We start from the raw sequence: 57671 nt of genomic DNA on the forward strand, positions 1-57671 counted from the left end.
TATCTGGATTGCCTTTCAAACAGGTTGGACGACGGCTTCGGCCTTGATCTTCCGGCCGCGTGTAGGTGAGCTTTTGGTCAACACCATTCTGCTGGTGGTGTTCACGATCCCGATCTGCATCATTTTGTCGGTAACGCTGGCCTGGTTGACGGAGCGCAGCGATTTGCCGGGCGGCAGGTGGTGGGCCTGGCTTTCGGTTGCGCCACTCGCTGTACCCGCCTTCGTTCACAGCTATTCGTGGATAACATTGATACCCGGCCTGCACGGATTGCACGCCGGCGTGCTGATTTCGGTGATCGCCTATTTTCCCTTTCTTTATTTGCCGGTATCGGCGGCCTTGCGCCGGCTTGATCCCGCACTTGAGGATTCGGCTGCATCGCTGGGGTTAGGCCCGTGGCGCGTCTTCTTCCGTGTCGTGGTTCCACAACTCAGGCTTGCCATTTGCGGCGGCTCGCTGCTGGTGGGCCTTCATCTTCTGGCCGAATACGGGCTTTACGTATTTATTCGCTTCGACACCTTCACCACGGCGATTGTCGATCAGTTCCAGTCAACCTTCAACGGACCGGCAGCCAACATGCTGGCGGGCGTGTTGATTGCCTGCTGTTTTGCGCTGCTGGCGCTTGAAGTTCTGTTGCGCGGTGAAGAACGCTATGCGCGGGTGGGGTCCGGGGCTGCACGGCAATTGCAGCGTATAAAACTTGGCCGGGCAACCTGGCCCTGTTTTCTCATACCGCTGATCACGGCGCTGCTTTCGCTCGGCGTTCCGTTCGTCACGATTGGCCGGTGGCTCATTGCCGGCGGTGCGCAAGTGTGGCGGCTTGACGAGATTGGCCTGGCACTCGGCCAAACCGTTTTTCTTGCAACGGCTGGTGCGCTTCTTGCGACAGCGGCAGCCATTCCCATGGCGTGGCTGTCGATCCGGGCTCCCGGAAAATTTCAGCGGATACTGGAGGGATGCAACTATATGGTCGGGTCGCTTCCCGGCGTTGTCATTGCGCTGGCGCTGGTCACCATTACCGTGCGTGTCATGTTGCCGCTTTATCAAACTCTGGCGACAATCCTTTTTGCCTATGCGCTGATGTTTTTGCCAAGAGCAATCATCAGTTTGCGCGCCTCGATTGCCCAGGCGCCGATCGAACTTGAGCGCGCGGCTGGCAGTCTTGGCCGTTCTCCAATCAGAGCGATGTGGTCGACAACGATCAGACTTTCGGCACCGGGTGCTGCGGCCGGAATGGCGCTGGTGGCACTTGGCATCCTCAACGAGTTGACGGCCACGCAGATGCTTGCGCCCAATGGCACCCGCACACTGGCACTGGCGTTCTGGTCCTATAGCGGCGAGATCGACTATGCCGCTGCCGCGCCCTATGCGCTGATCATGGTGGTGGCCTCGCTGCCGCTTACATGGCTGCTTTACGTACAATCCAAGAAGATGGCGGGGCGATGAGCCTTCTCGAACTGCAATCCATTCACAAGAACTATGGTCCGGTGAAGGCCCTTGCCGGTATCGACCTCGCGGTCGCTTCGGGCAGTCGAACGGCTATTGTCGGCCCATCGGGTTGCGGCAAGACGACATTGCTGCGGCTGATAGCGGGATTTGAAGCGCCGGATCACGGTCGTATCCTGCTGGATAACGAACTCCTGGCTGCCGATGGAGCGTCGGTTCCCGCGCACAAGCGCGGCATCGGATTGGTGGCGCAGGACGGAGCTCTGTTCCCGCACCTGACGATTGCGGCGAATATCGGCTTCGGGATGGCGCGCAAGGCAGAGAGGCGCGAAGAACGCATTGCTGAACTCGCCTATATTGTCGGCCTCGACAAGGCGATCCTGAAACGGCGTCCGCATGAATTGTCAGGTGGCCAGCAACAGCGGGTGGCATTGGCAAGGGCAATGGCAAAAAAACCGCGTCTGATGCTGCTTGATGAACCATTCTCGGCGCTTGACACAGGCTTGCGCGCTTCCATGCGCAAGGCTGTTGCCGAATTGCTGGAGGAAGCGGGCATCACGACGATTCTGGTAACTCACGACCAGTCGGAAGCCTTGTCTTTCGCCAATCAGGTTGCGGTTATGCGCGATGGGAAATTCTCTCAAATCGGTACACCGCGCGAGCTTTATCTGCATCCAAAAGACCGGATGATCGCCGAATTTCTCGGCGATGCCGTTGTCTTGCCAGCCCAGATTGCCGATGGCTTTGCGCAATGCTCGCTTGGCCGTATTGCGGTAGACAGCCCCGAGCGCAACGACATCGTGCGCATCATGTTGCGCCCGGAACAAATTATCCTGTCAGCGGCTACGCGCAACGATCTTGTAGGTGCGGGCGTGCCCGGCGTGCTCTACGGAGAAGTCACGGACTGCGAGTTCGCCGGTTCGACCTGTTCGGTTTCAATTCTCTTGCTGAACAGCCCCGATCCGCCGGACGCCGCTGCAATTGGCAGCACACCACTGGTGTTGCGCAAGCCAGGCATGGATGCATTGGCGGTTGGCGAGGTCGCGCGGGTCAGCGTCGTCGGCACCGCGCATGTGCTTGCCTGACGTTTCCCCTGCAATGGCACTTGCTGCGCGGCGCGCTTTAAAAATCGAACCTGTTATGAGCGGGCGCGGGCTGCCAATGTTCTCAAGCGCAATGCATTCAGGCGGATAAAGCCTTCGGCATCCTTTTGATCATATGCGCCGCGATCGTCCTCGAAGGTAACGAGGTCGTCGCGGTAGAGCGATTTGCGCGATTTGCGACCGGTAACGATGACATTGCCCTTGTAGAGTTTCAGGCGCACGGTGCCTTCGACATCTTCCTGGCTCTTGTCTATCATGGCCTGCAACATGATGCGTTCCGGCGAGAACCAGAAGCCGTTGTAAATGAGTTCGGCATAGCGTGGCATCAACTCATCCTTGAGATGGGCAGCACCGCGATCCAGCGTGATCGATTCGATTCCGCGATGCGCGGCGATCAGGATGGTCCCGCCTGGCGTTTCATAAACACCACGCGATTTCATGCCAACGAAGCGGTTTTCCACGAGGTCGAGCCGACCGATGCCATTGTCGCGGCCAAGATCGTTGAGGGCTGCCAGCATTGCGGCGGGCGACAACTTCTTGCCGTCGAGGGCAACGGGGTCGCCCTTGAGGAATTCGATCTCGATTTCGGTAACCTTGTCGGGGGCATCCATCGGCGAAACCGTGCGCTGGTGGACGAATTCGGAGGCTCGCCCCACGGGTCTTCCAGCACTTTGCCTTCCGAGGATGAATGCAGGAGATTTGCATCGACCGAAAATGGCGCATCGCCCCTTTTGTCCTTCGGCACCGGTATCTGGTGCTTTTCGGCAAAGTCGAGCAGATCGGTCCGCGACTTGAACGACCAGTCACGCCAAGGCGCGATAATCTTGATATCCGGGTCCAGCGCATAGGCCGACAGTTCAAAGCGGACCTGATCGTTGCCTTTGCCGGTTGCGCCGTGCGCGATGGCATCTGCACCGGTCTCCTTTGCGATGTCCACCAGATGTTTGGAGATCAGCGGGCGGGCAATCGAGGTGCCAAGCAGATAGGTGCCTTCATAGAGGGCATTGGCGCGGAACATCGGAAAGACAAAGTCGGCAACGAATTCTTCGCGAACATCCATGACGCGAATGTCCTTGATGCCGAGCAGTTCAGCTTTCTGGCGCGCCGGTTCCAGTTCTCCGCCCTGTCCGAGGTCAGCGGTAAAGGTAACGACCTCCGCGCCCAGTTCGGTTTGCAGCCATTTGAGGATGATGGATGTGTCGAGGCCGCCTGAGTAAGCGAGCACGACTTTCTTGACATCTTTCAGTTTCGACATTGTAGGTCCATTTTTATGCGATCATGGCGCGATTGCGCCCTAAATTGTCGAGCGCACTCATAGCAGGAAAGCGCTGGCGAACAAGTATTGCGGCCCATTTAGCGTGCGCGCCCGCTGGCTTTTTGGCCCAAGCGATTGGCTGCTATGGTTCCAGTGTCATTTCGCCCGGATAATGACATTGTGCGCCGGACTTCGTGGCAACAGTTGCTCAACCGTGCTGGATGTCATGCGCAATATTCGTGCGAATGGAAACCTGATAAAATGATGGACCTTGTTCCCGATACTGTGACGCTTATCCAGTTCGCCATTGCCACGTTGATCCTTGCGATCACGCCGGGGCCTGACATGACCTTGTTTGTCAGCCGCACGCTCAATCAGGGGCGGCTTGCCGGCTTTGCATCAATGGCAGGTGCCATGTGTGGCACATTGATCCATACAACACTGGTTGTTGTCGGCATCTCGGCGCTTATCGTTGCATCGCCAGCGGCGTTCTTTGTGCTGAAGATTTTCGGTGCCGCCTATCTGGTATTCCTGGCTTTCCAGGCACTTACAAAAGGCTCGGCCTTTTCACCGGCACGCAAGACCGGACCGCGGCTTTCGTTGTTTCGCAGTTGGGCGGCGGGCCTGGGTGTCAATTTGCTCAACCCCAAGATCATCCTGTTCTTCATGACCTTCCTGCCGCAGTTCGTGTCGGCACATGACCCGCATGCACCCGGAAAGCTGCTTTTTCTCGGCTTGATGTTCGTCGCGCTTTCCATTCCGGTGACAGCGCCGATGGTGATCGCCGCCGAGCGGTTTTCTGAAGCGATGAAATCGAGCCCGAAGGCGACACGGGTCGTCGATTATCTGCTGGCCGGCGTATTTTCAGCCTTTGCACTCAAGATTCTGACGGCCCATGCGAAATAGGTAGATCTGGTCCTTCGTCCCCGCGCCAACTGCCGGACCAACGCCCGGCGACCAGCCAATAGGCCATCCCGCCTACCATGCCCGCGCCGATGACGCCGCCAATACTGGTGGGAGCGGTCAAGACGAAATCCGGATCGGCTGCCTGATGGGCGAAGCCGAGAAACACGACTGCAACGCCACCTCCCGACAGGGCATAAAACAGCCAATCGCGTCTGCCGAGAATTTCTGCGACGCAGATGATGACGGCTGACGGGAAAAATACGAAATAGGCAACGAATAGCGCTACAAATGGAACAGAGAAAAACAGGGAACCGGTCACGACCCACGGCGCATCTTGTGGCGGGAGGTTGGCCGATGCCAGAAAAATCAGATGGATAAAGGCGCTCGCCGCAAGCGAGGCGGCAATGTAACCGATAAGGATAACGGCAAAGCGCAGGAGATAGCCAAGAACGCGGCTCACGCTTCGCCGTGTCCCGCGATCATCATCGCTTCGAGTGCCAATCGATCGACCTTGCGCATACGTTCCGATTCCGACTTCAACTGCCCGCAGGCGGCAAGAATGTCACGGCCCCGTGGTGTGCGGATGGGCGAAGCGTAACCTGCCTGGTTGATATAATCCGCGAACTTCTCGATCGTCTCCCACTCCGAACATTGATAATTGGTGCCCGGCCAAGGGTTGAACGGGATGAGATTGATCTTGGCAGGAATGCCTTTCAGGAGTTTTATCAGTGCCTTGGCATCGTCAATCGAATCGTTGACATCTCTCAGCATGACATATTCGAAAGTGATGCGTCTGGCATTCGAGAGGTTGGGATAAGCGCGGCAAGCTTCGATCAGATCCTTTAAAGGGTACTTCTTGTTGATTGGAACAAGCAGGTCGCGCAAATCGTCATTGGTGGCGTGAAGCGAAATGGCGAGCATGACGCCGATTTCCTCACCGGTGCGATAAATTTCGGGAACAACGCCAGATGTCGAAAGCGTGATGCGCCGTTTTGAAAGCGCCAGCCCGTCGCCATCGGACGCGATCAGAAGTGCCTTCTTCACGGCTTCAAAATTGTAAAGCGGTTCGCCCATGCCCATCATGACGATGTTGGAAACCTTGCGGCCTTCGGCAGGCACGATGGCACCGGCAGGGGTATCACGGTCAGGGAAATCGCCAAGCCGGTCACGCGCGGTGAGCAACTGCGCAAGGATTTCCTCGGCCGTCAAATTACGCACCAGTTTTTGCGTGCCGGTGTGACAAAAGGTGCAGGTCAGTGTGCAACCGACCTGAGAAGAAATGCACAGCGTGCCCCGGCCTTCTTCGGGAATGTAGACCGTCTCGATCTCGACCGGGCGACCGGCCCCGCGCGGCGGAAAGCGAAACAGCCATTTGCGGGTGCCATCGGTCGAAATCTGTTCTTCGACGATTTCGGGACGCGCAACTGTGAAATGCTGATCGAGTGCGGCGCGAAGATCCTTGGAAATATTGAACATCTCGGCAAAGTCAGAGACGCCGCGCACATAGAGCCAATGCCAAAGCTGGCTTGCCCGCATATTGGCTTGACGCTCGGGCACAATGCCCGCCGCAACAAGCGTCTGCGCCAATTCCGGACGCGACAACCCGACCAGAGAAGGCTTTTCGGTGGGCGCGCTTGGGCGAAGGGCATTTCGAGCGCCTTCGGCGGTGAGATCGAGTGAAAGGGTCATGACCGTGCTTACATAGTTGGTTTTGGCCGCATTTGCGATCAGTGGGGCGCACATATCACGGCGCGGGCGCGCCGTCACCAACCGGCGAAATTATGGGCGATGTCCGGCGGATGGAAAATTTAACGCGGCTTGGATCGGGACCCGTCAAAACGATCTGCCGGATGCGCAGCGTGGGTAGTGGTTCCAGCTGGCGATTTCATGTGTTAGAGCATTCCCGGAAAAATCGGATATCGGTTTTTGTTCGCAATTTCGTGAAATCAATCTGGTAGAGCGCGGTTGCGATTTTACACGCGCGGATCTGTACGGGTGTCGCCGGGCAGCGGGGAACTGGAAATATTATGGCTGGTATGTCGAAACGGTACCCGATGCTGCGTCGTTCGCGCGTGCTGTGGGGGTCGCGCCGTGTGTGGCAACCGCGCCTCGTATTCTGGTCAGGAGCCATCGCGGTTGGCCTGATCAGCGTCTTGTTCGCGAAACTGTCCGATGTGGCGCAAGAGTGGTTCACATTCATTGCGGGCAGCCATACGGGGTGGCGCAGTTTTTTGCCGCTTTTCATTACACCCTTTGGCTTCGTGCTTTGTGCGTGGCTTGCACATGTCTACTTCCCCGGTTCGCAAGGCAGCGGCATTCCGCAGGCAATCGCGGCACGCCATCTGCGCGACGCCAAGGAGCGCGATCGTCTGCTGTCGTTGAAAATGATTGTTGGCAAGATCGGGCTCACGCTTGTCGGCCTGCTTTGCGGCGCTTCGATCAGCCGTGAGGGGCCAACCGTTCAGGTAGGCGCTTCGGTCATGCTGCGCGTCGCCCGTTGGGGCGGTATGGCACAAGCGCGCGGCCTTATCCTTGCGGGGTCGGCTGCCGGAGTGGCAGCCGCGTTCAACACACCGCTTGCCGGCATCGTCTTTGCCATCGAGGAAATGGGGCGAACCTATCAGGCGCGCACCAATGGGCTGGTTTTGACGGCGGTTATTTTCGCTGGCCTTGCATCGCTTGGCTTGCTCGGAAACTACACTTATTTCGGGGTTGCCAAAGGCACTGTATCATTTGTATCGGACGCACCGCTGATCGTTGCGTGCGGTGTCATCGGCGGGGCGTTCGGCGCCTTCTTTTCGGCCGTGACTGTGGCGGCGATGCGCCGGATCAGGCGTTGGAACAGCCTGCAACCACTCAACCGGACCCTGCTGGTTGCCGCCATTTGCGGGCTGGGCACGGCAATTATCGGCATCACGTCTGGCGGGCTGACCTTTGGTACGGGCTATGATCAGGCACGCAGCGCCATCGAGGGCACGCCGTTGCCCGTGTTGTTTTTTGCAGAGAAACTGGCTGCAGGCTTGTTCGCCACGATTTCAGGAATTCCTGGCGGTTTGTTTGCGCCGTCGCTGGCGGTGGGCGCGGGCGTCGGCTCGATGCTCGGAGCTATATTCGGCGGTAGTGCTGGAATAGCGGCGCTGCTTGGCATGGCTGGTTATTTCGCCGGCGTGGTACAAGCCCCAATGACAGCCTTCGTCATCATTCTCGAAATGACAGGCAATCATGATAACGTAATTGCTCTGATGTGTGCGTCAATGCTGGGTTATGGTACTGCGCGGGTCATATCGCACGAACCACTCTATCACGCACTGTCGCGTGTTTTCATCGCAGACGCTATTCGTCGACGCCGTTCCGAGCAAACCCCGGCGGCCCCGCAAAGTTGATTCTGGAATATCCGTTTTGATCAAGCTGCAAGGCCGGACATGCGGCCTTGCACAGCCGTAAACGCAGGCAAACGGTTTTATTTGCAGTTGGCGATCGAGGCGAGCGCCGCCGAAATGCCTTTCAGCGAGAAAACATAGCTGGTGGCGTTTCCCCGTCCCGATTTGGCGCTAACTTTCATGTCGGCACCAGCTTTCATGGCTGAGATGAGCACTGGCTCTTCGGCTGCATTCTCGACCCAGGCGGATTTGCCGCGCGTGAACATCGAGAAGGATTTGTCGCCTATGCTGACCGTGACCTTGGATTTGTCCTGAAAATTGTAACCGGCAATGAACTGCGGCTCGTAGGATATCTTCTGGCCGGGCCGCTGGCTGACAAAGAAGAACATGTCGCCATGATCGAGCGATGCGGGCTGTTTGTCGGTCGGCACCGTCAAAACATAACAGACCTTCCCGGTAGATGCCTGGTAGCTATATGTTCCCCAGGCGTCGTGCTGGTTGATCTTGGTTGCCTGCTGGGCGAACGCTGGCGTTGCCGCCGCGATCAGAACCAAACTTGAAATGGTGGCTATCAATCCGCGCATTGTAATTCCTGTATTGCAAATGGGTGTGGGCAGGCCGGAATATCGTCCCGTCCAGTCACTTCATTTTGATTTAATCTGGGTTACCAAAGCATGAAGTTCCGAAAGAAAAGAACTACCGCCATTGGAAACCGCCCCATATCCGTGCTGCCGCCGGATTGGCGAGCAACATGATGTCCCTATAGGCGAGTTGGAGATCATGAAAACGGCAAGAATTTGACTTCGATTGCCACAATTTGGTCGCAAATCAGCCAAGCCGGACCGACAAGCGATCAGCCCTTGTCCTCGATTGCCTCTTTGGCGGCGAGACGATGGGCTGGTGTAATGTGCGCGCGCACGGCAGCGATGGCGGCGGTCAAGACGGCAACGTCATCGGTGAAGCCGAAGCCAAGTATAATGTCGGGGATGGCGTCTACCGGTAGGACAAAATAGCCAAGTGCGGCAAGCAATATGCCTTTGGCGCGCAAGGGCGTGTCCTTGTCGAGCGCGCAAAAATAGGCGGCGACCAGGTCTTCCATGAATGGTATCTGGCGCGCGGCTTTCTTGGCTGTACGCCAGAATTTTTCCCGCACGTCGTCTTCGTCCAAAGAACTGCCGTTGGTGCCGGTGTTTTGCGTCATGTGCATCGCTCCTAGCAAACCGGCGCGTACTCCAAATGCGCGGTTTTCACTTGAGATGTGGTGAAATGTCGCCGTTAGTACAAGGTTTCAGCATATCAGATGCCGTAAATGCGGTTCATCTTTTTCGCCAGATCGACATCAAGAGAGGTCAGACCGCCGGCATCATGTGTATTCAATGTGACGTTGACGGTCTTGTAGACATTCGACCAGTCGGGGTGATGGTCCATTTTCTCCGCTGCAAGCGCCACGCGGGTCATGAAAGCAAATGCTTCGGAAAAATTGGCAAATGTGTAAATCCGATTGATCGCATTGCCGCCGGAGGCTAACGACCAGCCGGGCAGACTTGCCAGAGCTTCATCAATTGCGTCGCTGTTCAGTTTTTCTCTCGCCACATCACGCTCCTGTGTTATCGACACACCAGTCATTGAAGGATAGCGCGGTATTCATGGATGCGAAGCCCATAAAATCGATCCTGTTCGTTTGTCTCGGCAACATTTGCCGTTCTCCATTGGCGCAAGGCGTATTTGAGGCTGTATTGCTCCAACGCGGCCTTCAGGGGCGGCTGTTGCTGGATTCGGCGGGTACGGGTGCGTGGCATGCCGGGTCGGCTCCCGACCCGCGGTCCGTTGCCATTGCGGCCCGGCATGGCATCGACATCTCGGCTCAGCGAGCTCGCAAGACGACCGATCATGATTTTACGCGTTTTGACCTTGTTCTTGGCATGGACCGAACGAATATCGAACAATTGCGGGCGCAGGCACCAGCGGGTGCGCAGGACAGGGTTCATCTGTTCCTGGAATTGGCCAACGGGCAGGCGCATGATGTTCCAGACCCCTATTATGGCGGGCCGGAAGGTTTCGATACCGTCTACCGCATGCTGCGCGAAGCGTCGGAACTATTGGTGACAAGATTGGCTGCGCGCATTTCATTGCCCGATAGCGGCCACGCCTCTTCGACGACATAGGGGCCTCCGCCGACCGAATCGCGCGCCGACATCAGCACGAAACGCCCGACACGGAAGGGCGCTACGGAGAAATTTCCACGCGCGGAAAGATAGGCTGCCACTTCATTCGGGCTGGAGTTGCGCAAGCGGGCCAGCGTGATGTGGGGGTGAATTTACGCGGGTCGGCTGAGATGCCGAGACGCTTGCAAATGCGGTCGATCTCGCCTTGAAGTGCTGAAAGATCGGGAGATGCGGCAACACCCGCCCAAACTGAATGCGGTTTTTTTGGCCGAAAACGCCGACGCCTGAAAGCTTCAACGGGAAGGACGGGCGATGGACACGGTCGAGTGAGTTGACAATCTCGTCAGCGACGTGGCCTTCGACATCTCCGATGAAGCGCAACGTGATGTGATAGTTTTCAACGTCGACCCAGCGTGCACCGGGCAGGCCTCCCCTCAAAAGAGAGAGTGAGAGGGCAGCATCTCGTGGAATTTCGAGGGCTGTGAAAAGACGTGGCATGGAAAGCCTCCTGTCCTCGAATCGAACTCTCGATTGGCAGCGAATCATTGTTCCGATCCCGGATCAAGCGCTTTTTATCCCACTCATCGGGAGTCATGTGGAAGGTCGCGCCGCATTCCATCATGAAGCAGGCTGTTCAAGAGCCATGCTGTACGGCTTCCATAGCCTGCTCGACGGTTGGCAATATGCGTTCAACCATGCGCTCAATTCCGGCGGCATTTGGGTGCATGCCATCGTCAAGCTGGTACGCCCGTTCACCGGCGACGCCGTCCAGAAAGAAGGGGTAAAGCGGCACCCCATACTTTTGCGACAGCTCGGGATAGATGGCGTCGAATGCTTTCTGGTAGTCGCTGCCCAGATTTGGTGGCGCCAGCATGCCGACAAGAAGCACGGCAATTTTCCGATCCTTCAACCGGCTCAGCATGGCGTCGAGGTTTTTCTCGGTGATTTCAGGCGTGACGCCGCGCAACATGTCATTGGCACCGAGTTCAAGAATGACAAGTTGCGTTCCATCTGCAATCGACCAGTCGAGACGGGCAAGCCCACCGCTTGTGGTATCGCCCGATACGCCGGCATCTGCGACAACCACATCATGACCCTTGGCGCGAAGGGCTGCTTGCAGCTGGTCGGTAAATCCTTCGTCAGCGCCGAGCCGATAACCCGCCATAAGACTGTCGCCGAAGCCGACAATCTGCAAAGGTTCGGATAATGCTGCGCGCGCCGGCATCATGATGATGGCGCAAAGTGCAACTATCCCAAGAAAGGCGTGTTTGCCAAGAAAGGCGTGTTTGAATGTCATGCGACAAGACCCATATGACCAAGGCAATTTCATACCTCTCCTCTCCATATAGGATGTTTCCGTTTTGACAGAAGTCGTCATCGAACTACAGGACGTCTCGCTGACCCTGGGAGAAGGCGCGTCCTGCGTCCATGTGCTGAAAGAAGTAAGCTTTTGCGTGTCGGCAGGCGAGGCAACGGGCATTGTCGGGCCGTCCGGTTCAGGAAAGTCGACGCTTCTCATGGTTCTGGCTGGCCTGGAAAAGGTCGATGAAGGCAAGGTCCGCATTGCGGGCGAACTGCTGAATGGGAAAAGCGAGGATCAGACCGCGTCATTTCGTGGCCGTAATATCGGTATCGTTTTCCAGTCCTTTCATCTGATCCCGAACATGACAGCGCTGGAAAATGTCGCCGTTCCACTGGAACTGGCAGGCCACATTGACGCCTTTGGCGTGGCGGAGCGCGAGTTGGCATCGGTCGGTCTCAGCGAGCGCATCACCCACTATCCGGGCGAACTTTCCGGCGGCGAACAGCAGCGTGTGGCAATTGCCAGGGCGTTGGCACCTTCACCACGCATTCTGATTGCCGATGAACCAACCGGCAACCTCGATCAGACAACGGGAAAACAGGTCGCAGACCTTTTGTTCACCAAGGCCGCCGAACGCGGCATGACGCTGGTGCTGGTGACACATGATCCCGCACTCGCGGCGCGTTGTTCGCGACAGATTTCCATGCGCTCTGGCCGAATTGAGACCGCACCGCCGCTAAAGGCATCGGCCTGATGGCGTGGACGCAAACGCTGCGGCTTGCCATACGCTTTTCGCTGCGCGAGATGCGTGGCGGGCTGTCCGGCTTCGTCATTTTTCTGGCCTGCATTGCATTGGGCGTTGCAGCCATTGGCGGTGTCAATTCGGTGGCGCGCTCGATTTCCGACGGTGTTGCAAACCAGGGTCAAGTGCTGCTGGGCGGCGATATCAGGTTCCGGCTCAACCAACGTGCGGCGAGTGCCACTGAGCGCGATTTCATTTCGTCGCTCGGTCCGGTTTCCGAAAGCGCCAATATGCGCTCAATGGCGCGTCTGGAGGATGGTTCCGATCAGGCTCTTGTCGAAGCCAAGGCGGTCGATGACGCCTATCCGCTTTACGGCGCGCTGGAGACCGAACCGGCGCTTTCCAGAGAGGCGCTGTTTGGTGAAAAATCCGGCGTGTTCGGTGCGGTCGCGCCAGACCTCCTGTTCGAGCGATTGGGATTGAAACCTGGTGACCGGATCAGGCTTGGCAATGCCACACTGCAATTGCGCGCCATGCTGGTCACCGAACCGGACGCTGTATCGGAAGGGTTCGGCTTTGCGCCACGGTTGATGCTGTCGATGGACGGGCTGGCGGCCTCCGGCCTTGTCCAGCCGGGCAGTCTGGTGGAACATGCCTACAAGGTTAGGTTGCCCGCCGGAGCGAGCGATGCCCGCGTCAAGACAATCGAAGATGAAGCCCGCAGTTCGTTTCCTCAGGCCGGATGGTCGTTTCGTACCCGGTCCAATGCTGCGCCCTCATTGTCCTCCAACATCAAGCGTTTCTCGCAATTCCTGACATTGGTCGGGTTGACCGCTCTGGTGGTCGGCGGTGTTGGTGTGGCAAATGCCGTGCGTGCTTTTCTCGACAGCAAACGCGGCGTCATTGCCACATTCAAAAGCCTCGGGGCTTCCGGGCGCTTCGTTTTCACCGTCTATCTGGTGCAGGTGTTGTTGATTGCGACGCTTGGAATTGTCATCGGTCTTGCCGTTGGCGCGATGATGCCGTTTGCCGCCGGGGCGGCTCTTCGCTCCGTCATTCCCGTTCCTGCGACGGGTGGCTTTTATCCCGGTGCGCTTGGTCTGGCTGCCCTGTTTGGGGTGCTGGTCACGCTCGCCTTTGCCCTGTTGCCGCTTGGCCGCGCGCGCGACGTACCGGCAACCGCCCTGTTTCGCGAAATGGGATTTGAAGGCCGCGGGCTTCCACGACCCGTCTATATCGGGGCAGCTCTTGCCATTGCGCTGCTTCTCGCCGCGTTAGCGGTATTTTTCTCAGGCGACAGGCGCATTGCCGCAATTTTTGTCGGCGCGACGATTTTTTCGTTTCTGGTGCTGCGGGTCGTCGGCAATCTCGTGCAAGTGGTGGCAAGGAGATTTCCACGCGTGCGCTCGACAACGCTGCGCCTTGCGATCGGCAATATCCATAGACCCGGCGCTTTGACGCCCTCGGTGGTCTTGTCATTGGGCCTGGGCCTGACGCTTCTGGTAACGTTGGCGCTGATCGACAACAATCTGCGACGTCAGATTGCCGGAAACATCCCCGAACAGGCTCCGAATTTCTTTTTCGTCGATATTCAAGCGGCTGACGTGGATACATTTTCTACGCTGATTTCCAGGGAAGCGCCGGACGCAACTCTGGTCAAGGTTCCGATGCTGCGTGGCCGGATCATGGCTTTGAACGGTGTCGATCTTGCCAAGGTTAAGATCCCTTCAGAAGGCGCTTGGGTGTTGCGGGGCGATCGTGGCCTGACTTACGACGCCACGAAGCCTGCCAATGCGACACTCACCGAAGGAAGCTGGTGGGCAAAGGACTATTCAGGCGAACCGCTGGTTTCATTTTCTGCCGAGGAAGGCAAAGAGATAGGTCTCAAGCTTGGCGACACCATCACCGTCAATGTGCTTGGCCGCAACGTGACGGCGAAGATCGCCAATTTCCGTCAGGTTGAGTGGGAAACGATGGGCATAAATTTCGTCATGGTGTTCTCTCCCAACACATTTGCCGGGGCTCCACATAGCTGGCTTGCCACACTGGCCGACAAGAAGGCCACGGTGGCTGACGACGCACGGGTGCTGAACGCGGTTACACGCGCATTTCCGGCAGTAACGACAGTCAGGGTCAAGGATGCGCTCGATGTCGTCAACCGGCTGGTCGGCGAACTTGGCGCGGCGATCCGGGCTGCGGCCGGTGTCGCGCTGATAGCCTCCGTGCTTGTGCTGGCGGGAGCACTGGCTGCGGGAAATCGTGCGCGGGTCCATGATGCGGTGGTACTCAAGACACTTGGCGCGACCCGCAAGACGCTGATTGCGGCTTTTGCGCTGGAATACATGCTGATCGGCCTGGCAACCGCATTCTTCGCGCTTGCCGCCGGAGGCGTGGCCGCCTGGTTCGTTGTGGCAAAAATCATGACGCTGCCTTCGCATTTTTCGCCGGAGTTGGCGTTTGCGACGATAGCTTTCGCCCTGATCTTGACGGTCGGGATCGGATTGGCAGGCACCTGGAGGGTGCTGGGACACAAAGCCGCGCCTGTTTTGCGCAACCTCTAGAGCAGCGGACGTCTAAATGGAATCAATTCTGTTTCACGAGCGGGGCGGCGATCCACTAGGAGAGGCGCGAAGGGCGATGGGGTTCCAACGTTCGAGCGCCTCGACGCAGTGGGCGCCCGCCGCTCGGAAACCCGAAGGGCCGGGTGAATTTGCGTCAAATCCATCGAGTTCCGGTTCGGTGGTAGTCCCGCTACGACCGTCACCGGTCCCCTCGACCTTGCCACAAATTCCCTCCGGCAGAATGATCCCATTTAGCCGCCCGATGCTCTAGCCCCTTTCAAATCGCTTTTTTGGATCACGCGAGGTTAATTGTTGGTAATGTTTGCCACTCAACGCGTTTGAATGGGCTTTTTTGCCCTTTCACGATGCATTGCGGGTGGTTACGGGCCTTGTTCTTGACGAAAAGAATGATCATATTCAGCGCTAGGCATGCTGGAGCCCCGCCAGCGGCGCCTTGGTTCAGATGGACCTGACACCGGACGGGGCAGAAGCAATAGAGGAATTCCATGGCTGAACCCCTTCGCAACTACCAGACGCGCTCAGTGCCCGTCGGCCGTGCAGACGCCGATATCGACGAGGGCCTGCGCGCATATATGATCCGGGTCTATAATTTGATGGGCCTTGGCCTTTTGTTAACCGGGCTCGCCGCCATCGGCACGATCATGATGGCGACGACAAGTGATCCATCGGCAGCGGTCGCGACCCTGCCAAGCGGCCAGATGCTGACATCCTTCGGCTATGCGATCTTCGCATCACCGCTGAAATGGGTGGTCATCCTTGCGCCTCTCGGCGCGGTCATGTTCCTGTCGTTTCGTATTCAATCGATGAGCGTTTCGGCAGCCCAGACGACATTCTGGGTCTATGCCGGTCTCGTCGGTCTTTCGCTGTCGTCGATCTTCCTTCTCTACACGACGGCCAGCATAACGCAGACCTTCTTCGCGACTGCTGCCGCATTTGGTGCGCTTTCGCTTTATGGTTACACGACCAAGCGCGATCTTACGGCAATGGGCTCGTTCCTGATCATGGGCCTGTTCGGCGTGATCATTGCGATGGTGATCAACATCTTCCTGCAATCCTCGGCGCTCTCTTTTGCGGTGTCGGCCCTCGGCGTGCTGATCTTCGCGGGCCTCACCGCCTACGATACGCAGAAGATCAAGGAGATGTATTTTGAAGGTGACAGCACCGATACTGCCGGTCGCAAGTCCATCATGGGCGCGTTGAGACTTTATCTCGACTTCATCAACCTGTTCATGTTCCTGCTGCAGTTCATGGGCGATCGCCGCTGATCGGGCAGTCTGGACCAGTCATTCAGGAAGGGCGGCATAATTGCCGCCCTTTTCTTTTGCCGACAGGTCGCCATAACATCCCGGTGGAAGAGGGGTATGCGCCTGTTGAGTGATTTGTTGATACGTGACGCTGTTGCGGCCGACTTTGAGCATATTACCAGCATCTATGCCGATGCGGTTTTGAGCGGGACAGCGAGTTATGAACTGGACCCGCCGACGTTGAGCGAGATGCGGGAGCGTTTTGAAAACCTTATCTCAGGTGGATTTCCCTACATCGTTGCCGAGGGCGAGGGTGGTTTATTGCTTGGCTATGCCTATGCCGGGCAATTTCGAGCACGTCCCGCCTATCGGTTTATCGTCGAAGATTCCGTTTATGTCGCCGCGCAAGCCAAAGGACAGGGGGTTGGCCATGCATTGCTCAAACACCTCATCGAAGCGACGCGGGTGCTGGGTTTTCGGCAAATCATCGCGGTGATCGGGGATGGAACCTCGACCAGCGTATCGGTGCGCTTACATGAAAAGCTTGGCTTTCATCATTGCGGTCGTCTTGAAGGTTCCGGCTACAAGCATGGTCGCTGGCTTGATACGGTGTTCATGCAGCTTGAGCTGAATGGCGGCACGAGCCTGCCACCTGATGCACAATCCTTGCCCGAACGAAAATTTCGGGGCTAGCGTCCCGAATCTGAAATTCAAATCATTATTCGAGTGGCGCTGTACGAATTTCGGATCTCGATAAACACCCGGCAGGAATCCCTTTAGATGCGATGTGCTTTAAACGCACAATGGATGCTCTATGACGGTATCCTTGATTTTCTCAGGCGTTGACCAGTTTCAGCTTGTTGTCGAAAACCCCTAGAACGCGCGTAAGTTCGTGCCCGCGTTTCAGGATACGACCGCCAGCCGCAATCACTGCAAAGGCCCCCTGGCGGCGCGCCAGTTTCGGGTCCTTCACGATCTGGAACAAGGGAATTTCACTGGCGCGACGGAATACCGAAAAAACAGCACGGTCAGTGAGATGGTCTATCGCGTAGTCGCGCCACTCATTGGCGGCGACCATTTGCCCGTAAAGCCGGAGGAGTTGATCGAGTTCACGGCGCTCGAAAGCCACGGGGATATCCTGGCGTTCGCGTCGGGCTTCGTGCAGCGGTATCAATATTGCGGATCCGTCCCCATCCTCCGCCCCGCCGCTGCCATCGATCATGCCTTAACCTTTCGAATGAACGTCGCTAGCCCAAAGGTTCGCGCTTTCGATTGGCAAATGCAAGTGTTGAACCTCAATCCGCTCTTTGTGGGGCCGCGTCATACGCGGGCTCAAGGCAACGGTTGTGGAGATCGGGATTATCTGTGCGAAAACAAAAAGATGGGTCGAATTTCAAGCGTCATGCATATTTCTGCCGAATTCCCGCGCGGTCACGTTTTTGCACGCACTGTCGGAATTGGTGATGGCTTGCCACATTGCTGCCTTATTTTATCCGCGTTAGCGCCCCAATGTCGAACGACTTTACATGTGTTGCCTGAGACGGTTCGGTCCGGCACCGGCTCGTAACCCCCAAGCCCCCCGCCCACGGGTCTGAGTCGGATCGAACCAATTCCGGTTTCTTGACTGAAACCGATGCGGCAACTTCTCAACCAGCTTTCATCTATTTGCCGCGCTCCCTTGGAGCGGGCTTTTTGACGAAGGCGGCACCAAGTATCGGCCCCGGTATACCGTTCTTGTCAACGGACTGAAGGAGGACGGCGCAGCCTCCTTTTTTCGAGATTTCGCTTGCCGGAAGCTCATAGCTCTGGGCTTTGCCGTGCCACATTCCCGCAGTCTGTATGCTGTTAACAGCGTTCCAGTAGGTTAGTTTGCGTCCGCTGTTCTCGCCCCTGCCAATATCGACTGTCTGGGGGACGTCAAAATAAACGATGATGACGTGGGCGCTATCGAGTTTGCCGGAGCTATTGAGCTTGCCATCGCCGGCTTCGATCATCACACCGTCGCCGTGCTCACGGACCTTGATATCGACCCGCATGCCCTCGTCGGCCTGTTCAAGACTGGCGAGCTTGTTGTTGATGGCGCTTTTGTTGGCACCGTTGACATGCGTGCGGCCATTGATGACGGCTTGCGGCGTATAGACCGAACGGTTGGCAAAGGCGCGCATATAGCCATATTGGCGTTCGGTATTTTCCCTGCTACCGAGTGAATCGCGCCAGCCGAGGTAATCCCAGTAGTCAACGTGATATGCGAGAGCGACAATATTGTCCTTGCTGGCCAATTCGGTGAAAAGCGCATCCGCTGGCGGGCAGGAGCTACAGCCCTGACTGGTAAAGAGTTCGACCACGCCAAGCGGCGTGCCGGAATCTTTTGCAAAACTGGTTGCTGCATATGCCGACAAGCCAAGCGCGATTGCTGCCAGTCGTGCGATCTTTCCAGGTTTCATGGGCTTCCGATTTCTGCCGGTGTCTCCAGCTTGTTTTTCTGGTTCCCCAATTATCTGACAGATGCGGCGTTCAACGGGAAGTCACGTTGCGGTGAAATTCTTGTCACCGCCATTAAAAAAAGCCGCCGGAAATGTCCCGGCGGCTTGTATTGGTTCGTGCTCGAACTGAGTTATGCGGCCAGATCGCGCAACACATATTGCAAGATGCCGCCGTTCTTGAAGTAGTCGAGTTCGTCAATCGTATCGATGCGGCACAGGATCGGCACATCTTTTATGGTGCCATCGCCATAGGTGACTTTGGCAATCATCTTCTGGCGTGGGCGAATGCTGTCCAACCCATCGATTTCAACGAGTTCGTCACCCTTGAGGTTGAGCGAAGCCCAAGAAGCACCGTCTTCGAACACAAAGGGTATGACACCCATTCCAACCAGGTTCGAGCGGTGAATACGCTCAAAAGACTGGGCAATAACTGCGCGCACGCCAAGAAGATTGGTGCCCTTGGCTGCCCAGTCACGCGATGAGCCATTGCCGTATTCGACCCCTGCGAAGACGACCAGCGGCACGCCTTCCTTCTTGTATTCCATGGCCGCGTCATAGATCGAGAGTTCTTCCTTGGACGGGTAATGGATGGTGTATCCGCCTTCACGGCCGTTCTCGCCCAGCATGTGGTTTCGGATGCGGATATTGGCGAAAGTGCCGCGCATCATGACCTCATGATTGCCGCGCCGCGTGCCATACTGGTTGAAATTCACCGCATCGACGCCATGATCGACAAGGTACTTGCCTGCCGGTGAAGCCGCCTTGATCGAACCCGCCGGCGAAATGTGGTCGGTGGTGATCTTGTCGCCGAACAGACCAAGCACGCGCGCGCCCTTGATGTTCTCGATCTTGCCGATTCCGCTACCCATGCCGACGAAATAGGGCGGGTTTTGCACATAGGTCGAATTGTCGTCCCAGGCATAGGTCTGACCTTCGGGAACCTTGACGTTCTGCCAGTTCTCATCGCCCTTGAACACGTCGGCATATTTGCGGGCAAACAGTTCGCGCGTGACGTTCTTCTCGATAAAGTCTTGAATCTCGGCCGAGTCTGGCCAGATGTCCTTGAGGTATACCGGGTTGCCGTCGCGGTCATCGCCCAGCGGTTCCTTGGTCAGGTCGCTGGTAACGGTTCCCGCAAGTGCATGCGCCACAACGAGTGGCGGTGAAGCCAGATAATTTGCCTGCACATCGGGCGATACGCGGCCTTCGAAGTTGCGATTGCCTGAAAGCACAGCGGCTGCGATGAGGCCCTTGTCGTTGATCGTCTTCGAGATCGGGGCCGGAAGCGGGCCGGAATTGCCGATACAGGTCGTGCAACCGAAGCCGACAAGGTTGAAGCCAATCTGGTCCAGCTCCTTCTGGAGACCGGATTTTTCCAGATACTCGGCAACAACCTGCGATCCCGGCGCAAGCGAGGTTTTTACCCACGGCTTTTGCTTCAGGCCAAGACGGTTGGCATTGCGCGCCAACAGGCCCGCGGCAATCAGAACGCTCGGGTTCGAGGTGTTGGTGCAAGACGTGATCGCCGCGATGACGACATCGCCATGACCAAGGTCGTGCGATGTGCCTTCCACCGCATAGCGTTTGGAAATTTCCGCAGCCTTCTTGTATTCCGTGTCCATCGCCTTGGCGAAACCAGCGGGAATATCCTGCAATGCAAAGCGGCCTTCGGGACGCTTTGGACCGGCCATGGACGGCACGACATCGTCGAGCGAGAGTTCGAGGAGATCGGTAAATACCGGATCGGGTGAATCGTTCTCGCGCCACATGCCCTGAGCCTTGGCATAGGCTTCGACGAGTTCGATGCGATCTTCGGTGCGCCCTGACATGTTGAGATAACGCACCGTTTCGGCATCGACCGGGAAATAGCCGCAGGTGGCGCCATATTCGGGTGCCATATTGCCGATGGTGGCACGGTCAGCCAACGTCATGTTGGACAGGCCGGGACCAAAGAACTCCACGAACTTGCCGACCACACCCTTCTTGCGCAGCATCTGGGTGACGGTAAGCACGAGATCGGTGGCGGTGACACCTTCCTTTAGCTTGCCGGTGAGGCGAAATCCGATGACTTCGGGCAACAGCATGGATACCGGCTGGCCAAGCATGGCCGCTTCCGCCTCAATGCCGCCGACGCCCCAGCCAAGCACGCCAAGACCGTTGATCATGGTGGTGTGGGAATCGGTGCCAACGCAGGTGTCGGGATAGGCTGTCGCCTCGCCGTCATCGCTGTTGGTCCAGACGACCTGTCCGAGATATTCGAGGTTGACCTGATGGCAAATGCCGGTTCCAGGCGGCACAACGCGGAAATTGCGAAATGCTTGCTGGCCCCATTTCAGGAACTTGTAGCGTTCCTCGTTGCGCTCATATTCAAGCTCGACATTGCGAGCGAACGCCATTGGCGTACCGAATTCGTCAACGATGACCGAATGGTCGATCACCAGATCGACCGGCACCAGCGGGTTGATTTTCTGCGGATCACCGCCCAGCGAGGCCATGGCATCGCGCATTGCAGCCAGATCGACCACTGCCGGCACACCGGTAAAGTCCTGCATCAGCACGCGGGCCGGACGGTAGGCGATCTCGACGCCTGCGGTGCCCCTGTCAGTCAACCACGAAGCCACAGCCTCGATGCTTTCCTTGGTGACTGTGCGACCATCTTCATTGCGCAAGAGATTTTCCAGAAGAACTTTCATGGAATACGGCAATTGCGCAATGCCGGTCAGGCCGTTCTTCTCGGCCTCGATGAGGTCGTAATATACATAATCGGTACCGCCTGCATTCAGGGTGCGGCGGCAATTGAAACTGTCGAGTGATTTGGACACGTGCGATCCCATTCTGGTCTGTTCAGCCTAACTGGGAACGGACTCCGATGGCATGCAATCACGCGCAAAGGTGCGGGTACGGCCATTTCCGCTGTCCGTTTCCACGCGTTCGGGCCGTTCAAGGCGGCTGGCACGCTGGTTCGGCGCAAATTCGGTTCCCAAGCCGACCGCTGGCCCGGTTGCACCGCATATAGAGAATTTTCTGGAATAGTTCTAGATGCGGAATTGTCAATTCTGCTGCAACATGCGCATGCAGGACACAGACTTTCGACGAAGGAGGCATAATGCGGCTGATCGCCGACAATCTTTGTGGCGAACGGGGGGTGAACACGTTTTTGACGGCGTGAACTTTTCGATCGATCACGGACAAGCGCTTCTCGTGACCGGCCCGAACGGTTCGGGCAAGTCAACCTTGCTGCGCATTATCGCAGCCTTGCTGCCCGCCGCAAGCGGGCGCGTGTGGGTTGAGGGTACCGGGGAAGACCACCCGACGGTCGCATCTGCGTGTCATTATCTGGGTCACGCCAATGCAATGAAGACGGCACTCAGCGTTGTCGAGAACCTCGATTTCTGGCAGCGCTTTGGCGGCGATCATGGTCTTGGCATTGCCCAATCGCTGGAGGCTGTCGGCCTCGGTGAAATCGGCCATCTGCCATATGGCTATCTTTCGACCGGGCAAAAGCGCCGGATTTCGATTGCCCGGCTGCTGGTCAGCCGCCGCCCGATCTGGCTGCTTGACGAGCCGACGGCGGGCCTGGACAAAGCGTCGGAGGCGAGATTTGCGGGTTTGATGAAAATGCATCTTGACGATGGAGGGCTGATCGTTGCGGCCACGCATATGCCCCTGGGGCTAACAGATGCTAAGGAATTGAGGATGGGGAGCATCTCATAATGTTTGCCCTCTTCATCCGGGACCTGCGCCTTAGCGTTCGTGCCGGGGGTGGTGCGCTGACAGGCATCATCTTCTTTCTTGCCGTCATCGCCACGATCCCGTTCGGCGTTGGGCCTGATCTCAAGCTGCTTGCCCGCATTGGCCCGGCGATTTTGTGGATCGGTGCCTTGCTCGCCTCGCTTCTCGGTCTTGACCGGCTGTTTCAGCAAGACCGCGAAGACGGATCGCTCGACCTTCTGGTTGTCAATGACGATCGCCACATGCTGGCGCTGACGATATTGGTCAAATGCCTGGCTCACTGGACAGGAAGTGTGCTGCCGCTGGTGATTGCCGCGCCATTTCTTGGTCTTTTCATGAATATGGACCCACTATCCATTGGTGCATCGGCATTGACGCTTCTGGTAGGCACGCCGGCGATCACCTTCATCGGCGCGGTAGGTGCTGCAGTGGTGGTTGCGCTTCCACGCGGCGGTTTGCTGATCTCGGTTCTGGTGCTGCCGTTGACGATACCGGTGCTGATTTTTGGCGTATCGGCCAGCTATGGTGCTGTTGCAGAACCTGATCCATTCATGCAGCCTTTTCTCATCCTCATTGCACTTACCATGTTTTTCGCGGTGGTCGGACCGTTTGCCGCAGCGCTCGGCCTGCGCCATGGCACGGATTGAGGTGGTCATTTCTCATTCAATTGATGACAGCGTCGCGCGCAGCCAATTGCGCTGCAATGGCGGGGCGGTTAATGGATGCGTCATGTTACTGGCCAAAAGACATTCCATGCCGGGTTGCGCAATGGAGAAGCATTCCCAATGAGCGTGCACGATCTCTACGTAACCGCTGCTTATGCGATCACAGCCGTTGTTCTGGCTGGATTGATCGGCTGGATACTTCTTGACCAGCGGGCTCGCAGGAAAGAACTGGCCGAATTGGAAGCGTCCGGCGTGCGCCGCCGCTCCGATCAGGCAGGGTCTGGCAAACAATGAGCGTCGAACCGCAAAAGCCTGCACGCCGGCGCTTGATCGTACTTTTGCCGCTGGTGATTTTTCTCGGGCTCGCGGGCCTGTTTCTCGCGCAATTGATGTCGGGGCGCGATATCTCTGAAGTCCCGTCCGTTCTGATCGGCCAATCCGCGCCACAGACGCATCTGGCCGCGCTCGAAGGCAGCGGGCTTGCCGGACTGGATTCCAGTTCGTTCGCTGGCAAAGTAACGGTGGTCAATGTTTTTGCGTCATGGTGTTTGCCGTGCCGCGAGGAACACCCAGTCCTCCTGTCGCTATCAGGCGACAGCCGCTTCACTCTGGCGGCAATGAACTACAAGGACAAACCTCAGAACGCGCTGAAGTTCCTGAACGAGCTTGGCAACCCATATGCGGTCATCGGCGTCGATGCCGCTGGTCGCACAGCGATCGATTGGGGCGTCTATGGCGTGCCGGAAACATTCGTCATCGGCCGGGATGGCAAGATCGCTTACAAGCATATCGGGCCGCTGACGCCGCAATCCGTCGGCAATCTGCTCATGCCCGAAATCGAGAAGGCGTTGCAAAAACCTTCTCAGCCGTAAAATTCCTTATGAACGTGATGAAGCATATCGTCACGGTTGCCGCGCATGTCGACGAGGTCACGATCGCTGAGGCCATTGATTTCGTTGACGAGCTGGTTGTAGCGCTTGCGACGCGCCAGATTGGCGCGGGCACGGGAAATAAAGTCGTTGAAGATCATGGAACAATCCTTTTATGGGGCCGCATTTTCGCGGCGCGTTTGTTCCTCCCGATCAATTCAAAGCATGACATAGTTATTCTGTGATGCAAAAAGAATATGCTGCATCGCAGCATTGCGCGAGATGCATGGCTGGCTGTTGGCCTGAGTCGAGTTCATTTCAGGCGATGACTGGAGCGGTTCGGATCTCGCTCTAACTCTTCTTGGTCTCTTCATCGAGCGAGTGGCGCATGATCAGCGGCATTTGGCTGACTGTGAACAGAAGGGTGATGGGTATGTTTGCCCATACCTTGAAGGCCACCCAGAAGTCGGTCGAGAAATTTCGCCAGATGACCTCATTGACGACGGCCATTACCAGGAAGAACACGCCCCAGCGCAAAGTGAGCTTTCGCCAACCCTCGGCGTCAAGCCTGAAGGCTGAATCGAAGACATATCCAAGCAGCGATTTGCCAAAATAGAGGCCACCGAGCAGGATGCCACCGAATAGTGTGTTGAGGATGGTCGGCTTCATTTTGATGAAGACATCGTCTTGCAGATAGAGTGTCAGCGTGCCGAAGATGAGCACGACGATGCCCGACACCAACGGCACCATTGGCAGGGTGCGCGTCAGAAGCCACGACACGATGAGAGCAATCGCGGTTGCGGCCATGAACATGGCCGTGGCAATGAATATCGGGCCACCGAATTCGGCCAAAGCCGGAAATTTCTCCGCCAACCAGGCACCGCGCGTATTGGTGAAGAAAAACACCAGCAGCGGCCCGACCTCAAGCGTCAGCTTGAGCACGGGATTGATGGGTGCCTTCTTGGCTTTTTGAGGTTCGGATGGATCGCGTTCAAGGATCGGCATGTTCATCATGGCTCGCTATCGAAGGAAGGGATGGCTAGCAGGTCAAAAGACGGGACCAACGCCATATCGCCAGTTTCTATTCTACACCCGCAATGGCTCGGGCAAATTCGTTTGCGGAAAATGGCTCCAGATCGTCAACCTGCTCACCAACGCCAATGAAATAAACCGGAAGTTTATGCTTGGCGGCAATCGCCACGAGAATGCCGCCACGCGCGGTTCCGTCCAGTTTGGTCATCACCAGCCCGTTGACGCCAGCGATATTTCGGAAAATCTCGACTTGATTGAGGGCATTTTGACCAGTGGTCGCATCGACCGTTTGTAACACTGTATGGGGCGCATCAGGATCAAGCTTGCCCAGAACGCGCACGATCTTTTCAAGCTCGGCCATCAGTTCGGTCTTGTTTTGCAAACGACCGGCAGTGTCAATGATCAAAACATCGGAGCCGGCCTCCCTGGCTTGTTCGAAGGCGTCATATGACAGGCCGGCAGCATCAGCGCCCAATTTCGTGGCAATGACGGGTGAGTTGGTTCGCTCTCCCCATATCTTCAGTTGTTCGATAGCGGCTGCGCGGAAGGTGTCACCGGCGGCGAGCATGACCGAAAGCCCACCTTCGGTAAGTTTGGCGGCGAGCTTGCCGATGGTCGTGGTCTTGCCGGTGCCGTTGACGCCAACGACCAGAACGACATGCGGCTTATGCGACAGATCGAGTTCCAGGGGTTGAGCCACCGGGTCCAGAACCTTTTCCACTTCGGCTGCCATGATCGTGCGAACCTCGATGTCGGAGACATCCTTGCCGTAGCGGCTGGCGGCGAGCGCATCGGTAACGCGCAGCGCCGTTTCGACGCCGAGGTCTGCCCGAATCAGCACATCTTCGAGGTCCTGTAATGTGTCTTCATCAAGCTTGCGCTTGGTAAAAACACCAGTGATGTTGCCCGACAACTCTTTGAGGAGCGCGCCAGCCCATCCTTCATGCGCTGGAACCATGAGCGCTTCGGTTGAACCGGTTCCGGTGTCGGTTGCGGAGCCTTTTGCTCGACCTTCCTGGTGACGGTTACTTTGCCCGGCGCAGCTGTCTTGCCCGATACGGGGCTTTCCTCATTTTTCGCAGGAGGAGGCGGAGCGACCTCCTCGACAGGTGATGGTGCGGGTTCCACGGCCTCGACAGCAGGTGGCGTGGCCGATTCAGCCGAAACCGGCTCAACGGTGTCGAGGCGAACATCCTGTGGTGTCGGCTCAGTTATAGCGGCTTCTGTTTCGGAAGCGGGGGCCGCCGGTTCGTCGTCCTCGACCGACTCGCGAGTGGCTGGTTCGACCTCAGCCTCAGCCTCAGCCTCAGCCTCAGCCTCAGCTTCCGCTTCGCGTGGGTCCGGCTCGGGCTCTGATTCGGGTGCGACCGGCTTTGGTTCAGGCTTTTTCTCAGATATCGGCTCGGGCTTTATCTCGGGCGCAGGCTCAACGACAGGAAGCGTCTCTGCATCTGGCTCGTCTATAGCGGGTGGCTCGTCGGCAGGAGGCGTCTCGTCAGCCGGGGCAACTTGCGGCGCGGCGATTGGCGGTTCGGGGGTTGCTACCTCATCGGCAATGGCAGGTGCAGGCGCATCCGCCACGCGATCCGGCAATTCGGATGGCTTTTTGTCGGCGACCGGTTCGATTTGCTCAGGGACGGGGACATCTGCGGCAGGCTTCAAGGCATCGAGATTGAGCGGCGGCAAGGGCGCTGCCTCGTCGATCTTTTCCTCGACGACTTCCTTCTTGCCGAAGGAGAATATTTTCTTGATGAAACCGAAGGCCATGCGTTCTTTCTGCCTTACGCCGCACAGGCGGCAAGTGGGACGGCGTTCAAACGCTCGCTGTCATGGCCGGTTATGCGTGCTTCAACGATTTCGCCGGGCTTGCCAGTATCGATTGCCGCAAGCGTAAAGCCCTCGGTCCGGCCAAGGCCATCACGCTCGACAAGGATGGACTGGCTGGTGCCAGCGAGCGCATCGAGATGCTTGTGATAAGCACTTTCACCCGCAGCGCGCAGGCGTGCAGCGCGTTGCTTGACGACCTCGCGTTTCACCTGCGGCATGCGCGCAGCCGGTGTCCCCTCGCGGGGCGAAAACGGAAATACATGCAGATGCGTCAGGCCACATTCCTCGACAATTTTCAAAGAATTCGCGAACATTTCCTCCGTTTCGGTCGGAAAACCGGCAATTATGTCGGCGCCAAACACGATATCGGGGCGAATTTGGCGCATTTTTTCGCAAAAACGGATCGAATCGGCGCGCAAATGACGCCTTTTCATGCGTTTCAGGATCATGTCGTCGCCCGATTGCAGCGACAGATGCAGGTGCGGCATGAGCCGCGGTTCCGTCGCGATGGCCTCAAGAAGATCGTCGTCGACTTCGATGGAATCGATTGACGACAGCCGCAACCGTTTTACCTCGGGCACTTGCTGCAAGATGGTTTTCACGAGTTTGCCAAGTTTCGGACTGCCGGGCAGGTCGCCGCCATAGCTGGTCATATCGACGCCTGAAAGCACCACTTCCGCATAGCCGTTTTCGGCCAGGCGCCGGATTTGCTCGACCGCGGCACCCATCGGGACCGAGCGGGAATTGCCGCGCCCATAGGGGATGATGCAGAACGTGCAGCGATGGTCGCAGCCGTTTTGCACCTGCACGAAGGCGCGGGCGCGACCCTCGATCGCATCGACCATATGCGTGGCGGTTTCACGCACCGAGAATATATCGTTGACGCGGGCCTTTTCGGTATCGTTGACGCCAAAATCCGGCAGCGCCCGGTAAAAATTGGCGTGAAGTTTCTCTTCATTGCCGAGAACGAGATCGACCTCATTCATGGTGACGAAATCCTGCGGGCCGGTCTGGGCCGCGCATCCGGTGACGATTATGCGGGCTTGCGGATGTTCGCGCCGTGCCTTGCGAATTGATTGCCGGGCCTGGCGCACGGCCTCGCCGGTGACCGCGCATGTGTTGAAAATGATGGCACCGCCAACAAGCTCGCCGAGGCCAGCCTTTTCGGCTTCGCGGCGCATGACTTCCGATTCATAGGTGTTGAGGCGACAGCCGAAGGTGACGACATCAATGCCTTTGGTCGAGGCGCTCATCAGGCAACACTTTCCGCATCGCGTTGCCATGTTCCTGTAGCGGGATCGAATGTCCCGGAAAACTCCCATTCGGCGGCACCGGTCAGGACCACATGGTCGTCCTCGCGCCATTCGACATGAAGCTCGCCGCCCGGCGCATGAAGTGTGACGCTGCGACCGGTGCGCTTGGTGCGCGCAGCCGAAACGGCAGTTGCGCATGCAGCGGAACCGCATGCCTTGGTAAGCCCTGAACCGCGCTCCCAAGTGCGAATGGCCATGGTGTCGGGCGCGATCTTTTGCGCAATGGTGATGTTGGCGCGTTCAGGGAAAACCGGATGGTTTTCCAGCATCGGTCCGAAACGGTCGAGTTCATAGGACCAGACATCGTTATCGACCCAGAAAACCGCATGCGGATTTCCCATCGACACCACAGAAGGCGAATGCAGAACCGGCGCGTCAATCGGCCCGATCTGCAATTCGATCATGCGCGTATCGCGAAACTCCTCGGCAAGCGGGATGCTTTGCCAGGAAAAATGTGGCACGCCCATATCGACCGAGATCATGCCGTCGCCATGTTCCTCGGCATTCAAAATTCCGGCCGGTGTTTCAAAAGTAAATGTCTTTGTGCCAGTTTCGGCAGCAAGCGCCTGGACGACACAGCGCATGCCGTTTCCGCATGCCTGCGCAGAAGTGCCGTCGGAATTCAAGATATCGACAAAATAAGCTGTGCCAGCCGTTCGCGGATCGTGAACGGCCATGATCTGGTCGAATTTCGTCGCTGCATCCGCGTTGAGCGCAAGGGCGGCCGCCGCACTGACCTTGTCAGCACGTCCACGCATATCGGCAACGATGATCTCGTTGCCGATGCCATTCATTTTGGCAAAAGGGGCCGCGCCTGCCATGAAGCCAGTCTTTATCTGTATCCGTTGCGCGCTATATGGCTGAAACGGTCATGAATTACCAGTGTTGCGGCACGCACCGGCACTTACGTCACCACGAAAATTCCCAATACGACCAGCAGGAAGATGACAAGTACGACACCGATCAGGATCCGCGCGCCAGTGGCTGCGGCTCCAGCCAGTGAAGGCATGCCGAGCACGCTGGCGGCGGCGGCAACAATAAGAAGAATGATAATCCATTTGATCATCGTTTGACCCCAGTGCGGTTATTTTCCAGTGAGGAAACGCCGGTGAGGCCAATTGTGTTCCAAACACGATCTGGCGCGGTTTGAACTGCGACAAAATTACAACATATCATCGTACAAACTCAAATTTAACCATATCGGGTTGAAATTCTGCCACCTTCTCCATCTTGGTGGGGAACATATCTATTCGAACGGCGTCTATTATGGACCCGCGGAGGTTGGAATGACATTTTCGAGACCCGGCCTAATTGCCGTATCTTTGGCTGCGCTTCTGGTGAGCGGTTGCTCAAGTACGCGCTTTTCCTCGATGGATTCGGCCCAGCCGGCGCCGCTTCCGGCTGCGCCTTCCGGCACGATATCCTCCAGCCAGTTGCCGCCGCCAGCGATGCCAGCGCCAGCGGATTCCTCACAATTCCCGACGGCTCCGCAAGATCCCCAAATGGCTTCGCTGCCAAGCGATGGCGGTGCACCATCAGGTGCGGCCGACCTCACCCCGTCCAGCGTTGCAGGCGTTTGGAACGTCAATGTTGCGGGACAAAGCTGCAGGGTTGCGACGCCCCAGACAAAATTCGGTCAAGGCTACAGGGCTGGCCCGCTGCATTGCCCGCCGCCGATCGATAGCATCAAATCATGGAATGTAGGCGGCAAGCAGTTGACGCTTTACGACCAGGACGGCGGCACGCTGGCGCGCCTCTATTCGTCAGGGTCAGGCAAGTTTGATGGCCAGACTTCCAATGGTCAGCCCATATCGCTATCAAGGTAAGCTCTTAACGGATAAATTCCTCAGCGACATGACACATGCATCTGCGTGACGGCCTTCAAATCCATGCGACCGTCGAACAGCGTTACGACCATCTGATTGCAAATGGCATGGTCGAAGCAGATGACGCGCAGCAGCGCGTGGTGGCACGGCTTGACCGGTTGATTGATGATATCGCCACGAAAAGGGTCGCGCATAAATCCAGCGCGCTTGGCTGGCTTTTTGCGCGCAAGCGCGAAACGGGCGCGACCGTCAAGGGGCTTTATATTCATGGCGGCGTCGGGCGCGGCAAGACGATGCTCATGGATATTTTCTTTGACCTCGTGCCGGTCAAACGAAAGCGGCGCGTCCATTTCAATGACTTCATGGCGGATGTGCAGGATCGAATCCAGGGCCATCGCAAGGCTCGCAAGACGGGTCTTGTGAAGGAAGATGATCCGATTGCGCCGGTAGCACGCGCCCTTGCGCAAGAAGCATGGGTGTTGTGTTTCGACGAATTTTCAGTGACCGACATTGCCGATGCGATGATCCTGTCGCGCCTTTTTTCGGCATTGTTTTCCAATGGTGTCGTGTTGGTCGCCACTTCAAACGTTGCTCCCGACGATCTCTATCATAATGGCCTGAACCGTCAGCTTTTTGTCCCGTTCATCGGCGTTCTGGAGCGATATACCGAAGTCCTGATGCTCGAAACCGACAAGGACTACCGGCTGGACAAGTTGAACAGGCTGCCTGTCTATGTGATGCCTGCCGATAGCGAAGCCGATATGGTGCTCAATGAGTTGTGGTCAGCCATGACGCACGGTGCCTCGACAAGCAAGGTTGTGCTGACGGTCAAGGGGCGAAAGGTGCCGGTTCCTCGCGCGGCCAATGATGCCGCGCGCTTTTCATTTGCCGACCTATGCGAAAAACCGCTTGGCGCACGCGATTATCTGGCCATCGCGAAACGTTTTTCTACCGTTTTCATCGACCACGTCCCGATATTGGCGCAAGACAAGCGCAACGAAGCGAAACGCTTCATTCTGCTTGTCGATACGCTTTATGACCATCATGTGCGGCTGGTGCTGAGTGCCGACGCACCTGCCGGCGGGCTTTACGCGGGCAAGCGCGGGACCGAAGCGTTCGAATTCGACCGCACCGTGTCACGGCTGATCGAAATGCAGAGCCGCGATTGGCTGGATGACTGGGCAACAAGACATGAGGTTGAGCAAGGCAGACCGCAGGAAACGACGACAGGTGAGGTGCGGCCTCCTTCTCCTGCTGCCCAGAGTTGAAACGCGTGTTCGCATCAATATTGCGTCATTAGCCTGAAACAGCCTTCTGATTTTGGCGCATCGGTCGTATAAAGTTTGTGTCGCGCGTTAAAATTTTGACGTTTACGTAAGTCCATTTGCTTCTAACCGATTGAAATCACTGATGCTGAAATAACCGGTTGAATTTTACCTATGTTGGGGCTATTGGGTGCGGCGAAATTTTGCGGTTCTCCCGCACCCTACCGGCCTCATCCTCGACGCCGTCGTGGCGTCGTCACAGAAAAAGGGAAATGATCCTGACATGGCACGCAACAAGATAGCGCTCATCGGTTCCGGCATGATTGGCGGCACGCTCGCCCATATGATTGGTATGAAGGATCTTGGCGATGTGGTGTTGTTCGACATCGCCGAAGGCACGCCACAAGGCAAAGGCCTCGATATCGCGCAATCATCGCCCGTCGACGGGTTTGACAGCCGCTTGACCGGCGTCAACGACTATGCCGGCATCGAAGGCGCGGATGTGTGCATCGTGACGGCCGGCGTGCCGCGCAAGCCCGGCATGAGCCGCGACGATCTTTTAGGGATCAATTTGAAGGTGATGGAGCAGGTCGGGGCCGGTCTCAAGAAATATGCGCCCAAGGCTTTCGTCATCTGCATCACCAACCCGCTCGATGCCATGGTGTGGGCATTGCAGAAATTCTCCGGCCTTCCCAAGAGCCATGTAGTTGGCATGGCAGGCGTGCTCGATTCATCGCGCTTTCGCTATTTCCTCGCAGAAGAATTCAAGGTTTCGGTTGAAGACGTTACTGCTTTCGTGCTCGGCGGCCACGGCGATTCAATGGTGCCGATGATCCGCTATTCGACGGTAGCCGGTATTCCCCTGCCCGATCTCGTCAAGATGGGCTGGACCTCGAAAGATAAACTCGAAAAGATCGTGCAGCGTACACGCGACGGGGGTGCCGAGATCGTCGGCCTCCTGAAAACCGGTTCGGCCTATTATGCGCCCGCCGCTTCAGCGATTTCGATGGCGGAAGCCTATCTCAAGGACAAGAAGCGCGTTCTGCCATGCGCGGCCCATCTCAACGGTCAATACGGCATCAAGAACACCTATGTCGGTGTACCGGTGGTGATTGGCGCAGGCGGTGTGGAGCGTGTCATCGAGATCGACCTTAGCAAGAGCGAACAGAAGATGTTCGAAGCTTCGGTCGGCAAGGTGCAGGGCTTGATTGATGCCTGCACGGCCATCGCACCGCAACTCGTAAAGAAATGACCGGAGACGCTTGATATGAATATCCATGAATATCAGGGCAAGAAACTCCTGAAGAGTTTTGGTGCACCAGTGGCCGAGGGCGTGCCGGTGTTCAAGGCGGGTGAAGCCGAAGCGGCTGCCAAGGCGTTGCCTGGTCCGCTCTATGTAGTGAAAAGCCAGATCCACGCTGGCGGGCGCGGCAAGGGCAAGTTCAAGGAACTGGCGGCAGACGCCAAGGGCGGCGTGCGGCTGGCCAAGTCGGTGGCCGAAGTGGTTGCCAACGTCAACGAGATGCTCGGCTCGACGCTTGTGACCAAGCAGACCGGCCCTTCCGGCAAACAGGTCAACCGACTCTATATCGAGGACGGTGCCGATATCGATCGCGAATTGTATCTGTCGTTGCTGGTCGATCGCACGGTTGGCCGCGTTGCCTTCGTCGTTTCGACGGAAGGCGGCATGGATATTGAAGCCGTCGCCCATGATACGCCCGAAAAGATCATCACGGTGGCCATCGACCCGGAAAAGGGCGTGACGGCCAGCGATGTTGCAGCGCTCAATGGCGCTTTGAAGTTGACCGGCGATGCCGCGAAAGATGGCGAGACGCTGTTTCCCATTCTCTATAAGGCGTTTGTCGAAAAGGACATGAGCCTGCTCGAAGTCAATCCGCTGATCGTGATGGAGAACGGGCGTCTGCGCGTGCTGGACGCCAAGGTTTCGTTCGACAATAACGCGCTGTTCAGGCACGCCGATGTTGTCGAATTGCGCGATACCTCGGAAGAGGACGAGAAGGAGATCGAGGCGTCGAAATACGACCTCGCCTATGTCGCGCTCGATGGAAATATCGGCTGCATGGTCAATGGTGCCGGACTTGCCATGGCAACGATGGACATCATCAAGCTCTATGGTGCCGAGCCGGCCAATTTCCTCGACGTTGGCGGTGGCGCAACGAAGGAAAAGGTAACGGCGGCTTTCAAGATCATCACCAAGGATCCCGCAGTAAAGGGCATTCTGGTCAACATCTTCGGCGGCATCATGAAGTGCGATGTGATTGCTGAAGGCGTGGTTGCGGCAGTCAAGGAAGTCGGGCTTCAGGTTCCGCTGGTGGTGCGCCTCGAAGGCACCAATGTCGAGCTTGGCAAAAAGATCATTCGTGAAAGCGGCTTGAACGTGGTTTCGGCCGATGACCTCGACGATGCCGCGCAAAAGATTGTCAAAGCCGTGAAGGGAAACTGAACCGCGATGTCCATTCTCATCAACAAAGACACCAAGGTTCTCGTTCAGGGCCTGACCGGCAAGACCGGCTCGTTCCATACCGAACAGGCCCTGGCTTACCACGGCACTAAAATGGTTGGCGGCATTCACCCCAAGAAGGGTGGCGAAAAGTGGGATGGTTCCGTGCCGCTGCCGATCTTTTCCAGCGTTGCCGAAGGCAAGGCGCAGACCGGTGCGACGGCATCAGTCGTCTATGTTCCGCCAGCAGGTGCCGGGGCTGCGATCATCGAGGCGATCGACGCTGAAATTCCGCTGATCGTCTGCATCACGGAAGGCATTCCGGTGATGGACATGATCAAGGTCAAGGCGCGGCTGGATCGTTCGAAATCACGGCTGGTCGGTCCCAATTGCCCGGGCATCGTTACGCCGGACGAATGCAAGATCGGCATTATGCCCGGCAATATCTTCAAGAAAGGCTCCGTTGGCGTTGTTTCGCGCTCGGGAACGCTTACCTATGAAGCCGTATTCCAGACCACCAATGCCGGTCTTGGGCAGTCGACGGCGGTCGGCATTGGCGGCGATCCGGTCAAGGGCACGGAGTTTATCGACATGCTCGAAATGTTCCTCGCAGATGAGGAAACCAAGTCGATCATCATGATCGGCGAGATCGGTGGTTCCGCCGAAGAAGACGCCGCACAATTCATCATCGATGAGGCCAAGCGCGGCCGCAGAAAGCCGATGGCCGGGTTCATTGCCGGGCGCACGGCACCGGAGGGCCGCACCATGGGCCATGCTGGCGCTGTCATTTCCGGCGGTAAGGGCGGAGCGGAAGACAAGATTGCGGCAATGGAGGCGGCGGGTATCAAGGTTTCGCCCTCGCCGGCCAGACTGGGGACGACTTTGGTCGAAGCGATCAAAGGCTGATTTGCGCGCCGGGAGGAATGTTCACCCGGCGCGATTTGCAAGGAAGGGTGAACGTTCGAAACGCGGCGAGGCCGCAAACGCAAGGAGACGAGGCTCAGGCTTCGAGTGCGATATGGCGAGACAAGATCAGACCAACGACCAATTCTCCCTCACTTCTTTCCTCTATGGCGGCAATGCTGACTATATCGAAGCGCTTCATGCCGCCTATGAGGATGACCCTTCCTCCGTCGATGCGGAGTGGCAGGCGTTCTTTGCTTCGCTGAAGGACGATGCTGGCGACGTCAGAAAAAATGCCAAGGGCGCTTCATGGGCCAAGCCGTCATGGCCACTTGCCGCTAACGGGGAACTGATCTCGGCACTGGATGGCAATTGGGGCCTGGTCGAAAAGGTCATTGAAAAGAAGGTTCGTGACAAAGCGGTGGCCAATGGCGCTGCATTGACCGACGCCGACGTTCATCAGGCCACGCGCGATTCGGTGCGCGCCATCATGATGATCCGCGCCTACCGCATGCGCGGTCATTTGCACGCCAATCTTGATCCACTTGGTATTGCCAGCCAGTTGGAAGACTACAATGAATTGTCGCCGTTCAATTACGGCTTCAGTGATGCGGATATGGACCGTCCGATATTCCTCGATAATGTGCTGGGGCTGGAATTCGGCACCATCCGCCAGATGCTGGAAATTCTCACCCGCACCTATTGTTCGACGCTTGGCGTCGAGTTCATGCATATTTCCGACCCGGAAGAGAAAGGCTGGATTCAGGCGCGGATCGAAGGTGCCGACAAGGAGATAACCTTTACGGCGGAAGGCAAGAAAGCCATTTTGCAAAAGCTGGTCGAGGCTGAAGGTTTCGAACAGTTCATCGACGTCAAATACAAGGGCACCAAACGTTTTGGCCTCGATGGCGGTGAATCGCTGATCCCGGCGCTGGAGCAGATCATCAAGCGCGGCGGTCAACTCGGCATGGAGGAGATCGTATTGGGAATGGCCCATCGCGGCCGCCTCAATGTGCTAAGTCAGGTGATGGCGAAACCGCACAGGGCGATTTTCCATGAGTTCAAGGGCGGATCGGCTGCACCTGACGATGTCGAGGGGTCCGGTGATGTCAAATACCATCTGGGCGCTTCTTCCGATCGCGAATTCGATGGCAACAAGGTTCATCTGTCGCTGACGGCCAATCCTTCGCATCTGGAGATCGTCGATCCCGTGGTGATGGGCAAGGCGCGTGCGAAGCAGGATCAGGTGTTCGGGCGGAGCCGCGAAGAAATCGTACCGCTTGAAGAGCGCGCCCGGGTGTTGCCGCTGTTGTTGCATGGTGATGCTGCGTTTGCCGGACAGGGTGTCATTGCTGAAATCCTTGGCCTTTCTGGCTTGCGTGGCCACCGGGTTGCCGGAACGCTGCATTTCATCATCAACAACCAGATCGGTTTCACCACCAACCCGCGTTTCTCGCGCTCCTCGCCCTATCCCTCGGATGTCGCCAAGATGATCGAAGCGCCTATCTTTCACGTCAATGGCGACGACCCTGAAGCGGTGGTTCACGCAGCCAAGGTGGCGATCGAGTTTCGGATGAAGTTTCACAAGCCAGTGGTTGTGGATATGTTCTGCTATCGCCGGTTTGGTCACAATGAGGGCGACGAGCCGGCGTTCACGCAGCCGATCATGTATCGAACGATCCGCAAGCACAAGACAACCGGGGAGCTTTATGCGGAACGGCTGATTGGCGAAGATCAGGTGACGCAGGCCGAGTACGACAAGATGAAAGCCGATTGGCGCGCCCATCTGGAGGTAGAGTGGGAGACGGGCCAGTCCTACAAGCCAAACAAGGCGGATTGGCTGGACGGCGCCTGGTCGGGCCTCAGAACGGCTGACAATCAGGACGAGCAGCGGCGCGGCAAGACGGCAGTTCCGGTCAAGATCCTGAAGGAAATCGGCAAGAAGCTGACCGACGTGCCGAAAGATTTCGAGGCACACAAGACGATCGGGCGCTTCCTCGACAATCGCCGCAATGCGATCGAGTCGGGCGAGGGGATCGACTGGGCCACGGCTGAATCGCTGGCGTTCGGTGCGATCCTGCTCGATGGCAATCCCATTCGCCTGTCGGGTCAGGATTCGGAGCGTGGGACGTTTTCACAACGCCATTCCGTCCTCTACGATCAGCGCAACGAAAACCGCTATATCCCGCTCAACAATTTGTCTGCGGCCCAGGCAGGCTACGAGGTCATCAATTCGATGCTGTCGGAAGAGGCCGTGCTTGGCTTCGAATATGGCTATTCGCTGGCAGAACCAAAGGCATTGACCTTGTGGGAAGCCCAGTTCGGTGATTTCGCCAATGGCGCGCAAGTGGTGTTCGACCAGTTTATTTCGTCTGGCGAGCGCAAATGGCTCAGAATGTCGGGGCTCGTCTGCCTGCTGCCACATGGCTATGAGGGACAAGGCCCCGAACATTCATCGGCTCGACTGGAACGTTTCTTGCAGCTTTGTGCCGAAGACAATATGCAGGTCGTCTACTGCACCACGCCGGCAAATTATTTTCACAGCCTGCGACGCCAGTTGAAGCGCGACTTCCGCAAACCCTTGATCATGATGACGCCGAAATCGCTGCTTCGCCACAAGCGGGCGGTATCGACGATTGCGGAAATGTCAGGCGAAAGTGCCTTCCACAGACTGCTGTGGGACGATGCGCAGCTTTTGCCGAATCAGGCCATCAAACTGGTCAAGGATTCGAAAATTCGCCGCGTCGTATTGTGCGCGGGCAAAGTCTATTACGACCTGTATGAAGAACGCGAGAAGCGCGGCATCGACGACATTTACCTGCTGCGCGTCGAGCAGCTTTATCCATTCCCGGCCAAGGCCCTGATAACTGAACTGTCACGGTTTCGCAGTGCGCAGATGGTGTGGTGTCAGGAAGAGCCGAAAAACATGGGCGCATGGTCGTTCATCGACCCGTATCTGGAATGGGTGCTGGCGCATATCGACGCGAAATATCAGCGCGTGCGCTATACCGGTCGGCCTGCGGCGGCTTCACCCGCAACGGGCCTGATGTCCAAGCATCTTGCACAACTTGCCGCGCTGCTCGAAGACGCGCTCGGCGAATAATCATCGAAAGAGAAAGAACGGGCAGGCAAAATGGCAACTGAAATCCGTGTTCCCACTCTCGGCGAATCTGTATCTGAAGCAACGATCGGCAAGTGGTTCAAAAAGGCCGGCGATGCAATCGCTGTAGATGAACCCGTGCTTGAACTCGAAACCGACAAGGTTACGCTTGAAGTTCCGGCACCTGCTGGCGGCACGCTTGCCGAGATTACTGTCGAGGAAGGCGAAACCGTCGGTGTTGGCGCGCTGCTTGGAATGATCGAGGCGGGCGGCTCTGGGAAAGCGGAACCGGCAAAGCAGGAAACTGCTGTTGCGCAGGCCTCCGCACCAACTGCTGCCGAAACCACGGCCGAGGCATCGACTCAGCAAGCCAAGATTGCAGGTGACAGCCCGGTTGAGTCTCGCGATATGCCGCCGGCTCCTGCGGCTGCCAAACTGCTTGCGGAAAACAAACTTGCCACCGATGAGGTCAAAGGGTCCGGCAAACGCGGCCAGGTGTTGAAGGGCGATGTTCTTGATGCCATTGCCAAGGGCGCGCCATCGCAACCTGCGGAAGCGCCTGCTGGCGCGAATTCGGCTCCAGCGGCTGCACGCGCATCATCAACGGCCGGCGATGCACCGCGCGAGGAGCGCGTGCGCATGACGAAGTTGCGCCAGACCATCGCCCGACGCCTGAAAGAAGCGCAATCGGCAGCGGCCATGCTTACCACCTTCAACGAGGTGGACATGAAGGCGGTGATGGATTTGCGCTCCAAATACAAGGACATGTTTGAAAAGAAGCATGGCGTGAAGCTCGGCTTCATGGGTTTGTTCACGAAAGCGGTGACGCATGCGTTGAAAGAAATCCCGACGGTCAATGCGGAGATCGACGGCACCGATATCATCTACAAGAATTTCGCCCATGTCGGTGTAGCTGTTGGAACCGACAAGGGGCTTGTCGTGCCGGTGGTGCGCGATGCCGACACCATGTCGATTGCCGAGATCGAGAAAGAAATCGGCAGGCTTGGCCTTGCCGCCCGCGACGGGAAACTCTCCGTGGCGGATATGCAAGGCGGTACGTTCACGATCTCGAATGGCGGTGTCTACGGCTCGCTGATGTCAACGCCCATCCTCAATGCGCCGCAGTCGGGCATCCTGGGCATGCACAAGATTCAGGAGCGTCCGGTCGTCATTGGCGGCGAGATCGTCATACGCCCGATGATGTATCTGGCGCTCTCTTATGATCACCGTATCGTTGACGGCAAAGAGGCTGTAACCTTCCTTGTGCGGGTGAAGGAAAGCCTCGAGGATCCGGAACGACTGGTACTCGATCTTTAATGCCAGTTTTGTCCATGCGGGTTCTAATCTAGCTTTCCGAAGCCCTGTTCGGGCATCGAAAGGGATGGAGGCTCATATGGATATGGTTGCTGCATCGGTGGAAATCGAGATTCTGGGCTGGAGCGTTGTGCTTCTCCTCCTGCAAGTTGTTTTGCAGGCAGGAACTTCAGTGGATCTGGGTCTTGGCTATTTGTTTGGGGCGAGAGATGAACCGCGTGAGCCCCGAAGTATTTATTCGCGACGGTTCAGCCGCGCGCTACGCAACCTGCTTGAAACCTACCCGGCATTCGTTGCTCTGGTTTTGGCGCTTGTGTTGAGCGGTAAAACCGGTGGTCTTGGTGCAACGGGTGCGTGGCTCTATCTGGCCGCACGGGTGATTTATCTCGCTCTTTATGTTTCGGGCATACCCGTTGCCAGAACGCTTGTCTGGCTGGCTTCGATTGTCGGCCTTGTGCTGATGCTGGTGAGATTGATGTTTTGAAGCGGGTGGAGTTGTTAAAATTTCCGACATTCAATCGAGGTTGGCTGCGCGCCCTGGTGGCGACACTCATGGTTTATGCGACCGCGCCGGTGTTCGCAGCCTGCCCGATCGAACTGGCGGTTTATGGCGATGCCCGCAGCTCATCGGGTATCGATTTCAGGCCAACGACCGATTCGGCGACGGTGACGAACTCCTTCAAGATGAATCTCGACAATGGCGTTGTTCTCGATGGGTTAGTGATGTGGAGCGAAGAGGAAGCGCGCCCCTATGGTTCGCTGACGCACAAATGCCCGGAAGGTGATGTGACCGGCGCTGAAATTGCCGCCTGCACCTTGTGGGAGGGTGTAGTTTACACATCGGATGATAGTGGCAATATCAAACTCATTCCCATGGAAGGCACCGACGCACCGGAAAAACTGATCTTTCCCGATCTCGGCCCGGTACTGCGTTTGTCATCTTTCTTTGGCGGCGACGGTTTTACAAAAATCCCGTGGGATGTTTTTACATTGCAGGGGTGTCAGGAATAGTTGGCTTGGCGGTAGTGGATGGGCTGCGGGCTGTTTGGGTAAATGAAGGCCGGAAACCCGGCAAAAGCAGAGGTTTGAGAATATGGCTTACGATGTCATCGTGATCGGGTCTGGACCGGGCGGCTATGTCTGCGCCATCAAGGCGGCGCAGCTTGGCCTGAAGGTCGCAGTGGTTGAGAAGAACGAAACCTTCGGTGGTACCTGCCTCAATATTGGTTGTATTCCTTCCAAGGCATTGCTGCATGCTTCGGAAATGTTTGCCGAGGCCAGCCATTCTTTCGACGCGCTGGGTGTCGAGATCGCCGCGCCGAAGCTCAATCTAAAAAAGATGATGGCGCACAAGGACACGACGGTAGCAGCCAATGTGGCCGGCGTCGCCTTCCTGTTCAAGAAGAACAAGATCGACACCTTGCGCGGTACAGGCCGGATCGTGGGTGCGGGCAAGGTTTCGGTTGCCGGCGAGGATGGCAAGGAACAGGAGGTCGAGACCAAGAACATCGTTATTGCCACAGGCTCCGACATTTCCGGCATTCCCGGCGTCAAGGTCGATATCGACGAGAAAGTCATCGTCTCATCGACCGGCGCACTGGAGCTTGGAAAGGTGCCCGGCCACATGGTGGTGGTTGGCGGCGGTGTCATCGGGCTGGAACTTGGCTCGGTCTGGGCGCGCCTCGGGGCAAAGGTGACGGTGATCGAGTTCCTAGACACCATTCTCGGCGGCATGGACGGCGAAGTTTCCAAGCAGTTTCAGCGTATGCTTTCCAAGCAAGGGTTTTCATTCAAGCTCGGCGCCAAGGTAACGGGTGTCGCCAAAGCCAAAAAAGGCGCGTCCGTAACCTTCGAACCTGTAAAGGGCGGTGATGCCGAGACAGTCGAGGCGGATGCGGTTCTCATTGCCACAGGTCGGCGGGCTTATTCGGATGGTTTGGGCCTCAAGGAAGCCGGCGTCGAGACAGATGAACGCGGCCGGGTGCAAACGGATGCACATCTGATGACAAATGTACCCGGTATCTATGCGCTTGGCGATGTGGTGGCCGGTCCAATGCTGGCGCACAAGGCCGAGGATGAAGGTGTCGCGGTGGCCGAAATCATTGCCGGGCAGGCTGGCCATGTGAATTACGATGTCATTCCAGGTGTCGTTTACACCAGCCCTGAAGTGGCCTCGGTTGGCAAAACCGAAGAGGAACTGAAGAAGGCTGAGGTCGCCTATAAGGTTGGAAAATTCCCGTTTACCGCCAATGGGCGCGCGCGCGCCATGCAGCATACCGACGGTTTCGTGAAAATTCTGGCCGACAAGGAAAGCGATCGTGTTCTCGGCGTTCACATCGTCGGTTTCGGCGCAGGCGAAATGATCCACGAGGCGGCGGTGTTGATGGAGTTTGGCGGATCGTCAGAAGATCTTGCGCGAACCTGCCATGCGCATCCGACCATGTCGGAAGCTGTCAAGGAAGCAGCGCTTGCGACTTTCTTCAAGCCAATTCACATCTGACGAGATATGGAGCGGTTCAGCTTTTGATAGAATCGCGGAACCGCTCCAACCATTTGTTTATGCGCAGTCCCGGGTGGAAAACCGGGAACCGCTTTCCCTCATAGCGCTTTAAGCCTTTGTTTTTGTGCATGCCGTGGTCCCAAAACCGCTGCACACTTTTGGGCGGCATGCACTAATTTGCAGGTGCCGCGGGTGCCGCTTCATCCGGTGCGGGTTCTGCCGGAGCGGGTGTGGCAGGTGCGGGTGCTGGTTCAGCTGGAGCTGTCTCTGCCGGAACCGCAGGAGCCGGTTCTGTTGGGGCTGGTGCGGAATCTGTTGCCGCCGGGGTATCGATGGCGGGGGATATAACGGGATCGCTGCGGCCAAAGAAGTAGTAGGCACCTATGGCAAGGACGATGACAACCAGTGCAATCAGCATTCCGCCACCGCGACTGCGGGGCTGTGCCGGAGCACGATTATCGATATGAACATCGGCCGTGGAAAGCGGCGGAGTCGGGTTCAAGGGGTTGGCCTGCCTCGGGTCGCTCGGGTCTGGCACGTTTGGTTTGGCCATGCTGTCCTCCTGGATGATGTTGATCGGGCGATGGTAGACAACGCACGATCAACGGAAGGGTTTCATCACCGATCAGGTGGAAGCACGACAAAACTGTATCTTGCCTGATTCTGACGAGCCGATTTCGACCGTGAGAATCCGGGTTAAATCAGTAAATTGAGAGCTTGGCCCTTTACTCGGCCAGCGGCAGCGTAGGCGCTTTCGTCGGTGCGACCGATTTCGGCTGCGTGCTTTGTTCAACTGGCGTGGACATCAGCGCATCCGAGGTGTTGCTGACACTGGCAACGACAGTCTTGTCGACGCTCGACGTCTGTGCCGATCTCATGAAATTGCATGCATTGGCAGCAGACAGGGAAAGGCTCAACGAACCAATCAGGATAAGTGCTTTCATCATGCTCTTCTCCTTCACCTTCAATGGGGCTGGTGAAAGATTAGCAGATTTGCACGCAAAGGCCCAATCACGCTTTGCGCGACGCGAAAGGTCAGTTGACCGCGCTAACCGTGTAGCCATCCTTGCGAAAGTCTTCGACAAGACCTTGAGGCCCTGGCAGATGCAACGCACCGACGGCCATGAACACATTGCCCCTGGCAAGAATTGGCTCGGCATTGGTCGCCATCGTCTTGTTGCGACTGGTGACCATCGTCTCTTCAAATGCGGCGTAGCCTGCCGGATCGTCCGCCTGTTCGGGGAGAACGGTGCGAAACATTGGCCAGATCATGCCGATATCACCGCGTTGATAAAGCACAATCATGGTCTCGGAGAGATCATTGATCTTGTCACCAAGCTTCAGCGTATCGATAAGGCCCTTCATGTGAAGGTCGATCGGCAAGGACGCCATCGCGCGCAACTGGTCGGCGGCGGTCTCGACGCCTTTCAGGTCTTTTCCGGCGGCATTGGCGTTTTCGGCAAGTTTGACATCAAGGATCGGCGCACCCGAAGCCTTGCGCGCCAGTTCGCAGGCGGGAAGTGCGGCGATTGCCGAAAGCATCCAGGGCTTCATCTTGGCAACGCTTGCCGGGGGAATGCCACGCGCATCGAGCGCCTTGTCGAGGATTGCAGCATCCTGCGGCGAAAGCAGCGACGAGAGCGTGGTGGCGTCTGTGAACATCGTCAAGCCGGGCTCGCGCATCATCGCCGCCATCATCTTTTTCATCTAGCACGTCAGTCGTTTCGATGACAACGGTGTCGGCTCCATCAAAGGCAGTTTGGGCAGCCGCTGGCAGCGTCGTGACGCGCGGGTCCGTCATATGCATGGTGCCAAACAGATAGGAGGGTGCCTGACCGGCTTTCTCAAGCTTCCACAACAGGCCTTTGCCGTTCAACGTGGCGGCCGCTTCCGTTTCCAGTTTGCGAAAGGCTGCCGGATCGTCAGTCTGTAGCGCTGTGAGCAGGTTTTTGCCGGTGCATGTCGCTACTCCGGCACGCGCCTTGCCGCTTGCCAGCAGCGCGACAACCAAAAATGAAAGGAAGAACAGGGCATTGATCGCCACAAGCAGCTTCAGCGACAGAAGGGCTGTACGGTCGGCTATGGCGAGTGCGCGTTTCATCCCGCAAATCTATTCATAAAAGGCAGCCAAACAGTTAACCGGTCCAGCCAAATTTTCGTGACATGAGATGGAATTCAGGCGCGTGGATGCGCTGCTTCATAGATTTCCATCAAGCGGGCGGTATCGACGCCTGTATAGACCTGTGTGGTGGACAGGCTGGCATGACCAAGAAGCTCCTGAATGGTGCGCAGATCGCCGCCACGCCCCAACAGATGTGTTGCGAATGAATGGCGCAATGAATGCGGCGTTGCGTTCTCGGGCAGGTTCAAGGCCGCCCGCAGCTTGACCATTTCGCGTTGAATGATGGCGCTATTCAGTGGCCCGCCGCGCACACCGCGAAACAGAAATCCCGTTTCATCCAGATGATAGGGGCAAAGTCGCCGGTACTCGGTTATGGCGTTGATCGCCACAGGCAACACCGGAACGAGGCGTGTTTTCCCGCCCTTTCCCGTGATGCGAAGCACGGTTTCACCGGGTGAGGCCAAGTCGGCACCAGTTAGGCCAAGGGCTTCTGAAATGCGCAGGCCGCAGCCGTAAAGAAGCGTCAACACCGCGGCATTGCGGGCAGCGATCCATGGCTCTTGCGCTAATTGATCGCCAGTCGAGACCACACGAAGGGCGTCACTTGCCGTCAGTGGCTTGGGCAGTGATTTCGGCTGCCTGGGCGCACGCAAGGCCGAAGCGCCGGCTGCGTTGACGAGGCCGCGCTGCTCAAGAAAGCGCAATAGAGAGCGAATACCGGCAAGGCCGCGCCCCAATGTTCGGGCTCCGGCTCCATCACTGCGCCGCGCCGCCAGGAAGCCGCGCAAATCGGCGGGCCGCAGATTTGCGATGTCCGAAATAGCAACCGGGCCGCCGCAATGTCCGGTTAGAAATTGCAGGAATTGGCGTGTGTCGCGCTCATAAGCCTCAACAGTCTGGGCAGACAAACGGCGTTCCCCCGCCAGTGCCTTCAGCCAGGCCTCTCTGGCTGCCTGGAGGTCCGGCTTTGCCGAAATGAGAAATTGTTCCTGCATGATGCACTTTCGCGTTGGGCATTCATTCTGCGGCAACGAGGTTATGAAGGCGTGAAAATACAAAGGTTGACCGAAGACGAAATGACTGCGCCGTAATTTAGCGCGCGTTTTTTGCCTGATATCCAATTCCTGGGAGTTGAATATTGAGCATTCGGCGTATTTGCGTGCGCTTGGAGAGAGAACCGGTTCCATCCGATTTCATCTTGCACTAGGACCTGTTGAGTACCACCGTAGGGCTGCGTTGGCGCTGATACTCAACAAGCCTTAAAGTACATCGCGTCTAAAGGGGTTCATGCAGGGTGTTTCAAGCCTTTGTTTTTGTGCATGTCGTTGTCCCAAAACCGCTGCACACTTTTGGGCGACATGTACTGGATCAAGGCAAAGGACACATCGATGCCACCAAAATCTGTAAATCCAATCCAGATGGCCGTGATTGGTGCCGCGCACGGCATCAAGGGTGAACTGCGCGTCAAGACGTTCACCGGCGACCCTCTGGCGCTGGGAGACTATGGCCCCCTGCATTCAAAAGATGGCCGGTCTTTCGTAGTCAATGATATCAGACCTGCAGGTACAGTCGTCGTTGTGCGCTTCAAGGGAATTACCGATCGCAGCGCCGCCGAACCATTGACCGGCACTGAGCTTTTTATCGACCGTTCAATGTTGCCCGATACCGAAGATGAAGGCGAATTCTACCATACGGATCTCGTTGGCCTGACTGTGAAGGACGAGACAGGCGCTGAAATTGGTAAAGTTGCAGCCGTTCAGAATTTCGGCGGCGGCGACATCCTGGAATTGACACTTGGTCCACGCAAAGGTGTTTTGATCCCTTTCACGCAAGCTGCCGTACCGGACATCTCGGTTGCCGAGGGTTTTATTCGCATCGACACGATTGGCGCGGGCCTTATCGAAGATGAGGACGATCCAGAGGTCGAACAAGCATCCCAACCCGGCGGCCAGCGCGCCCCACGGGATCAACAACATAATGGGGGCAAGCGATGAGCTTGTCCGCTTCCGTGCTGACGCTCTATCCGGAAATGTTTCCGGGTGCACTTGGAATGTCTCTGGCCGGTCGCGCTCTGGAAGCGGGAGCATGGTCGCTGGAGACGGTCCAAATACGCGACTTCGCGAGCGACCGTCATCGCACAGTTGATGACACACCAGCCGGGGGTGGTGCCGGAATGGTGATGCGCGCCGATATTCTGGCCAAAGCCATCGATCACTCCTCGCCAGCGGGTGATCCACGTCCACGCCTCTTGATGAGCCCGCGCGGCAAGCCACTTACGCAGGCGCGTGTTCGCGAACTGGCGGGCGGCCCCGGTCTGGTTATCGTGTGTGGTCGCTTCGAAGGCATCGATCAAAGAGTGATCGATGGCCGCAACCTTGAAGAAGTATCGGTCGGGGATTTCATCCTTTCCGGTGGTGAACCGGCTGCGCTTGTGTTGCTCGATGCTGTGGTGCGCCTGTTGCCGGGTGTCATGGGTAATGAGCAGTCAGGCGAAGAGGAAAGTTTCGAGAACGGTCTTCTCGAACATCCCCATTATACGCGGCCACAGGAATTTGAAGGTGCATCCATTCCCTCGGTGCTGACGTCGGGAAATCACGCTAAAATTGCGGCTTGGCGGCGTGCTGAGTCCGAGCGGCTGACAAAACTGCGACGGCCTGATCTGCTGGAGCGGTCCGGCTCTTGATAGAATCATTGAGCCGTTCTGACCTTGGATTGTAGAAAAACCCGGCTGCAAGGCCGGGCTTTGTTCGTTAAATCAATGGATGAGCAGTTAGGCTGCTTCTTCCTGTTCGGACGACTCTTCATTGTCGGCCTTGGCACCACGCTTGGGGCCCTTATTGAGGTTGACCTCGATAAGATGGACCGCCTCTGTCTCCGACACCTGATTAACAGCAGCGATTTCGCGAGCCATACGATCAAGCGCGGCTTCATAAAGCTGACGCTCGGAATAGGACTGCTCGGGCTGATTGTCGGCGCGATAAAGGTCGCGAACCACTTCCGCAATGGAAATCAGATCGCCGGAATTGATCTTGGCGTCATATTCCTGTGCGCGGCGCGACCACATGGTGCGCTTGACGCGGGCGCGGCCCTGAACAACTCTTAGTGCGCGATCAACATAGTCCGTTTCGGAAAGCTTGCGCATGCCAATGGCAGTAGCTTTCGCAACAGGCACTTTAAGGCGCATCTTGTCTTTCTGAAAATCGATGACAAACAATTCCAGCTTATGACCTGCAACCTCCTGCTCGTCGATTGACACGATCTGGCCAACGCCATGCGCCGGATAAACGATGAACTCGCCGGTCTTGAAACCGTGACGCGCTGAATTGGATTTCTTTTGAGGTGTGCTGGTTGCCATTACGCCCTGGACTCCTTGTTATAGGCCGGCCAAAAAAGCCGACCGAACCCGTATCGCCGGATCAAACCGGCATTGCCGCGCGACTGGTGAACATTCCGGGAAAGCCAGGACCAGTAGACCGCGCAAATACGACCAAAGGTCCAGATTGCTCTGGTCCAGATTGTGAGATTCACCTTTCAGTGATTAGGGCGCATGCGCCATCAATCGACGTTGTGTCACTGGCATGTCAAAATTATATAGCACAAAAAGTCGGAAGAATCAACAATTTGCCGCATGCGCTAACAGCGGGCAAAGTTATGCCGGGTGCTTAGACAAAGGTATAATGAGCTTGCCAAGCTCAAAAAACAAGGTGCGCTCTGCTGCTAATCGCCTTCGCCCGGTTCGGGGGAGAAATACTTCTCGAACTTGCCGGGCTGACCGTCAAATTCCTTGGCGTCAGAGGGTGCGTCTTTCTTAGCGGAAATGTTTGGCCATTTGTCGGCATATTCAGTGTTGACCTGAAGCCATTTATCGAGCCCGGACTCCGTGTCGGGCTTGATGGCGTCAGCGGGGCATTCAGGTTCACATACGCCGCAATCGATACACTCGTCGGGATGGATGACGAGCATGTTCTCACCCTCATAGAAGCAGTCGACCGGACAAACCTCTACACAGTCCATGTACTTGCATTTAATACAGTTGTCGGTCACGAGATAGGTCATCGGGCGGCTCCAGGACATAACTTCTTCGCCCAATTCGCAGGCGAGTCCTAAGCGTTGAGGTAACGTCTTTGCCGGTCTCTGGCAAGGCCACGATTTACCCGGAAATTGGCCCAACACAGGATGAATTTTTGCGCAAAAGGGGTTGGCCCGGCACTGGTCAATCTTTGCCGAGCAGACGATCTGTCAGTCGGCGCTGCTTCTTGGTGGGGCGACCGCTGCCAGCATCACGCAACGGTTCAATGGCTGTGATGGCCGTGCTACCCTTTGGGACGGGCTGCGGCGACATGTCTTCATAAAGCACGCGCGCTTCATCGGATGGCCCACGCCGGTTGCCTATGGCGTTGATTTTCCAGACCAGAATACGCCGGTCAAGCGCGATGGTCAGAACGTCCCCCGGCTTCACCAGATCGGCAGCCTGCGCTGCTTTGTCGCGATTGATGCGAACATGGCCAGTTGTGACCAGTTTGGCGGCCAATGAGCGTGACTTCACGGCGCGTGAAAAGAACAGCCATTTGTCGATGCGCTGACGGCCTTCGGCAATCATTTAAGTCGCGGCGTGTCTGAAAGGGGTCATGGCGCGCGCTTCAAGCCTTTGTTTTCATGCATGTCGTTGCCCAAAACCGCTGCACACTTTTGGGCGACATGCATTAAAATCGACAGGCTCTATTTTTTCAACTGATCGCGCAGTGCAGCCAGCTTGGCAAATGGTGAATCCGGGTCGATACGGGCGGGGCGCTCATCTCGTGGCTTTGCCTGAAACGCTGGCTTGCCGCCTCCCTTGCCATCTGGCCTGCCGCCTTTCCAGTTCGCGCGCGGGCCGTTCCCTTTCGGCTTTCCTGCGCCGTCCTTGGTGCGGTTCTTGTCGAAACGCTTGCGCTGGTCTTTCCGGCCCTCGTGCTGATCAGCATTGCCTTCGCGTGCCTCGCCAGAACCGGCAGGCTGGCCGGTCGCCGCGGTCGCATTGCGTGAGCGATGATGTGGCCGCTGGCCGCGATGACGATCAAAACGGGCCTGACGCCAGAGCAGAACGGGCTTGGGTTCTTCAGGTTGCGCAACACGACTGTCGTCAGCCTCAACGGCGGTATCCGTCGTTGCCGCTTTCACTGCCGGATCTTCGCTCGTGGGCTGGGGAGTGGATTGGGGAGCCGCGGTGTTGATGTCATCGGCTACGGTTGGTGACTCAGGCGCTGCCTGGGCAATATCGCTATCGCTTGTTGTGTCAATTACCGCGTCGCTCTGCGGTTCATCACTTGCAGTCTCAAGAGCGGGAGTAACAGAAGTGGCGGCAGCTTCTGTCGCCGGGCTTGCTTCAGGCGAAGGCGTTGTTTCCTGCGAGGGCGCTTCGTCAATCGTTTGCGTTGGGGCGTCTTCAGCCTGTTTGCTGGCGGCCTCCGCTTCGGCTGCCTTGACTTGCGCTTCTTTGGCCTCGGCGGCTTGTCTGGCCGCTTCATCCTGTGCGTCCAATCTGGCCTTGACCTCTGCTGCCGGTTTTGGTTCGGCGCGGTAGCCAAGGCCCTTGAGGATTTCTTCCATGTCGTCGGCGGTGGCACCAAGGATCGACATCATAGGCGGGGTTACCATGAAGGCACCCCCTCATAAGCGCCATCGGGACGCGGGCCGAGGCCGGGTTTCCAGTTGGTCGCCGGGCGGATCAAATCGGCAAGGCGCTCCAGAATATCAACCCGCACGGCGCGCCTGCCAAGATTGCGATAGCCGGCAAGCCCGTAAAATGGTTTGTCGAACTCAGGATCGACCACTACCGAGGTGCGCCCTGTTGCAAGTGCGTTGACCACATCGCCAAATCCGGGCTTTTCCTTGCCATCATTCGCCAAGGCCCAAAGCAGGGTAATCAGGCCCGCCGGTGCCGGTTTGATGAGAGACGGGACGAATACGTGATAGGCACCAAAACGAACACCAAGCCGGCGAAGGGCCGCGCGCCCTTCCTGATCGAGCGAGCGCATCTCCTCGGCAATTTCACGGCGATTGATCATTCCAAGGCGTTCAACCAACTGGAAGGCGATGCCGCGGGCGATGCCGGAGATTTGCTCGGCATTCTTCATGTCGATCAACGGCTTCAGCAGCGTTTCAATCTGGAAATTGACGAAGCGCTCTGCCCTGGCCGCAACCTTGTCGCGTGCCGGACCGGTCAGTTGTTCGTCGGACAACAGAACAAGGCGCGGCTTCAGGATTTCATCGCCGGCCACCAGCGTGCCAACGGGCGCGCCTATCCAGCGCAACATCCCGTCGGACCCCAGGGCAATGTCGTTATTACCCGATGCAGAAAAACGCTCGGCCCTCGCTTCGAACTCGGCGGCAAGCGCTTTTTGCGCGGCAGTGCGAACCGCCTTGGCATCTTCGCCACCTGCGCTGGGATCGGCAGTGAAGCGAAAGCCCTGCAATTCTCCTACATGGTGCCCTTCGACAAGGACGGTTCCGGTAGAGCTGATTTCGGCTTCAGACATGGTATTTTCTCTAAGGCGGCGCATGAGGACGGAAGTCCTGCGGTCTACGAAGCGTTTCGTCAACCGCTCATGCAGCGCATCTGACAATCTGTCTTCGATTTCGCGTGTCTTTTCTTGCCAGTGTGCCTGATCGGCAAGCCAACCGGGGCGGTTTGCGACAAATGTCCAGGTTCGGATTTGTGTGATGCGATGCGAGAGCGTGTCGATGTCACCTTCGGTCGTGTCGGCCCGGCGGACCTGCTCGGCCATGTAATCTTCATCGACATGACCGCGTTTGGTCAGATCCATATAGATGGATGCGATGAGGTCACTGTGTTGGGCCGGCGCGATCCTGCGGTAGTCGGGCAGCGCACAGGCTTCCCACAAGAGTGCGACGCGCTCGCGCCCGACCGCTAGCGTGCGGATGTCCTCGTCGCGTGACAAATGCTCGAGTGCCTGTGCATCGACTGCCGGCAAGGCCCGCGTCAAACCTTCGACAGGCGCATTTGTCTCGATTGCATGCTTGAGCGCGTCAAGGCTGCCAAAGTCGAAATTGGCGGTGCGCCATTGCAACACCTTCACCGGCTCGAAATCATGACTTTCGATCTTCCGGACGAGTTCGTCATCAAGCGTATCGACCTGTCCTGTTATGCCAAAGGTGCCATCGCGCAGGTGGCGGCCGGCTCGGCCGGCAATCTGGCCAAGCTCGGCGGCGGTAAGGTGGCGATGCTGATAGCCGTCGAATTTGCGGTTCTGGGCAAAGGCGACATGATCGACATCGAGATTGAGCCCCATGCCGATTGCGTCGGTTGCAACCAGATAGTCGACATCGCCGGATTGATACAGCTCTACCTGCGCGTTGCGTGTGCGCGGTGACAATGCACCGAGCACCACGGCTGCACCTCCGCGCTGGCGGCGGATCAGTTCGGCAATGGCGTAGACCTCACTCGCTGAAAACGCGACGATGGCGGTTCGGCGCGGCTGGCGCGTCAGTTTCCTCGATCCCGCATAGGCAAGATGCGACAGGCGCGGCCGGGTCACGACAGATACGCCCCTGAGCAGGCGTTGCAAAATGCCGTGCATGGTGGCAGCGCCGAGCAGCAGGGTTTCTTGCCTGCCACGCAGGTGAAGGATGCGGTCGGTAAAAATATGGCCGCGCTCGAGATCGCCAGCAAGCTGCACCTCGTCGATGGCGACAAAAGCAGCATCGGTTTCGCGTGGCATGGCTTCGACTGTGCAGACCGAGTACTTGGCACCTGCTGGCTGTATTTTTCTTCGCCGGTGATCAGCGCAACTTTGTGGGCACCAACCTTTTCGCAGACACGGCCATAGACTTCTCGAGCAAGCAGGCGCAGCGGCAGACCGATGACGCCACTTTCGTGGGCAACCATGCGCTCGATAGCCAGATGAGTCTTGCCGGTGTTGGTGGGACCAAGCACGGCGGTCACATCACGTCCGGAAAGGATCAGCGGATCAGTCGTTTTGGGCTGAATATTCATCGGCTGGGAAACGGTCTTTCTGGCCACACTTGCCCGATGCACGCCAATTGTGACGCAAATGACAGGTTGACACATAGGCATTCGCGCGCGCCGTTGGAAGCAGGAATGTTTCGCAATTCGCCCAAGACGGCCAGAAAACGGACCCATCCCGGCAGAAATTAACATTTGGAACGAGACTGGAACGAATCGGCTACGAATCGCTTACCTGACCAGATTCAGGGTTTGTTCACGGCTAGATGTGGGGCGTTCAATTTGCACCTGTACCAGATGCTGAATCGTGAAAATGATGAGAACGGGTTTTGTAGCCTCGAAGGTTAACCTTTGCTGGCCGGTGCCTGCTTCAAGCTCGGCGTGGTCACGCAGCTTATGCATAACATTATGAGATCATTAGTCTTTCTTAATTCATGTTAATAGTTGCGTGGGTTGGCACGCGTTTGCGATTAACCTTTCGATCAAAGCCAGAACGAAACGGCTACGAATCAGCGATTCGAGAGAGTTCATGATTTGTTCACCGCAACATGTGGTGTTGTGAACATGTTTTCCACTGACTATCCACAGTTTGGCGCGCCATAATTATCGGCGAATATGATGACTGTTAAGCATTCTGGCCCGGATCGGGACATGTGATGAAAAGAAGCGATCCGGATTGCCGGACCGCTTCTCACAAATTAGCACCTTGTTAGGTCCTGGCTTGCTTCAGGCGAAGTATTGGCCGCCATTCGCCGTTATGGTTGATCCGGTGATGAAACCGGCATCTTCGGACGCGAGGAAGACAACACACCGCGCAATTTCCTCCGGCTCGCCCAGGCGACCTACTGGAATTTGTGGAATGATGCGTTCATTCAAAACCTTCTCGTCGATGGCCTTGACCATTTCGGTGGCGATATAGCCCGGGCAGATGACATTGACGGTAATGCCTGCGCGCGCGCCTTCCTGGGCAAGGGCTTTGGAAAAGCCGATGTCTCCGGCCTTTGAGGCAGAATAATTGACCTGGCCTGCCTGTCCTTTTTGGCCATTGATGGAAGAAATGGTGATGACACGCCCGAATTTTCGGTCGCGCATGCCGCCCCATACCGGGTGCGTCATGTTGAAGACGCCATTGAGGTTGGTGCCGATCACCTCGTTCCATTGCTGCGGCGTCATTTTGTGGAACATGGCGTCACGGGTGATGCCGGCATTGTTGATAAGGACAGATACCGGACCGAGATCGGTCTCCACCTGCTTGATCCCGGCGGCACAGGCTTCGTAGTCGGCCACCGACCATTTGTAGACAGGAATGCCCGTCTCGGCCTTGAATTTCTGGGCGGCTTCATCGTTGCCCGCGTAATTTGCGGCAACCTTGTAGCCTGCGTTTTTCAAGCCAAGCGAGATGGCCGCGCCTATGCCGCGCGTGCCACCCGTTACGATTGCGACCTTGCTCATTCAAACTCCTCCATTTTTTAATCGAGAGACGAACCGGGCGCGGCAATTGACCGGACGAGATTCCTCCCGTCAGCCTGTTTTCTTATTGTCTTTTCACCACGCTCCGCCTGCCGCACTTTCAGTTCATCGCTTCGACACACATGGCCACGCCCATGCCGCCGCCAATACACAAGGTAGCAAGGCCCTTCTTTGAACCCCGGCGCTTCATTTCGAAGACCAGCGTATTGAAGATGCGCGCGCCGGATGCGCCAACCGGGTGGCCGATGGCAATGGCACCGCCATTGACGTTTACGATTGACGGGTCCCAGCCCATATCCTTGTTGACCGCGCAGGCCTGCGCGGCGAACGCCTCATTGGCTTCGATGAGATCGAGATCGCCAACGGACCAGCCGGCTTTTTCCAATGCCTTGCGTGAAGCCGGGATAGGGCCGGTTCCCATGATTTGCGGATCGACACCGGCAGTTGCCCAGGAAACAATGCGCACCAGCGGCGTAAGCCCGCGACGCACCGCTTCTTCTTCCGTCATCAGCACCACGGCGGCCGCGCCGTCATTGATGCCCGATGCATTGCCAGCTGTCACCGTGCCTTCCTTGTCGAAGGCGGGCCTCAGCTTTGTCATGCTGTCAATGGTGGCACCGTGACGGATATATTCGTCCTGATCGACAATGGTGTCACCCTTGCGGCCCTTGACCGTGAAAGGAACGATTTCGTCCGTGAACTTGCCGGCCTTTTGTGCAGCTTCGGCCTTGTTTTGCGATGCGACCGCGAATTTGTCCTGATCTTCGCGGGTCAATTGCCACTGGCGGGCGACATTTTCGGCCGTGTTGCCCATGTGATAGCCATAAAATGCATCGGTCAGGCCATCCTTGATCATCGTGTCGATCAGCTTGAAATCTCCCATTTTGACGCCACCGCGCAAATGCTGGGCATGGGGTGCCATCGACATCGATTCCTGACCACCGGCAACAATGATCTTGGCGTCGCCCTGCGCGATCTGCTGCATGCCGATTGCAATTGTCCTGAGCCCGGAGCCACAAAGCTGGTTCAGACCCCAGGCGGTAGCCTCTTGCGGGATGCCGGCTGCCATGGCCGCCTGACGCGCCGGGTTCTGCCCCTGAGCAGCGGTCAGGATCTGGCCGAGAATGACTTCATCGACCTCGTTAGCCTCGACGCCTGCGCGGCTTAGTACTTCCTTGATTGCCGTTGCCCCAAGTTCATGAGCGGGCGTATTGGCAAATGCCCCGTTGAATGATCCGACGGCTGTGCGTGCGGCACTGGCGACGACGATGGTATTGGACATATTTTTCTCCAGACTTCGAGAGCGGGTTCTGAGATCGTTGATGACTTTTCTTGCCCTTTCCCGGTCTCGAGTCAAACCGGAAATGGATCGCCGCCTTTTCGTCGCGGTGTCGGTAAATTTATGCTGCGCAGCATTTTTGCAGCATGGAAACGACCGTGTTGGCTCCCGCACTGCACAAATCGCTTGGAATCATGACAGTTTTGCGCATATCCTTGGAAAACGATGCGCGAGCGTTGCCGGCTGGTTATCCAGCACGCCGGAATATGCGGGAGGATGCTTATGGCCGCAAAAGACAAGCCGGTGGTGATCAAGAAATACGCCAACCGACGGCTCTACAACACAGGTACGAGCACATATGTGACGCTCGAAGACCTCGCGGAGATGGTCAAGAGGGCGAAGAGTTCACCGTTCAGGATGCCAAATCCGGCGAGGATATCACCCATCCCGTCCTGACCCAGATCATTTTCGAACTGGAAAACAAGGATGGGCAAAATATGTTGCCCATATCATTCCTTCGCCAACTGATCGCGTTTTACGGCGACCAGATGCAGACGATCGTGCCAAGCTTTCTGGAGCAATCCATGGCTGCCTTTTCCAAGGAACAGGAACGGTTCAGGGAGCAGATGAAGGGTACGCTCGGTAAAACGCCGATGGATATGATGAAAATGCCACCGCCGATGAAGGCGCTGGAAGACCAGACCCGGCGCAATATGGAAATGTTCCAGAACGCCATGCGGTTGTTCACGCCGTTTCCGCAAGAAGGGCCAACATCCGCTGAGCAGCCCGCGGAGCAATCGGCTGCGGAGGCGCCTGACGATCTTCGCGAATTGAAGGACCAGATTGCTGCCATGCAGCAAAAACTCGACAAGATGTCCTGAGGCTGACCTTAAATTCAGTGAAACAGCATGACCGGCACCGGGCAACTGCGGATCATCTCGGCTGTCGTTGAGCCGATGACAAGATTGCGGATGTGCGAGTGCCCGTAAGCGCCCATGACCAACAGATTGATATGCTCGCTCTCGACGGTCTGGGCTATGACAGTGCTTGCCTGACCTGAGCGAATGTCGGCTTTGACGGACAAACCGCCAGCCGTGAGTATAGCTTCCGCCGCTTTAATGCGCTCCTGGGCGGCTGGCGTGTCCGATCCAACCATCAAGAGCTGGCAGGACAGGCCCTTGAATAGCTGATTTTGTGCGACGTGGTTGACCGCTTTCATGCTGCTTACGCCACCATCGAAGGCGATCAGAAAATTCTCGATCGGCTTCAGCGCGCGTGATGCGACGAAGATCGGCCTATGGCTCGAACGCGCTATGCGCTCCAGATTGGAGCCAAGATGGCCCTTGGCAAAGTCAGCGCCTTCACCGCGCTTGCCGATCACCACCAGATCGGCGTCAATGTCGATATCGGTAATCGTTTCGACAAGATCGCCATTTCGCAATTTGACAGTAACATCGGAAATGCCTGAACTCTCGATTGCCGCTTTCGCGTCTTCGAGAATTGCACGTCCGCGCTTTTGCGCAAGTTTGGCGCGCTGTTCATCAAGCGCGCTCAACTCGGCCAGAAGCGTGGTGCGTGCGCCAAGCGCTATGCTGCCGCTGAGATCGACCGGTGCACTGCTGCCGGTCTCGCGGCGTCCGAGCACGTGGTAAATCTCGACCGACAAGCCGGTTCGCCTGGCGATCCAGGCTGCGTGGTCGCAGACGCTGCGTGAATAAATGGAGCCGTCTACCAGCGCGATCAGTTTTGACATAGTCCTCCCCCTCTGGAAGCGGGTTCGATTTCAGTTCAGGCGGCCAAGCGCTACGGTCGATTAATGCCCGATCAGGCTTTCGAGTGCGCCGGGCTTGTCGTGAAGGGCCAGCCTGTCGACGATTGTTTCGCTCGCTTCGTTCAACCCTATGATATCTACAACTGCGCCTTCGCGGCGGAATTTGAGCACAATCATGTCGAGCGCGGCAACGCTGGAAATATCCCAGATATGCGCGCGACTGACATCAATCGTAACTGTTTCCAACGCTTCCTTGAAATCGAAGGCAGCGGTGAAATCGTCGGCAGAGGCGAAAAAGACTTGACCTTCGACAATGTAGGTTCGGCTTGTTCCATCGCCCGACAAGATTGAGGTAACACGGAATATCTGCGCGATTTTCCAGGCAAAGAAGATGCCGGACAGGAGAACGCCGGCGATAACGCCGATGGCCAGATTATGCGTGAGTACGACACTGACAACGGTTGCCAGCATGACGGCTGACGAACTGCGGGGTGGTGCCTGAGGTTCTTGATTGACGACCATGAGAATGTTCCGATCGACACCATGATCATGATGGCGACGAGCGCGGCCATGGGTATCTGTTTCACCCAATCGCCGAGAACGACGATCATGAACAGCAGGAAAACACCTGCGCAGAAAGTGGAGAGACGGCCCCTGCCGCCAGACTTCACATTGATCATCGACTGACCGATCATGGCGCAGCCTGCCATGCCACCAATGAAACCGGTCGCCGTATTGGCAATGCCCTGCCCGATGCACTCCTGGCTCTTGTCGCTTGGTGTGTCGGTCAGATCGTCGATGATTGACGCAGTCATCAGCGATTCAAGCAGCCCGACGGCTGCAACGGCTGCCGAATAGGGCAAAATGATCATGAAGGTTTCAAAAGTCAGCGGGATCTGAGGGATCAGGAAGATGGGCAGGGTCGAAGGTAGTTCGCCCATGTCGCCAACGGTTCTGACGTCGAAGCCGAAATATATCGCGGCGGATGTCAAAACGAGGATGCAAATGAGTGGCGAAGGAATGGCCTTCGTTGCCAATGGCAACAGGTAGATGATGGCAAGTCCGGCTGCGACCATGACATAGGTGAGCCACGGCACGCCGATGAGTTCGGGCAATTGAGCCATGAAGATGAGAATGGCCAGCGCATTGACGAAGCCGGTCATCACCGAGCGCGATACGAAGCGCATGACATAGCCCAGCCGAAGCAGGCCGGCACCGATCTGGATGAGGCCGGCAAGGACAGTTGCAGCCAGCAGATATTGAAGCCCGTGGTCCTTGACCAGCGTTACCATCAAGACAGCCGTGGCTGCGGTTGCCGCCGAAATCATGCCGGGCCGCCCACCGGTGATTGCCACAACCACGGCAATCGAAAAGGAGGCATAGAGGCCAATCTTGGGATCGACGCCCGCGATGATGGAAAACGCGATGGCTTCCGGGATCAGGGCAAGGGCGACGACCAAACCAGCGAGAACATCGCCACGAATGTTGCCGAACCACTGGGCGCGGTAGGCATTTAGTGAAAGCATGTAGAATCCGTTTGAAAAGCAATGGCCGCCTCTTTGGGCGGCCTCGTCAAGAATATCGTTGGCGGCTGCGAATGCCCGACGCCCGTGGAGACGATGCAATGCTCGCCGGGGTCGATCAAAGAC

General features: G+C 57.1%; 48 protein-coding genes and 8 pseudogenes (1 of these 56 cut by a window edge). 27 read left to right on the forward strand and 29 right to left on the reverse strand.

Annotated elements, in window-relative coordinates; translation table 11 throughout:
- Nucleotides 1-1444, forward strand: the 3' portion of a protein-coding gene (locus AC0L7S_RS07990; RefSeq protein WP_473473839.1) for an ABC transporter permease. It extends 143 nt beyond the left edge of the window; the window shows 1444 of its 1587 coding nt (coding positions 144-1587); its start codon lies off the left edge, out of view; its stop codon occupies nt 1442-1444.
- Nucleotides 1441-2529 carry an ABC transporter ATP-binding protein gene (locus tag AC0L7S_RS07995; RefSeq protein WP_473473840.1) on the forward strand — a complete coding sequence of 363 codons (1089 nt, stop codon included), beginning with the start codon at nt 1441-1443 and terminating at the stop codon, nt 2527-2529. The genes AC0L7S_RS07990 and AC0L7S_RS07995 overlap by 4 nt, the downstream gene beginning before the upstream one ends.
- Before the next feature lie 53 nt (nt 2530-2582).
- On the opposite strand, the pseudogene AC0L7S_RS08000 reads toward AC0L7S_RS07995, so the two are convergent.
- Nucleotides 2583-3802: pseudogene (locus AC0L7S_RS08000) on the reverse strand (argininosuccinate synthase).
- A gap of 264 nt (nt 3803-4066) precedes the next feature.
- Between AC0L7S_RS08000 and AC0L7S_RS08005 the strand changes: the two are divergent.
- On the forward strand, nt 4067-4708 hold the full coding sequence (locus AC0L7S_RS08005) for a LysE family translocator (protein WP_473474228.1): 642 nt from the start codon (nt 4067-4069) through the stop codon (nt 4706-4708).
- Here AC0L7S_RS08005 and AC0L7S_RS08010 read toward each other — a convergent pair.
- A complete protein-coding gene (locus tag AC0L7S_RS08010) occupies nt 4680-5168 on the reverse strand; it encodes a hypothetical protein (protein WP_473473841.1) in 489 nt (162 codons plus the stop codon). The genes AC0L7S_RS08005 and AC0L7S_RS08010 overlap by 29 nt on opposite strands.
- Nucleotides 5165-6397, reverse strand: a complete 1233-nt coding sequence (rlmN, locus tag AC0L7S_RS08015; protein WP_473473842.1) for a dual-specificity RNA methyltransferase RlmN — start codon at nt 6395-6397, stop codon at nt 5165-5167. The genes AC0L7S_RS08010 and rlmN overlap by 4 nt, the downstream gene beginning before the upstream one ends.
- Nucleotides 6398-6735: 338 nt before the next feature.
- On the opposite strand from rlmN, the gene AC0L7S_RS08020 reads away from it, so the two are divergent.
- Nucleotides 6736-8091 carry a chloride channel protein gene (locus AC0L7S_RS08020; protein ID WP_473473843.1) on the forward strand — a complete coding sequence of 452 codons (1356 nt, stop codon included), beginning with the start codon at nt 6736-6738 and terminating at the stop codon, nt 8089-8091.
- Between the two features lie 77 nt (nt 8092-8168).
- Here the strand turns inward: AC0L7S_RS08020 and AC0L7S_RS08025 are convergent, their stop codons facing one another.
- The 3 genes from AC0L7S_RS08025 to AC0L7S_RS08035 form a co-directional block, all read right to left on the reverse strand.
- Nucleotides 8169-8672, reverse strand: a complete 504-nt coding sequence (locus AC0L7S_RS08025; protein ID WP_473473844.1) for an invasion associated locus B family protein — start codon at nt 8670-8672, stop codon at nt 8169-8171.
- A 269-nt stretch (nt 8673-8941) separates the two neighbouring features.
- Nucleotides 8942-9289, reverse strand: coding sequence for a YkvA family protein (locus AC0L7S_RS08030; protein WP_473473845.1), 348 nt, complete (start codon nt 9287-9289; stop codon nt 8942-8944).
- Nucleotides 9290-9384: 95 nt separating this feature from the next.
- Nucleotides 9385-9714, reverse strand: a complete 330-nt coding sequence (locus AC0L7S_RS08035; protein WP_473473846.1) for a 4a-hydroxytetrahydrobiopterin dehydratase — start codon at nt 9712-9714, stop codon at nt 9385-9387.
- A gap of 20 nt (nt 9715-9734) precedes the next feature.
- On the opposite strand from AC0L7S_RS08035, the gene AC0L7S_RS08040 reads away from it, so the two are divergent.
- Nucleotides 9735-10253 (forward strand): low molecular weight protein-tyrosine-phosphatase, encoded by a 519-nt coding sequence (locus tag AC0L7S_RS08040; RefSeq protein WP_473473847.1) that lies wholly within the window; start codon nt 9735-9737, stop codon nt 10251-10253.
- Here the strand turns inward: AC0L7S_RS08040 and thpR are convergent.
- Nucleotides 10157-10751: pseudogene (gene thpR / locus AC0L7S_RS08045) on the reverse strand (RNA 2',3'-cyclic phosphodiesterase). The gene AC0L7S_RS08040 and the pseudogene thpR sit on opposite strands and share 97 nt — an antisense overlap.
- A 136-nt stretch (nt 10752-10887) precedes the next feature.
- A complete protein-coding gene (locus tag AC0L7S_RS08050; RefSeq protein ID WP_473473848.1) occupies nt 10888-11550 on the reverse strand; it encodes an arylesterase in 663 nt (220 codons plus the stop codon).
- Nucleotides 11551-11614: 64 nt separating this feature from the next.
- On the opposite strand from AC0L7S_RS08050, the gene AC0L7S_RS08055 reads away from it, so the two are divergent.
- From AC0L7S_RS08055 to AC0L7S_RS08070, 4 genes are all read left to right on the forward strand, one after another.
- Entirely contained in the window at nt 11615-12310 is a 696-nt protein-coding gene (locus AC0L7S_RS08055; protein ID WP_473473849.1) for an ABC transporter ATP-binding protein, read from the forward strand.
- A complete protein-coding gene (locus AC0L7S_RS08060) occupies nt 12310-14859 on the forward strand; it encodes an ABC transporter permease (protein WP_473473850.1) in 2550 nt (849 codons plus the stop codon). Before AC0L7S_RS08055 ends, AC0L7S_RS08060 begins: the two co-directional genes overlap by 1 nt.
- A 506-nt stretch (nt 14860-15365) precedes the next feature.
- Nucleotides 15366-16145: a Bax inhibitor-1/YccA family protein gene (locus tag AC0L7S_RS08065; protein ID WP_473473851.1), complete on the forward strand. Its 780-nt coding sequence runs from the start codon at nt 15366-15368 to the stop codon at nt 16143-16145.
- A 105-nt stretch (nt 16146-16250) separates the two neighbouring features.
- Entirely contained in the window at nt 16251-16817 is a 567-nt protein-coding gene (locus AC0L7S_RS08070) for a GNAT family N-acetyltransferase (protein ID WP_473474229.1), read from the forward strand.
- A 142-nt stretch (nt 16818-16959) separates the two neighbouring features.
- On the opposite strand, the gene AC0L7S_RS08075 is transcribed toward AC0L7S_RS08070, so the two are convergent.
- The 3 genes from AC0L7S_RS08075 to acnA form a co-directional block, all read right to left on the reverse strand.
- Nucleotides 16960-17346, reverse strand: a complete 387-nt coding sequence (locus AC0L7S_RS08075) for a DUF2794 domain-containing protein (RefSeq protein WP_473473852.1) — start codon at nt 17344-17346, stop codon at nt 16960-16962.
- A 439-nt stretch (nt 17347-17785) separates the two neighbouring features.
- The gene (locus AC0L7S_RS08080) at nt 17786-18568 is read right to left on the reverse strand and encodes a DUF1223 domain-containing protein (RefSeq protein ID WP_473473853.1); all 783 of its coding nucleotides are present in this window, start codon (nt 18566-18568) and stop codon (nt 17786-17788) included.
- A 170-nt stretch (nt 18569-18738) separates the two neighbouring features.
- On the reverse strand, nt 18739-21441 hold the full coding sequence (acnA, locus tag AC0L7S_RS08085) for an aconitate hydratase AcnA (protein ID WP_473473854.1): 2703 nt from the start codon (nt 21439-21441) through the stop codon (nt 18739-18741).
- A gap of 40 nt (nt 21442-21481) precedes the next feature.
- Between acnA and AC0L7S_RS08090 the strand changes: the two genes are divergently transcribed.
- The 5 genes and pseudogenes from AC0L7S_RS08090 (at nt 21482) to AC0L7S_RS08110 (ending at nt 23876) form a co-directional block, all read left to right on the forward strand.
- Nucleotides 21482-21640, forward strand: a complete 159-nt coding sequence (locus AC0L7S_RS08090; protein ID WP_473473855.1) for a hypothetical protein — start codon at nt 21482-21484, stop codon at nt 21638-21640.
- A 73-nt stretch (nt 21641-21713) separates the two neighbouring features.
- Nucleotides 21714-22321 (forward strand): annotated as a pseudogene (ccmA, locus tag AC0L7S_RS08095) (heme ABC exporter ATP-binding protein CcmA).
- A complete protein-coding gene (gene ccmB / locus AC0L7S_RS08100) occupies nt 22321-22986 on the forward strand; it encodes a heme exporter protein CcmB (RefSeq protein WP_473473856.1) in 666 nt (221 codons plus the stop codon). The pseudogene ccmA and the gene ccmB overlap by 1 nt, the downstream one beginning before the upstream one ends.
- Before the next feature lie 138 nt (nt 22987-23124).
- Entirely contained in the window at nt 23125-23298 is a 174-nt protein-coding gene (gene ccmD / locus AC0L7S_RS08105; RefSeq protein ID WP_473473857.1) for a heme exporter protein CcmD, read from the forward strand.
- Nucleotides 23295-23876 (forward strand): DsbE family thiol:disulfide interchange protein, encoded by a 582-nt coding sequence (locus tag AC0L7S_RS08110; RefSeq protein WP_473473858.1) that lies wholly within the window; start codon nt 23295-23297, stop codon nt 23874-23876. Before ccmD ends, AC0L7S_RS08110 begins: the two co-directional genes overlap by 4 nt.
- Here AC0L7S_RS08110 and AC0L7S_RS08115 read toward each other — a convergent pair.
- From AC0L7S_RS08115 to AC0L7S_RS08140, 6 genes and pseudogenes are all read right to left on the reverse strand, one after another.
- A complete protein-coding gene (locus AC0L7S_RS08115) occupies nt 23867-24034 on the reverse strand; it encodes a hypothetical protein (RefSeq protein ID WP_473473859.1) in 168 nt (55 codons plus the stop codon). The genes AC0L7S_RS08110 and AC0L7S_RS08115 overlap by 10 nt on opposite strands.
- A gap of 190 nt (nt 24035-24224) precedes the next feature.
- On the reverse strand, nt 24225-24884 hold the full coding sequence (locus AC0L7S_RS08120) for a septation protein A (RefSeq protein ID WP_473474230.1): 660 nt from the start codon (nt 24882-24884) through the stop codon (nt 24225-24227).
- Nucleotides 24885-24954: 70 nt separating this feature from the next.
- Nucleotides 24955-26672 (reverse strand): annotated as a pseudogene (gene ftsY / locus AC0L7S_RS08125) (signal recognition particle-docking protein FtsY).
- 14 nt (nt 26673-26686) lie between these two features.
- Nucleotides 26687-27985 (reverse strand): tRNA (N(6)-L-threonylcarbamoyladenosine(37)-C(2))-methylthiotransferase MtaB, encoded by a 1299-nt coding sequence (mtaB, locus tag AC0L7S_RS08130; protein ID WP_473473860.1) that lies wholly within the window; start codon nt 27983-27985, stop codon nt 26687-26689.
- On the reverse strand, nt 27985-28866 hold the full coding sequence (gene dapF / locus AC0L7S_RS08135; protein ID WP_473473861.1) for a diaminopimelate epimerase: 882 nt from the start codon (nt 28864-28866) through the stop codon (nt 27985-27987). The genes mtaB and dapF overlap by 1 nt, the downstream gene beginning before the upstream one ends.
- A gap of 83 nt (nt 28867-28949) precedes the next feature.
- Entirely contained in the window at nt 28950-29111 is a 162-nt protein-coding gene (locus AC0L7S_RS08140) for a DUF1328 domain-containing protein (protein ID WP_473473862.1), read from the reverse strand.
- Between the two features lie 220 nt (nt 29112-29331).
- On the opposite strand from AC0L7S_RS08140, the gene AC0L7S_RS08145 reads away from it, so the two are divergent.
- The 10 genes from AC0L7S_RS08145 to lpdA all read left to right on the forward strand — a co-directional run bounded on the left by AC0L7S_RS08145 (nt 29332) and on the right by lpdA (nt 41414).
- Entirely contained in the window at nt 29332-29871 is a 540-nt protein-coding gene (locus AC0L7S_RS08145) for a protease inhibitor Inh/omp19 family protein (protein WP_473473863.1), read from the forward strand.
- A gap of 35 nt (nt 29872-29906) precedes the next feature.
- Complete coding sequence (gene zapE, locus AC0L7S_RS08150) at nt 29907-31139, forward strand: cell division protein ZapE (protein WP_473473864.1); 1233 nt, start codon at nt 29907-29909, stop codon at nt 31137-31139.
- Nucleotides 31140-31419: 280 nt separating this feature from the next.
- A complete protein-coding gene (gene mdh, locus AC0L7S_RS08155; protein ID WP_473473865.1) occupies nt 31420-32388 on the forward strand; it encodes a malate dehydrogenase in 969 nt (322 codons plus the stop codon).
- Between the two features lie 15 nt (nt 32389-32403).
- Complete coding sequence (gene sucC / locus AC0L7S_RS08160) at nt 32404-33600, forward strand: ADP-forming succinate--CoA ligase subunit beta (RefSeq protein ID WP_473473866.1); 1197 nt, start codon at nt 32404-32406, stop codon at nt 33598-33600.
- Between the two features lie 6 nt (nt 33601-33606).
- Nucleotides 33607-34503 carry a succinate--CoA ligase subunit alpha gene (gene sucD, locus AC0L7S_RS08165; protein ID WP_473473867.1) on the forward strand — a complete coding sequence of 299 codons (897 nt, stop codon included), beginning with the start codon at nt 33607-33609 and terminating at the stop codon, nt 34501-34503.
- A 112-nt stretch (nt 34504-34615) separates the two neighbouring features.
- Nucleotides 34616-37603 (forward strand): 2-oxoglutarate dehydrogenase E1 component, encoded by a 2988-nt coding sequence (locus tag AC0L7S_RS08170; RefSeq protein ID WP_473473868.1) that lies wholly within the window; start codon nt 34616-34618, stop codon nt 37601-37603.
- A 30-nt stretch (nt 37604-37633) separates the two neighbouring features.
- Nucleotides 37634-38917 carry a 2-oxoglutarate dehydrogenase complex dihydrolipoyllysine-residue succinyltransferase gene (gene odhB / locus AC0L7S_RS08175; protein ID WP_473473869.1) on the forward strand — a complete coding sequence of 428 codons (1284 nt, stop codon included), beginning with the start codon at nt 37634-37636 and terminating at the stop codon, nt 38915-38917.
- A gap of 76 nt (nt 38918-38993) precedes the next feature.
- Nucleotides 38994-39398 (forward strand): MAPEG family protein, encoded by a 405-nt coding sequence (locus tag AC0L7S_RS08180; protein ID WP_473473870.1) that lies wholly within the window; start codon nt 38994-38996, stop codon nt 39396-39398.
- 68 nt (nt 39399-39466) lie between these two features.
- Complete coding sequence (locus AC0L7S_RS08185; RefSeq protein ID WP_473473871.1) at nt 39467-39925, forward strand: hypothetical protein; 459 nt, start codon at nt 39467-39469, stop codon at nt 39923-39925.
- Between the two features lie 82 nt (nt 39926-40007).
- Nucleotides 40008-41414: a dihydrolipoyl dehydrogenase gene (gene lpdA, locus AC0L7S_RS08190; protein ID WP_473473872.1), complete on the forward strand. Its 1407-nt coding sequence runs from the start codon at nt 40008-40010 to the stop codon at nt 41412-41414.
- 172 nt (nt 41415-41586) lie between these two features.
- Here lpdA and AC0L7S_RS08195 read toward each other — a convergent pair whose 3' ends face one another.
- From AC0L7S_RS08195 to AC0L7S_RS08210, 4 genes and pseudogenes are all read right to left on the reverse strand, one after another.
- A complete protein-coding gene (locus AC0L7S_RS08195; protein ID WP_473473873.1) occupies nt 41587-41967 on the reverse strand; it encodes a hypothetical protein in 381 nt (126 codons plus the stop codon).
- A 172-nt stretch (nt 41968-42139) separates the two neighbouring features.
- Nucleotides 42140-42361, reverse strand: a complete 222-nt coding sequence (locus tag AC0L7S_RS08200) for a hypothetical protein (RefSeq protein ID WP_473473874.1) — start codon at nt 42359-42361, stop codon at nt 42140-42142.
- Between the two features lie 88 nt (nt 42362-42449).
- Nucleotides 42450-43515 (reverse strand): annotated as a pseudogene (locus AC0L7S_RS08205) (TraB/GumN family protein).
- Nucleotides 43516-43589: 74 nt separating this feature from the next.
- Nucleotides 43590-44531, reverse strand: coding sequence for a tyrosine recombinase XerC (locus tag AC0L7S_RS08210; protein WP_473473875.1), 942 nt, complete (start codon nt 44529-44531; stop codon nt 43590-43592).
- A gap of 393 nt (nt 44532-44924) precedes the next feature.
- On the opposite strand from AC0L7S_RS08210, the gene rimM reads away from it, so the two are divergent.
- Nucleotides 44925-45530, forward strand: a complete 606-nt coding sequence (gene rimM / locus AC0L7S_RS08215; protein ID WP_473473876.1) for a ribosome maturation factor RimM — start codon at nt 44925-44927, stop codon at nt 45528-45530.
- Complete coding sequence (gene trmD / locus AC0L7S_RS08220; RefSeq protein WP_473473877.1) at nt 45527-46219, forward strand: tRNA (guanosine(37)-N1)-methyltransferase TrmD; 693 nt, start codon at nt 45527-45529, stop codon at nt 46217-46219. The genes rimM and trmD overlap by 4 nt, the downstream gene beginning before the upstream one ends.
- A gap of 87 nt (nt 46220-46306) precedes the next feature.
- Here trmD and AC0L7S_RS08225 read toward each other — a convergent pair whose 3' ends face one another.
- The 6 genes and pseudogenes from AC0L7S_RS08225 to AC0L7S_RS08250 all read right to left on the reverse strand — a co-directional run bounded on the left by AC0L7S_RS08225 (nt 46307) and on the right by AC0L7S_RS08250 (nt 54254).
- Nucleotides 46307-46891: a CarD family transcriptional regulator gene (locus AC0L7S_RS08225; protein ID WP_473473878.1), complete on the reverse strand. Its 585-nt coding sequence runs from the start codon at nt 46889-46891 to the stop codon at nt 46307-46309.
- 362 nt (nt 46892-47253) lie between these two features.
- Nucleotides 47254-47592 carry a ferredoxin FdxA gene (fdxA, locus tag AC0L7S_RS08230; RefSeq protein ID WP_473473879.1) on the reverse strand — a complete coding sequence of 113 codons (339 nt, stop codon included), beginning with the start codon at nt 47590-47592 and terminating at the stop codon, nt 47254-47256.
- Between the two features lie 157 nt (nt 47593-47749).
- Nucleotides 47750-48136, reverse strand: a complete 387-nt coding sequence (locus AC0L7S_RS08235; RefSeq protein WP_473473880.1) for an RNA-binding S4 domain-containing protein — start codon at nt 48134-48136, stop codon at nt 47750-47752.
- 119 nt (nt 48137-48255) lie between these two features.
- Nucleotides 48256-51532: pseudogene (locus tag AC0L7S_RS08240) on the reverse strand (helicase-related protein).
- A 696-nt stretch (nt 51533-52228) separates the two neighbouring features.
- Nucleotides 52229-52954: an acetoacetyl-CoA reductase gene (gene phbB / locus AC0L7S_RS08245; protein WP_473473881.1), complete on the reverse strand. Its 726-nt coding sequence runs from the start codon at nt 52952-52954 to the stop codon at nt 52229-52231.
- Nucleotides 52955-53072: 118 nt separating this feature from the next.
- Nucleotides 53073-54254: an acetyl-CoA C-acetyltransferase gene (locus AC0L7S_RS08250; RefSeq protein WP_473473882.1), complete on the reverse strand. Its 1182-nt coding sequence runs from the start codon at nt 54252-54254 to the stop codon at nt 53073-53075.
- A gap of 279 nt (nt 54255-54533) precedes the next feature.
- Between AC0L7S_RS08250 and phaR the strand changes: the two are divergent.
- Nucleotides 54534-55132: pseudogene (gene phaR, locus AC0L7S_RS08255) on the forward strand (polyhydroxyalkanoate synthesis repressor PhaR).
- Nucleotides 55133-55146: 14 nt separating this feature from the next.
- Here the strand turns inward: phaR and AC0L7S_RS08260 are convergent.
- The gene (locus tag AC0L7S_RS08260; protein ID WP_473473883.1) at nt 55147-56004 is read right to left on the reverse strand and encodes a universal stress protein; all 858 of its coding nucleotides are present in this window, start codon (nt 56002-56004) and stop codon (nt 55147-55149) included.
- A gap of 60 nt (nt 56005-56064) precedes the next feature.
- A pseudogene (locus AC0L7S_RS08265) lies at nt 56065-57548 on the reverse strand (SulP family inorganic anion transporter).
- Nucleotides 57549-57671: the final 123 nt, after the last annotated feature.

It is taken from the genome of Mesorhizobium sp. G2-6-1 (assembly GCF_055809095.1).

Excerpts from the sequence above, each read along its gene's own strand:
- AC0L7S_RS08200 (WP_473473874.1), bottom strand. The coding sequence starts at position 42,361 with ATGATGAAAGCACTTATCCTGATTGGTTCGTTGAGCCTTTCCCTGTCT.
- AC0L7S_RS08060 (WP_473473850.1), top strand. The coding sequence starts at position 12,310 with ATGGCGTGGACGCAAACGCTGCGGCTTGCCATACGCTTTTCGCTGCGC.
- mtaB (WP_473473860.1), bottom strand. The coding sequence starts at position 27,985 with ATGAGCGCCTCGACCAAAGGCATTGATGTCGTCACCTTCGGCTGTCGC.
- zapE (WP_473473864.1), top strand. The coding sequence starts at position 29,907 with ATGCATCTGCGTGACGGCCTTCAAATCCATGCGACCGTCGAACAGCGT.
- ccmD (WP_473473857.1), top strand. The coding sequence starts at position 23,125 with ATGAGCGTGCACGATCTCTACGTAACCGCTGCTTATGCGATCACAGCC.
- AC0L7S_RS08140 (WP_473473862.1), bottom strand. The coding sequence starts at position 29,111 with ATGATCAAATGGATTATCATTCTTCTTATTGTTGCCGCCGCCGCCAGC.
- AC0L7S_RS08035 (WP_473473846.1), bottom strand. The coding sequence starts at position 9,714 with ATGACTGGTGTGTCGATAACACAGGAGCGTGATGTGGCGAGAGAAAAA.
- AC0L7S_RS08065 (WP_473473851.1), top strand. The coding sequence starts at position 15,366 with ATGGCTGAACCCCTTCGCAACTACCAGACGCGCTCAGTGCCCGTCGGC.
- AC0L7S_RS08020 (WP_473473843.1), top strand. The coding sequence starts at position 6,736 with ATGGCTGGTATGTCGAAACGGTACCCGATGCTGCGTCGTTCGCGCGTG.
- AC0L7S_RS08005 (WP_473474228.1), top strand. The coding sequence starts at position 4,067 with ATGGACCTTGTTCCCGATACTGTGACGCTTATCCAGTTCGCCATTGCC.
- AC0L7S_RS08250 (WP_473473882.1), bottom strand. The coding sequence starts at position 54,254 with ATGTCCAATACCATCGTCGTCGCCAGTGCCGCACGCACAGCCGTCGGA.
- AC0L7S_RS08180 (WP_473473870.1), top strand. The coding sequence starts at position 38,994 with ATGGATATGGTTGCTGCATCGGTGGAAATCGAGATTCTGGGCTGGAGC.
- AC0L7S_RS08090 (WP_473473855.1), top strand. The coding sequence starts at position 21,482 with ATGCAATCACGCGCAAAGGTGCGGGTACGGCCATTTCCGCTGTCCGTT.
- AC0L7S_RS08050 (WP_473473848.1), bottom strand. The coding sequence starts at position 11,550 with ATGACATTCAAACACGCCTTTCTTGGCAAACACGCCTTTCTTGGGATA.
- AC0L7S_RS07995 (WP_473473840.1), top strand. The coding sequence starts at position 1,441 with ATGAGCCTTCTCGAACTGCAATCCATTCACAAGAACTATGGTCCGGTG.
- AC0L7S_RS08075 (WP_473473852.1), bottom strand. The coding sequence starts at position 17,346 with ATGATCGATGGCAGCGGCGGGGCGGAGGATGGGGACGGATCCGCAATA.
- AC0L7S_RS08030 (WP_473473845.1), bottom strand. The coding sequence starts at position 9,289 with ATGACGCAAAACACCGGCACCAACGGCAGTTCTTTGGACGAAGACGAC.
- acnA (WP_473473854.1), bottom strand. The coding sequence starts at position 21,441 with ATGGGATCGCACGTGTCCAAATCACTCGACAGTTTCAATTGCCGCCGC.
- AC0L7S_RS08025 (WP_473473844.1), bottom strand. The coding sequence starts at position 8,672 with ATGCGCGGATTGATAGCCACCATTTCAAGTTTGGTTCTGATCGCGGCG.
- AC0L7S_RS08235 (WP_473473880.1), bottom strand. The coding sequence starts at position 48,136 with ATGATTGCCGAAGGCCGTCAGCGCATCGACAAATGGCTGTTCTTTTCA.
- AC0L7S_RS08080 (WP_473473853.1), bottom strand. The coding sequence starts at position 18,568 with ATGAAACCTGGAAAGATCGCACGACTGGCAGCAATCGCGCTTGGCTTG.
- phbB (WP_473473881.1), bottom strand. The coding sequence starts at position 52,954 with ATGAGCAAGGTCGCAATCGTAACGGGTGGCACGCGCGGCATAGGCGCG.
- AC0L7S_RS08120 (WP_473474230.1), bottom strand. The coding sequence starts at position 24,884 with ATGAACATGCCGATCCTTGAACGCGATCCATCCGAACCTCAAAAAGCC.
- dapF (WP_473473861.1), bottom strand. The coding sequence starts at position 28,866 with ATGGCAGGCGCGGCCCCTTTTGCCAAAATGAATGGCATCGGCAACGAG.
- AC0L7S_RS08260 (WP_473473883.1), bottom strand. The coding sequence starts at position 56,004 with ATGTCAAAACTGATCGCGCTGGTAGACGGCTCCATTTATTCACGCAGC.
- AC0L7S_RS08145 (WP_473473863.1), top strand. The coding sequence starts at position 29,332 with ATGACATTTTCGAGACCCGGCCTAATTGCCGTATCTTTGGCTGCGCTT.
- sucC (WP_473473866.1), top strand. The coding sequence starts at position 32,404 with ATGAATATCCATGAATATCAGGGCAAGAAACTCCTGAAGAGTTTTGGT.
- AC0L7S_RS08170 (WP_473473868.1), top strand. The coding sequence starts at position 34,616 with ATGGCGAGACAAGATCAGACCAACGACCAATTCTCCCTCACTTCTTTC.
- ccmB (WP_473473856.1), top strand. The coding sequence starts at position 22,321 with ATGTTTGCCCTCTTCATCCGGGACCTGCGCCTTAGCGTTCGTGCCGGG.
- AC0L7S_RS08040 (WP_473473847.1), top strand. The coding sequence starts at position 9,735 with ATGGATGCGAAGCCCATAAAATCGATCCTGTTCGTTTGTCTCGGCAAC.
- trmD (WP_473473877.1), top strand. The coding sequence starts at position 45,527 with ATGAGCTTGTCCGCTTCCGTGCTGACGCTCTATCCGGAAATGTTTCCG.
- AC0L7S_RS08185 (WP_473473871.1), top strand. The coding sequence starts at position 39,467 with ATGGTTTATGCGACCGCGCCGGTGTTCGCAGCCTGCCCGATCGAACTG.
- rlmN (WP_473473842.1), bottom strand. The coding sequence starts at position 6,397 with ATGACCCTTTCACTCGATCTCACCGCCGAAGGCGCTCGAAATGCCCTT.
- AC0L7S_RS08115 (WP_473473859.1), bottom strand. The coding sequence starts at position 24,034 with ATGATCTTCAACGACTTTATTTCCCGTGCCCGCGCCAATCTGGCGCGT.
- sucD (WP_473473867.1), top strand. The coding sequence starts at position 33,607 with ATGTCCATTCTCATCAACAAAGACACCAAGGTTCTCGTTCAGGGCCTG.
- lpdA (WP_473473872.1), top strand. The coding sequence starts at position 40,008 with ATGGCTTACGATGTCATCGTGATCGGGTCTGGACCGGGCGGCTATGTC.
- mdh (WP_473473865.1), top strand. The coding sequence starts at position 31,420 with ATGGCACGCAACAAGATAGCGCTCATCGGTTCCGGCATGATTGGCGGC.
- fdxA (WP_473473879.1), bottom strand. The coding sequence starts at position 47,592 with ATGACCTATCTCGTGACCGACAACTGTATTAAATGCAAGTACATGGAC.
- AC0L7S_RS08110 (WP_473473858.1), top strand. The coding sequence starts at position 23,295 with ATGAGCGTCGAACCGCAAAAGCCTGCACGCCGGCGCTTGATCGTACTT.
- rimM (WP_473473876.1), top strand. The coding sequence starts at position 44,925 with ATGCCACCAAAATCTGTAAATCCAATCCAGATGGCCGTGATTGGTGCC.
- AC0L7S_RS08225 (WP_473473878.1), bottom strand. The coding sequence starts at position 46,891 with ATGGCAACCAGCACACCTCAAAAGAAATCCAATTCAGCGCGTCACGGT.
- AC0L7S_RS08210 (WP_473473875.1), bottom strand. The coding sequence starts at position 44,531 with ATGCAGGAACAATTTCTCATTTCGGCAAAGCCGGACCTCCAGGCAGCC.
- odhB (WP_473473869.1), top strand. The coding sequence starts at position 37,634 with ATGGCAACTGAAATCCGTGTTCCCACTCTCGGCGAATCTGTATCTGAA.
- AC0L7S_RS08195 (WP_473473873.1), bottom strand. The coding sequence starts at position 41,967 with ATGGCCAAACCAAACGTGCCAGACCCGAGCGACCCGAGGCAGGCCAAC.